The sequence below is a fragment of the Streptomyces sp. W1SF4 genome, assembly GCF_003950035.1.
Lineage (GTDB): Bacteria > Actinomycetota > Actinomycetes > Streptomycetales > Streptomycetaceae > Streptomyces > Streptomyces racemochromogenes.
The window spans coordinates 4,374,150-4,429,819 of the sequence record NZ_CP034350.1; the positions used below are offsets into that span (position 1 = coordinate 4,374,150).

Annotated in this window: 55 protein-coding genes and 4 tRNA genes (2 of these 59 cut by a window edge); 38 read left to right on the plus strand and 21 right to left on the minus strand. The window is 72.4% G+C overall.

Translation table 11 applies throughout. The features are described 5' to 3' along the window. The 3 genes in view from nuoL to nuoN are tightly spaced (at most 23 nt apart) and all read left to right on the plus strand, a layout consistent with a single transcriptional unit that may run on beyond the window. Positions 1–641, plus strand: partial view of an NADH-quinone oxidoreductase subunit L gene (gene nuoL, locus D1J60_RS20470; protein ID WP_125822086.1) — the 3' portion only. 1,300 nt of this gene lie to the left of the window's left edge; 641 of the gene's 1,941 nt are visible here — the last part of the coding sequence; its start codon lies beyond the left edge, outside the window; it ends in the stop codon at positions 639–641. A 1-nt stretch (position 642) separates the two neighbouring features. Then, entirely contained in the window at positions 643–2,229 is a 1,587-nt protein-coding gene (locus D1J60_RS20475; protein WP_125822087.1) for an NADH-quinone oxidoreductase subunit M, read from the plus strand. A 23-nt stretch (positions 2,230–2,252) separates the two neighbouring features. Next, a complete protein-coding gene (nuoN, locus tag D1J60_RS20480) occupies positions 2,253–3,872 on the plus strand; it encodes an NADH-quinone oxidoreductase subunit NuoN (protein ID WP_185899358.1) in 1,620 nt (539 codons plus the stop codon). A gap of 67 nt (positions 3,873–3,939) precedes the next feature. On the opposite strand, the gene D1J60_RS20485 is transcribed toward nuoN, so the two are convergent. The 3 genes from D1J60_RS20485 to fahA form a co-directional block, all read right to left on the minus strand. Then, positions 3,940–4,542, minus strand: coding sequence for a hypothetical protein (locus D1J60_RS20485; protein WP_164720932.1), 603 nt, complete (start codon positions 4,540–4,542; stop codon positions 3,940–3,942). A 114-nt stretch (positions 4,543–4,656) separates the two neighbouring features. Beyond that, positions 4,657–5,253 carry a hypothetical protein gene (locus D1J60_RS20490; RefSeq protein WP_241253339.1) on the minus strand — a complete coding sequence of 199 codons (597 nt, stop codon included), beginning with the start codon at positions 5,251–5,253 and terminating at the stop codon, positions 4,657–4,659. 95 nt (positions 5,254–5,348) lie between these two features. Continuing rightward, entirely contained in the window at positions 5,349–6,572 is a 1,224-nt protein-coding gene (gene fahA / locus D1J60_RS20495) for a fumarylacetoacetase (protein ID WP_125595312.1), read from the minus strand. Between the two features lie 141 nt (positions 6,573–6,713). Here fahA and D1J60_RS20500 point away from each other — a divergent pair, with 141 nt between their 5' ends. After that, positions 6,714–7,523: an HAD family hydrolase gene (locus tag D1J60_RS20500; protein WP_125822088.1), complete on the plus strand. Its 810-nt coding sequence runs from the start codon at positions 6,714–6,716 to the stop codon at positions 7,521–7,523. 5 nt (positions 7,524–7,528) lie between these two features. On the opposite strand, the gene D1J60_RS20505 is transcribed toward D1J60_RS20500, so the two are convergent. Further along, complete coding sequence (locus D1J60_RS20505) at positions 7,529–9,535, minus strand: CocE/NonD family hydrolase (RefSeq protein WP_125822089.1); 2,007 nt, start codon at positions 9,533–9,535, stop codon at positions 7,529–7,531. Between the two features lie 568 nt (positions 9,536–10,103). Here D1J60_RS20505 and D1J60_RS20510 point away from each other — a divergent pair. The 4 genes from D1J60_RS20510 (at position 10,104) to D1J60_RS20525 (ending at position 13,286) form a co-directional block, all read left to right on the plus strand. Then, positions 10,104–11,114, plus strand: a complete 1,011-nt coding sequence (locus D1J60_RS20510; RefSeq protein WP_125595309.1) for a polyprenyl synthetase family protein — start codon at positions 10,104–10,106, stop codon at positions 11,112–11,114. A 225-nt stretch (positions 11,115–11,339) separates the two neighbouring features. Continuing rightward, on the plus strand, positions 11,340–12,554 hold the full coding sequence (locus D1J60_RS20515) for a sigma-E factor regulatory protein RseB domain-containing protein (RefSeq protein WP_125822090.1): 1,215 nt from the start codon (positions 11,340–11,342) through the stop codon (positions 12,552–12,554). A gap of 115 nt (positions 12,555–12,669) precedes the next feature. Beyond that, complete coding sequence (locus tag D1J60_RS20520; RefSeq protein ID WP_241253340.1) at positions 12,670–12,873, plus strand: hypothetical protein; 204 nt, start codon at positions 12,670–12,672, stop codon at positions 12,871–12,873. Next, positions 12,870–13,286, plus strand: coding sequence for a hypothetical protein (locus D1J60_RS20525; RefSeq protein WP_241253341.1), 417 nt, complete (start codon positions 12,870–12,872; stop codon positions 13,284–13,286). The genes D1J60_RS20520 and D1J60_RS20525 overlap by 4 nt, the downstream gene beginning before the upstream one ends. On the opposite strand, the gene D1J60_RS20530 is transcribed toward D1J60_RS20525, so the two are convergent. The 4 genes from D1J60_RS20530 to D1J60_RS20545 all read right to left on the minus strand — a co-directional run bounded on the left by D1J60_RS20530 (position 13,260) and on the right by D1J60_RS20545 (position 17,267). Further along, complete coding sequence (locus D1J60_RS20530; protein ID WP_125822092.1) at positions 13,260–13,658, minus strand: hypothetical protein; 399 nt, start codon at positions 13,656–13,658, stop codon at positions 13,260–13,262. The two genes, D1J60_RS20525 and D1J60_RS20530, sit on opposite strands and share 27 nt — an antisense overlap. Before the next feature lie 72 nt (positions 13,659–13,730). Continuing rightward, positions 13,731–15,047, minus strand: a complete 1,317-nt coding sequence (locus D1J60_RS20535) for a M28 family metallopeptidase (RefSeq protein ID WP_125595305.1) — start codon at positions 15,045–15,047, stop codon at positions 13,731–13,733. Between the two features lie 216 nt (positions 15,048–15,263). After that, complete coding sequence (gene rarD, locus D1J60_RS20540; RefSeq protein WP_125595304.1) at positions 15,264–16,292, minus strand: EamA family transporter RarD; 1,029 nt, start codon at positions 16,290–16,292, stop codon at positions 15,264–15,266. A gap of 120 nt (positions 16,293–16,412) precedes the next feature. Beyond that, on the minus strand, positions 16,413–17,267 hold the full coding sequence (locus tag D1J60_RS20545) for an NAD(P)H-binding protein (RefSeq protein ID WP_125595303.1): 855 nt from the start codon (positions 17,265–17,267) through the stop codon (positions 16,413–16,415). Positions 17,268–17,379: 112 nt separating this feature from the next. On the opposite strand from D1J60_RS20545, the gene D1J60_RS20550 reads away from it, so the two are divergent. After that, positions 17,380–17,742 (plus strand): helix-turn-helix domain-containing protein, encoded by a 363-nt coding sequence (locus tag D1J60_RS20550; protein ID WP_125595302.1) that lies wholly within the window; start codon positions 17,380–17,382, stop codon positions 17,740–17,742. Between the two features lie 35 nt (positions 17,743–17,777). Here D1J60_RS20550 and D1J60_RS20555 read toward each other — a convergent pair whose 3' ends face one another. From D1J60_RS20555 to D1J60_RS20575, 5 genes are all read right to left on the minus strand, one after another. After that, positions 17,778–18,836: a 2-oxoacid:ferredoxin oxidoreductase subunit beta gene (locus D1J60_RS20555; RefSeq protein ID WP_125822093.1), complete on the minus strand. Its 1,059-nt coding sequence runs from the start codon at positions 18,834–18,836 to the stop codon at positions 17,778–17,780. Continuing rightward, positions 18,829–20,775, minus strand: a complete 1,947-nt coding sequence (locus tag D1J60_RS20560; RefSeq protein WP_125822094.1) for a 2-oxoacid:acceptor oxidoreductase subunit alpha — start codon at positions 20,773–20,775, stop codon at positions 18,829–18,831. Before D1J60_RS20560 ends, D1J60_RS20555 begins: the two co-directional genes overlap by 8 nt. Before the next feature lie 214 nt (positions 20,776–20,989). Next, complete coding sequence (locus D1J60_RS20565; protein WP_125595319.1) at positions 20,990–21,649, minus strand: response regulator transcription factor; 660 nt, start codon at positions 21,647–21,649, stop codon at positions 20,990–20,992. A 345-nt stretch (positions 21,650–21,994) separates the two neighbouring features. Continuing rightward, entirely contained in the window at positions 21,995–23,299 is a 1,305-nt protein-coding gene (locus D1J60_RS20570; RefSeq protein ID WP_125822095.1) for a sensor histidine kinase, read from the minus strand. Positions 23,300–23,530: 231 nt separating this feature from the next. Continuing rightward, the gene (locus D1J60_RS20575) at positions 23,531–24,697 is read right to left on the minus strand and encodes a sensor histidine kinase (RefSeq protein WP_125822096.1); all 1,167 of its coding nucleotides are present in this window, start codon (positions 24,695–24,697) and stop codon (positions 23,531–23,533) included. Between the two features lie 156 nt (positions 24,698–24,853). Here D1J60_RS20575 and D1J60_RS20580 point away from each other — a divergent pair, with 156 nt between their 5' ends. From D1J60_RS20580 to D1J60_RS20645, 14 genes are all read left to right on the plus strand, one after another. Beyond that, entirely contained in the window at positions 24,854–25,261 is a 408-nt protein-coding gene (locus D1J60_RS20580; protein ID WP_125605284.1) for an NADH-quinone oxidoreductase subunit A, read from the plus strand. After that, positions 25,252–25,857: an NADH-quinone oxidoreductase subunit B gene (locus D1J60_RS20585; protein WP_125822097.1), complete on the plus strand. Its 606-nt coding sequence runs from the start codon at positions 25,252–25,254 to the stop codon at positions 25,855–25,857. Before D1J60_RS20580 ends, D1J60_RS20585 begins: the two co-directional genes overlap by 10 nt. Then, positions 25,854–27,089, plus strand: coding sequence for an NADH-quinone oxidoreductase subunit C (locus D1J60_RS20590; RefSeq protein ID WP_125822098.1), 1,236 nt, complete (start codon positions 25,854–25,856; stop codon positions 27,087–27,089). Before D1J60_RS20585 ends, D1J60_RS20590 begins: the two co-directional genes overlap by 4 nt. Then, entirely contained in the window at positions 27,086–28,054 is a 969-nt protein-coding gene (locus tag D1J60_RS20595; protein WP_125598587.1) for a complex I subunit 1 family protein, read from the plus strand. The genes D1J60_RS20590 and D1J60_RS20595 overlap by 4 nt, the downstream gene beginning before the upstream one ends. Continuing rightward, the gene (locus D1J60_RS20600) at positions 28,054–28,683 is read left to right on the plus strand and encodes an NADH-quinone oxidoreductase subunit I (protein ID WP_125822099.1); all 630 of its coding nucleotides are present in this window, start codon (positions 28,054–28,056) and stop codon (positions 28,681–28,683) included. Before D1J60_RS20595 ends, D1J60_RS20600 begins: the two co-directional genes overlap by 1 nt. Next, a complete protein-coding gene (locus D1J60_RS20605) occupies positions 28,683–29,318 on the plus strand; it encodes an NADH-quinone oxidoreductase subunit J (protein WP_125822100.1) in 636 nt (211 codons plus the stop codon). The genes D1J60_RS20600 and D1J60_RS20605 overlap by 1 nt, the downstream gene beginning before the upstream one ends. Beyond that, a complete protein-coding gene (gene nuoK / locus D1J60_RS20610) occupies positions 29,318–29,686 on the plus strand; it encodes an NADH-quinone oxidoreductase subunit NuoK (protein ID WP_125598590.1) in 369 nt (122 codons plus the stop codon). Before D1J60_RS20605 ends, nuoK begins: the two co-directional genes overlap by 1 nt. Continuing rightward, positions 29,683–31,686 carry an NADH-quinone oxidoreductase subunit L gene (locus tag D1J60_RS20615; RefSeq protein WP_125822101.1) on the plus strand — a complete coding sequence of 668 codons (2,004 nt, stop codon included), beginning with the start codon at positions 29,683–29,685 and terminating at the stop codon, positions 31,684–31,686. Before nuoK ends, D1J60_RS20615 begins: the two co-directional genes overlap by 4 nt. 38 nt (positions 31,687–31,724) lie before the next feature. Beyond that, a complete protein-coding gene (locus D1J60_RS20620) occupies positions 31,725–33,278 on the plus strand; it encodes an NADH-quinone oxidoreductase subunit M (protein WP_125824121.1) in 1,554 nt (517 codons plus the stop codon). Beyond that, positions 33,275–34,819 (plus strand): NADH-quinone oxidoreductase subunit N, encoded by a 1,545-nt coding sequence (locus tag D1J60_RS20625; protein WP_125822102.1) that lies wholly within the window; start codon positions 33,275–33,277, stop codon positions 34,817–34,819. Before D1J60_RS20620 ends, D1J60_RS20625 begins: the two co-directional genes overlap by 4 nt. A gap of 223 nt (positions 34,820–35,042) precedes the next feature. Then, positions 35,043–35,906 (plus strand): zinc metalloprotease HtpX, encoded by an 864-nt coding sequence (gene htpX / locus D1J60_RS20630; RefSeq protein ID WP_125598598.1) that lies wholly within the window; start codon positions 35,043–35,045, stop codon positions 35,904–35,906. Next, complete coding sequence (locus D1J60_RS20635; RefSeq protein ID WP_125822103.1) at positions 35,903–36,295, plus strand: YccF domain-containing protein; 393 nt, start codon at positions 35,903–35,905, stop codon at positions 36,293–36,295. The genes htpX and D1J60_RS20635 overlap by 4 nt, the downstream gene beginning before the upstream one ends. Continuing rightward, the gene (locus D1J60_RS20640; protein ID WP_125822104.1) at positions 36,292–37,377 is read left to right on the plus strand and encodes a barstar family protein; all 1,086 of its coding nucleotides are present in this window, start codon (positions 36,292–36,294) and stop codon (positions 37,375–37,377) included. Before D1J60_RS20635 ends, D1J60_RS20640 begins: the two co-directional genes overlap by 4 nt. A 50-nt stretch (positions 37,378–37,427) precedes the next feature. Then, on the plus strand, positions 37,428–37,955 hold the full coding sequence (locus D1J60_RS20645; RefSeq protein ID WP_164720933.1) for an SMI1/KNR4 family protein: 528 nt from the start codon (positions 37,428–37,430) through the stop codon (positions 37,953–37,955). Here the strand turns inward: D1J60_RS20645 and D1J60_RS20650 are convergent. The 3 genes from D1J60_RS20650 to D1J60_RS20660 all read right to left on the minus strand — a co-directional run bounded on the left by D1J60_RS20650 (position 37,933) and on the right by D1J60_RS20660 (position 41,449). After that, positions 37,933–39,177 (minus strand): APC family permease, encoded by a 1,245-nt coding sequence (locus D1J60_RS20650; protein WP_125822105.1) that lies wholly within the window; start codon positions 39,175–39,177, stop codon positions 37,933–37,935. The genes D1J60_RS20645 and D1J60_RS20650 overlap by 23 nt on opposite strands. A 100-nt stretch (positions 39,178–39,277) precedes the next feature. Further along, positions 39,278–40,705: a SulP family inorganic anion transporter gene (locus tag D1J60_RS20655; protein WP_125822106.1), complete on the minus strand. Its 1,428-nt coding sequence runs from the start codon at positions 40,703–40,705 to the stop codon at positions 39,278–39,280. 255 nt (positions 40,706–40,960) lie between these two features. After that, positions 40,961–41,449: a YajQ family cyclic di-GMP-binding protein gene (locus tag D1J60_RS20660; RefSeq protein ID WP_007265868.1), complete on the minus strand. Its 489-nt coding sequence runs from the start codon at positions 41,447–41,449 to the stop codon at positions 40,961–40,963. A 204-nt stretch (positions 41,450–41,653) separates the two neighbouring features. Here D1J60_RS20660 and D1J60_RS20665 point away from each other — a divergent pair. Then, positions 41,654–41,735: transfer RNA gene (locus D1J60_RS20665), tRNA-Tyr, on the plus strand. 101 nt (positions 41,736–41,836) lie between these two features. On the opposite strand, the gene D1J60_RS20670 is transcribed toward D1J60_RS20665, so the two are convergent. Beyond that, positions 41,837–42,346, minus strand: coding sequence for a hypothetical protein (locus D1J60_RS20670; RefSeq protein ID WP_125822107.1), 510 nt, complete (start codon positions 42,344–42,346; stop codon positions 41,837–41,839). A gap of 106 nt (positions 42,347–42,452) precedes the next feature. On the opposite strand from D1J60_RS20670, the gene D1J60_RS20675 reads away from it, so the two are divergent. Then, positions 42,453–42,893: a DUF3574 domain-containing protein gene (locus D1J60_RS20675; protein WP_125822108.1), complete on the plus strand. Its 441-nt coding sequence runs from the start codon at positions 42,453–42,455 to the stop codon at positions 42,891–42,893. Positions 42,894–42,948: 55 nt separating this feature from the next. Here D1J60_RS20675 and D1J60_RS20680 read toward each other — a convergent pair whose 3' ends face one another. Continuing rightward, positions 42,949–43,605 carry an SDR family oxidoreductase gene (locus tag D1J60_RS20680; RefSeq protein ID WP_125598618.1) on the minus strand — a complete coding sequence of 219 codons (657 nt, stop codon included), beginning with the start codon at positions 43,603–43,605 and terminating at the stop codon, positions 42,949–42,951. Between the two features lie 54 nt (positions 43,606–43,659). Continuing rightward, complete coding sequence (locus D1J60_RS20685; RefSeq protein WP_206436549.1) at positions 43,660–44,925, minus strand: amidohydrolase family protein; 1,266 nt, start codon at positions 44,923–44,925, stop codon at positions 43,660–43,662. 294 nt (positions 44,926–45,219) lie between these two features. Between D1J60_RS20685 and D1J60_RS20690 the strand changes: the two genes are divergently transcribed. From D1J60_RS20690 to D1J60_RS20735, 10 genes are all read left to right on the plus strand, one after another. Next, positions 45,220–45,292 (plus strand) — tRNA-Thr (locus tag D1J60_RS20690). A gap of 48 nt (positions 45,293–45,340) precedes the next feature. Continuing rightward, positions 45,341–45,413 (plus strand) — tRNA-Met (locus tag D1J60_RS20695). Between the two features lie 86 nt (positions 45,414–45,499). Beyond that, positions 45,500–45,664 (plus strand): 50S ribosomal protein L33, encoded by a 165-nt coding sequence (rpmG, locus tag D1J60_RS20700; protein ID WP_007265873.1) that lies wholly within the window; start codon positions 45,500–45,502, stop codon positions 45,662–45,664. Positions 45,665–45,884: 220 nt separating this feature from the next. Beyond that, the gene (locus tag D1J60_RS20705; protein WP_007265874.1) at positions 45,885–46,337 is read left to right on the plus strand and encodes a MaoC family dehydratase N-terminal domain-containing protein; all 453 of its coding nucleotides are present in this window, start codon (positions 45,885–45,887) and stop codon (positions 46,335–46,337) included. Between the two features lies 1 nt (position 46,338). Continuing rightward, positions 46,339–46,767, plus strand: a complete 429-nt coding sequence (locus D1J60_RS20710; protein WP_125822109.1) for a MaoC family dehydratase — start codon at positions 46,339–46,341, stop codon at positions 46,765–46,767. Between the two features lie 1,496 nt (positions 46,768–48,263). Continuing rightward, a complete protein-coding gene (locus D1J60_RS20715) occupies positions 48,264–48,818 on the plus strand; it encodes a TetR/AcrR family transcriptional regulator (protein ID WP_125597084.1) in 555 nt (184 codons plus the stop codon). An 82-nt stretch (positions 48,819–48,900) separates the two neighbouring features. Next, on the plus strand, positions 48,901–50,373 hold the full coding sequence (locus D1J60_RS20720) for a DHA2 family efflux MFS transporter permease subunit (protein WP_125822110.1): 1,473 nt from the start codon (positions 48,901–48,903) through the stop codon (positions 50,371–50,373). 117 nt (positions 50,374–50,490) lie between these two features. Continuing rightward, complete coding sequence (locus D1J60_RS20725) at positions 50,491–50,889, plus strand: DUF3291 domain-containing protein (RefSeq protein WP_125822111.1); 399 nt, start codon at positions 50,491–50,493, stop codon at positions 50,887–50,889. After that, positions 50,890–51,990: a UDP-N-acetylmuramate dehydrogenase gene (locus tag D1J60_RS20730; RefSeq protein ID WP_277607506.1), complete on the plus strand. Its 1,101-nt coding sequence runs from the start codon at positions 50,890–50,892 to the stop codon at positions 51,988–51,990. 1 nt (position 51,991) lies between these two features. Next, entirely contained in the window at positions 51,992–52,444 is a 453-nt protein-coding gene (locus D1J60_RS20735; protein ID WP_164720934.1) for a hypothetical protein, read from the plus strand. On the opposite strand, the gene D1J60_RS20740 is transcribed toward D1J60_RS20735, so the two are convergent. Then, positions 52,398–53,417: an adenosine deaminase gene (locus D1J60_RS20740; RefSeq protein ID WP_125597072.1), complete on the minus strand. Its 1,020-nt coding sequence runs from the start codon at positions 53,415–53,417 to the stop codon at positions 52,398–52,400. The two genes, D1J60_RS20735 and D1J60_RS20740, sit on opposite strands and share 47 nt — an antisense overlap. Positions 53,418–53,570: 153 nt before the next feature. After that, complete coding sequence (locus tag D1J60_RS20745; protein WP_125822113.1) at positions 53,571–54,797, minus strand: pyridoxal phosphate-dependent aminotransferase; 1,227 nt, start codon at positions 54,795–54,797, stop codon at positions 53,571–53,573. 195 nt (positions 54,798–54,992) lie between these two features. On the opposite strand from D1J60_RS20745, the gene D1J60_RS20750 reads away from it, so the two are divergent. The 3 genes from D1J60_RS20750 to nusG all read left to right on the plus strand — a co-directional run. Beyond that, positions 54,993–55,065, plus strand: a tRNA-Trp gene (locus D1J60_RS20750). Between the two features lie 105 nt (positions 55,066–55,170). Next, positions 55,171–55,452 carry a preprotein translocase subunit SecE gene (secE, locus tag D1J60_RS20755; RefSeq protein WP_042801552.1) on the plus strand — a complete coding sequence of 94 codons (282 nt, stop codon included), beginning with the start codon at positions 55,171–55,173 and terminating at the stop codon, positions 55,450–55,452. An 84-nt stretch (positions 55,453–55,536) separates the two neighbouring features. Beyond that, a protein-coding gene (gene nusG / locus D1J60_RS20760; protein WP_125822114.1) for a transcription termination/antitermination protein NusG crosses the window boundary here: on the plus strand, positions 55,537–55,670 show its 5' end (the start). It continues 784 nt past the right edge of the window; the window shows 134 of its 918 coding nt (coding positions 1–134); the start codon lies at positions 55,537–55,539; its stop codon lies beyond the right edge, outside the window.

The window sequence follows — 55,670 nt, forward strand, 5'->3', positions numbered from 1 at the left end:
GGGTCATGCTCCTCACCTTCTTCGGAGAGAAGCGCTGGCAGCCCGCCCCCGACGCCGACCAGGCGCCGAGCGCCGAACCGGCCGCCGAGCACCAGGCCGGCCGGATGCCGCACCCGCACGAGTCCCCGAAGTCCATGACCATCCCGATGATCGTCCTGGCGTTCGGCTCCGTCTTCGCCGGCGGGTTCTTCGAGATCGGCGAGCGCTTCCTGAACTGGCTGGAGCCCGTCACCGGCTACGAGCACGGCCACTCGCCGGTCAGCGCCATGGCCGTCACCGCCTCCACCATGGTCGTCCTCGTCGTCGGCGTCGCCATCGCCTGGTCGATGTACGGCCGCCGGCCCGTCCCCGTCGTCGCCCCCCGCGGCTCGTTCCTCACCCGCGCGGCCCGCCGGGACCTGTACCAGGACGACTTCAACCACGTGGTCCTCGTCCGCGGCGGCGAGCACCTGACCCGCTCCCTCGTCTACCTCGACCACAGCGTCGTCGACGGAGTGGTCAACGGCACGGCCGCCTCGGTCGGCGGGCTCTCCGGCCGGCTGCGCAGGCTGCAGAACGGCTACGCCCGCAGCTACGCGGTGTCGATGTTCGGGGGCACGGCGATCCTGATCGCCGCGACCCTGCTGATGAGGGCGGTGTGAGATGAGTTTCCCGCTTCTGACGCTGACGGCCGCGGTCCCCGCGGCCGGCGCGATCCTCACGGCGGCCGTCCCGGCCGCCCGCCGGACCGTCGCCAAATGGCTCGCCCTGCTGTTCTCCCTCGCGACGCTGGCCCTGGCCGTCCTGGTCGCGGTCCGCTTCGACCCCGGCGGCGACCGCTACCAGCTCACCGAGTCCCACGCCTGGATCGCCGACTTCGGCGTCCGCTACGAACTGGGCGTCGACGGCATCGGGGTGGCCCTGATCGCCCTCACCGCGCTGCTGATCCCCTTCGTCATCGTCGCCGGCTGGCACGACGCCGACCCGCTGGAGACGAACTCTTCCCGCTGGCGGCCCACCCAGGGCTTCTTCGCCCTGATCCTGCTGGTCGAGGCGATGGTGGTGATCTCCTTCGAGGCCACCGACGTCTTCCTCTTCTACGTCTTCTTCGAAGCCATGCTCATCCCGATGTACTTCCTCATCGGCGGCTTCGGAGACCGCGCCCACGCAGGCACCGACGAGAACGCCACCGCGCAGCGCTCGTACGCGGCGGTCAAGTTCCTCCTCTACAACCTCGTCGGCGGCCTCATCATGCTGGCCGCCGTCATCGGGCTGTACGTCGTCGCCGGGAACTTCTCCCTCCAGGAGATCACCGCGGCCCGCGCCGCGGGCACCCTCGACATGGCGACCAACACCGAGCGGCTGCTCTTCCTCGGCTTCTTCTTCGCCTTCGCCGTGAAGGCCCCGCTCTGGCCGCTGCACACCTGGCTGCCCAACGCGATGGGCGAGTCCACCGCGCCCGTCGCCGTGCTCATCACCGCGATCGTCGACAAGGTCGGCACCTTCGCCATGCTCCGCTTCTGCCTCGGGCTCTTCCCCGAGGCCAGCAAGTGGGCCACCCCGGTCATCCTCGTCCTGGCCCTGATCAGCATCGTCTACGGCGCGCTGCTCGCCGTCGGCCAGCGCGACATCAAGAGGCTGATCGCCTACGCCTCCATCTCGCACTTCGGCTTCATCGTCCTGGGCATCTTCGCGATGACCTCCCAGGGCCAGTCCGGAGCCACCCTCTACATGGTCAACCACGGGATCTCCACGGCGGCGCTGATGCTCGTCGCCGGATTCCTGATCTCCCGGCGCGGCTCCCGGCTCATCGCCGACTACGGCGGCGTGCAGAAGGTGGCCCCGGTCCTCGCCGGCACCTTCCTCATCGGCGGCCTCGCCACCCTGTCCCTGCCCGGCCTCGCCCCCTTCGTCAGCGAGTTCCTCGTCCTCGTCGGCACCTTCGCCCGCTACCCGGTCGTCGGGATCATCGCCACCGTCGGGATCGTCCTCGCCGCGCTGTACACGCTGGTGCTCTACCAGCGCACCATGACCGGCCCCGTGAAGGAGGAGGTCCGCGCCATGCCGGACCTGCGCGCGCGGGAACTGCTGGTGGTCGCCCCGCTGATCGCGCTGCTGATCGGACTGGGCGTCTACCCGAAGGTGCTCACCGACATCGTCAACCCGGCGGTGGAGCACACCATGTCGGACGTGAAGCAGACGGACCCGAAGCCCGAGGTCTCCGTCCAGAACGTGGAGGCGGCCAAGTGATCGCTGCCCAGAGCCTGCTGACCCTGGCGGCCGAAGGACCGGCCGACCGGATCCCGGCCCCGCACATCGAGTACGCACAGCTCGCGCCCACGCTGATCGTGGTGGGCGCGGCCGTCCTCGGAGTCCTCGTCGAGGCCTTCGTCCCCCGCAAGTCCCGCTACGCCGTCCAGGTGTTCCTCGCCGTCGCCGCGCTGGCCGCCGCCTTCGCGGCGGTCGTCGCCCTCGCCGCCGGCGGCTACGCCGGCACCAAGGCGCACGTCGCGGCCATGGGCGCCATCGCCGTCGACGGCCCGGCGCTCTTCCTCCAGGGCACCATCCTGCTGGCCTCCGTCGTGGCGGTGCTCACCTTCGCCGAGCGCCGCCTCGACCCGCAGGCGCACGGCAAGCGGGTGGACTCCTTCGCCGCCCAGGCCGCCTCGGTACCGGGCAGCGACAGCGAGAAGGCCGCCGTCAAGGCCGGCTTCACCACCACCGAGGTGTTCCCGCTGGCCCTGTTCGCGGTCTCCGGCATGCTGATCTTCCCGGCCGCCGACGACCTGCTGACGCTGTTCATCGCGCTGGAGGTCTTCTCCCTCCCGCTGTACCTGCTCTGCGCCCTCGCCCGCCGCCAGCGGCTGATGTCGCAGGAGGCCGCGGTCAAGTACTTCCTGCTCGGCGCCTTCTCCTCGGCCTTCCTCCTCTTCGGCATCGCCCTGCTCTACGGCTACGCGGGCTCGGTCTCCTACGCCGTGATCGCCGACGTCGTCGACGGCACCGTCGCCCGGATCGACCCGGCGCTCGCCGCCACCATGGGCAACGACGCGCTGCTGCTCATCGGCGGCGCGCTGATCCTGATGGGCCTGCTGTTCAAGGTCGGCGCGGTCCCCTTCCACATGTGGACCCCGGACGTCTACCAGGGCGCCCCGACCCCCGTCACCGGCTTCATGGCGGCGGCGACCAAGGTGGCCGCGTTCGGCGCGCTGCTGCGGCTGCTGTACGTGGTGCTGCCCGGCCTGCGGTGGGACTGGCGGCCGGTGATGTGGGGCGTCGCGATCGTCACGATGCTCGCGGGCGCGGTGATCGCGGTGACCCAGACCGACGTGAAGCGGCTGCTCGCGTACTCGTCCATCGCGCACGCCGGGTTCATCCTGGCCGGTGTGATCGCCACCTCGCAGGAGGGCGTGAAGTCCGTCCTCTTCTACCTGGGCGCCTACTCCTTCGTGACGATCGGCGCGTTCGCGGTGGTCACCCTGGTGCGGGACGCGGGCGGCGAGGCGACGCACCTGTCGAAGTGGGCCGGTCTGGGGCGGCGTTCGCCGCTGACCGCGGCCGTCTTCGCGGTGTTCCTGCTGGCCTTCGCGGGCATCCCGCTGACCTCCGGCTTCGCCGGGAAGTTCGCGGTGTTCAAGGCGGCGGCGGAGGGCGGCGCCGGGGCGCTGGTCGTCGTGGGTGTGATCTCGTCGGCGATCGCCGCGTTCTTCTACATCCGGGTCATCGTGCTGATGTTCTTCAGCGAGCCGAAGGCCGACGGCCCGACGGTGGCCGTGCCGTCGCCGCTGACGATGACCACCATCGCGGTGGGCGTGGCCGTCACCCTGGTCCTCGGTCTGGCCCCGCAGTACTTCCTGGACCTGGCGGGACAGGCCAGCACCTTCGTGCGCTGATCCGGTCCCGGCTCCGCGGACGGAAGGGCCCGGCCCCCTCGGGGGGCCGGGCCCTTCGCCGTGCGGGCTAGTGGCCGTGCGTGTGGGCCGGGGTCTTCGTCGGGGGGCACTTCAGCGCGGGGTTCCAGTTGTGGAAGCGGCCCGCCGGGTTGTCGGCGTACCCCCACATGTGGAGGTCGTAGTGCTTGGGCATGCCCGCCCAGTGGCCGGGCATCGGGCCGTCGAACGGCAGCCCGAACATGGTGGGCCGGTCGTCGGTGGTCTTCAGGTCCTGGTCCCGGTCGGCGGACATCCACTCCACCGTCTGGAGCTTGCGCCGGCCCTTGCTGTCCTTGTGGGTGCTGTAGAGGAGCGCGGTGGGTCTGGCGGGGTCGGTCGAACCCCAGTTGGACTCCTTGACGTAGTGGTAGCCCATGGTGCCCACCCCGAACGGGTTGGTCATGCACTCCTGGCCGTGCGGGACGTAGCCGTCCTTGAGGGCCTCCCGCTCGTCCACGTACCGGGCGGTCGCCGCCATCGCCGTGGCCATGTCGCGCATCGCCTTCGCGTTGCGGGGGTCGGGGGCGGGGCCGTCGACCGCCTGCGCCGCCGGGGGCAGGGCGGCCAGGACCAGGGACGCGCCGGCGACGGCACAGGCGAGCAGGGCCTTAGGGCTGCGGTGGACGGACATGGGAGCTCCTGGTGGTTCGGGGCCTGTCCCGGAGGGGCTTTCGTTCGTCCACCTTCGCGGCGGGGCCGCGGGCGTGCACGCGGCGGGATGCCAAACGGGGGGTCAGGAGGGGGGTCAGGAACGGGCGGCGGCCGGGGGAGCGGCGGGTACGGCGGGTGCGGTGGGGCGCGGGCGGGTGGTGCCGGGACGGCAGACGACCTTCGGGTTGAACGGCTCGAACCGCCCGGAAGGGTTCCGCTTCCACAGCCACAGGTGCAGCGAGTAGTGCACCTTCTGGCCCGCGTACCGGGCGGGCAGCGGGCCGCGGAAGGGCTGCCCGAACAGGGAGGGGCGGTCGTCGTCGGTGTCCGTGCGGCCGTCGCGGTCCACGACCATCCATTCGAGGCCGGCCAGCTTCCAGTGCCCCGCGCCGTCGCCCTCGTAGAGCAGGGCCGTGGGCTTCCTGGGGTCGGTGGAGCCGTCGTAGGCGTGGTTGAAGTGCGGGTAGCCGAGGGCACCCCCGCCTTCACCGGGGTTGACCACGCAGTACTGGTCGGGGACGTAGCCGGCGGCGACGCCCAGCCGGTGGTCGCGGTACTTCGCGGTCGCCATGAAGGTCGCCGTGAGCTGCGCGGTGGGCGTGGCCGTCGGGGTGGCGGGGGCCGCGCCGAGCGTGAGGGAGGCGGTGGCCGCGAGGGCCAGGGGTGCGAGCTTTGCGGTACGAGGGGCCATGCGAGCAGGGTCACCTCGGCCCCGGAGCCCCGCCACCCGGGCGGGGCGGGCGGAGTAGGGGGGGCCGGCGCGTCCGCGGCCCCCCTGTCCTGCCGTCAGGCGGCGGTGATGCGACCGGTGACCTCGCCGAGGCCGACGCGGGTGCCGTCGGCGCCGGGCGCCCACGCGGTGAGGGTGACGGTGTCGCCGTCCTCCAGGAACGTGCGCTTGCCGTCGGCGAGCTCGACGGCGTCACGGCCGTTCCAGGTGAGCTCCAGCAGGGAGCCGCGCTCGTCGACCTCCGGGCCGCTGACCGTGCCGGAGCCGAACACGTCACCGGTGCGCAGCGAGGCCCCGTTGACGGTCATGTGGGCCAGCTGCTGGGCGGCGGTCCAGTACATCGAGGCGAACGGCGGCCGGGCCACCTCCTGCCCGTTGATGGACACCGTGATGCGCAGGTCGAAGCCGCCGGGGCGGTCGACCTCGGAGTCGTCCAGGTAGGGCAGCAGCGGGAAGTCCCGGGCGGGCGGGGCGACGCGGGCCGCGTCCAGCGCCTCCAGGGGGGTCACCCAGGCGGAGACGGACGTCGCGAAGGACTTGCCGAGGAAGGGGCCGAGCGGCACGTACTCCCAGGCCTGGATGTCGCGCGCGGACCAGTCGTTGAGCAGGAACAGCCCGAAGACGTGCTCCTCGAAGTCGCCGAGCGCGACCGGGCGGCCCATCTGCGAGGGGGCGCCGACGACGAAGCCGACCTCGGCCTCGATGTCGAGCTTCACGGACGGCCCGAAGACCGGCGCGGGGTCGGTGGGCGCCTTGCGCTGCCCGGAGGGGCGCACTACGTCCGTGCCGGACACCACGATCGTCCCCGACCGGCCGTGGTAACCGATGGGCAGGTGCTTCCAGTTGGGGGTGAGCGCGTCCCCGTCCGGGCGGAAGATCCGTCCGACGTTGGTGGCGTGGTGCTCGCTCGCGTAGAAGTCGACGTAGTCGGCGACCTCGTACGGCAGGTGCAGCGTGACCTCGTCGAGGGGGAGGAGGTGCGGCTCGACCGTCCCGCGGTGACCGGGGTCGGTGACCCAGGCGGTCAGCGCACGGCGCACGTCGCGCCAGGCGGTGCGGCCGGCGGCCAGCAGCGGGTTCAGCGAACCCTGGGCGAGCACCCCGGCGTACGGGGACCCGAGCGCGACGGCCACGGCCCCCGCGTCGAGCACGTACCCGCCGATGCGTACGCCGACCCGGCGGCGCTCCGGCTCCGCCGGCGTGCTGAAGACGCCGTAGGGGAGGTTGTGCGGCCCGAACGGGTCGCCCTCGGGGACATCGAGGGGGCTCTGCTGGGGCATGGGGTGCTGCCTCGCTTTCGAGGGGGTCCGGGGGTGTCCCGGCGGCTGGCTGACACGTTACGTGGCTGGTGGGGTCTGTGGGAGGCCGGATTAGGGCGCTATTCATAGGACTTGTCCAAGGGGGTCCGTATCCTTGGCCGGGTGACTTCCGCCCTCCCCTATGCCTTGATCGCCACCGACCTGGACGGGACTCTGCTGCGCGCCGGTGACACCGTCTCCGACCGCTCGTGCGCGGCGCTCGCGACGGCGCGCGCCGCCGGCGCCCGGCACATCGTCGTCACCGGGCGCCCCGTCCCACAGATCCGGCACGTCCTGGATGACCTTGGTTACTCCGGGCTCGCGGTGTGCGGGCAGGGCGCGCAGGTGTACGACGCGGCGCGCGGGGTCCTGCTGCACTCCGTCGCGATGGACCGGGGGCTGGCCGAGGTGGCGCTCGGGAAGATCGAGGCGGAGATCGGCGAGGTGTACGTGGCCGTCAACCAGGAGGGGCTGGACGCCGAGATGCTGGTGGGCCCCGGCTACCGGATGCCGCACCCGCACCTGCCGATGGTGCGGGTCCGCGGGCGCGGCGAGCTGTGGGCGTCGCCGATCAACAAGGTGCTGCTCCAGCACCCGCGGCTGGACGACGACGAGCTGACGCGGGTGGCGCGGTCGGTGGTCGGCGACCTGGTGAACGTCACCATGGCGGGGGAGCACACGGTGGAACTCCAGCCGCCGGGCGTCGACAAGGCGACGGGGCTCGCGCGGGCGGCGTCGCTCCTGGAGGTCGCGGCGGAGTCGACGATCGCCTTCGGCGACATGCCGAACGACATCCCGATGTTCGTGTGGGCCGCCCACGGGGTGGCCATGGCCAACGCCCACCGCGAACTGGTCGCCGTCGCCGACGAGGTCACCCTCTCGAACGAGGCGGACGGCATCGCGACCGTCCTGGAGCGGCTGTTCCCGGTCTAGGGGCCTCAGCCCGCCGCGCGGGGGAGGCGGCGTTGCCAGGTGCGGTGGAAGAGGACCTCGTCGCCCTCGCGGCAGACGACCTCGTTCACCGTCAGGAAGCCGCCCTCGTCGCAGGAGATCTCCGACCGGGTCTCCACCCGCGCGTCCCAGCCCTCCTCCGGCCGGTGCAGGCGGATCCGCCATTCGGAGCGGGTGCGGGCGGAGAGGGGGTCCGCCTGCTGGATCTCGTAGACCTCCGCCGCGTCCTCCTCGTACTCCAGCCCGTCCGGGTACACCCGCGTCCCCCCGTACCGGGGGTCCACCTCCAGCCGCCACACCCCGCGCGCGACGTCCCGTACGACGAGCCGTTGCGGACGCGGCGCGTCCAGCGTCTCCGGGTGCACCACCCCCAGCGGCTCGGCCTGCTCCGGCGGCTCGAAGGCGATCCCCGCGTCGAGGGGGGAGGCCGAGCCGCGGACGGGGAGTTCCAGGGTGCTGCCCTCGGGGTCCAGGGTCCAGCCGGCCTCCGAGCCGGCCCGGGGCCAGATCCAGGGCCAGTACGCGGAGGACAGCGCGAGCCGGATCCGGTGCCCCGGCGCGAAGGAGTGGCCGATGCCGCCCAGCTCGAAGGTGACGTCCTCGTACGCACCCTTCCGCCACGGCACCGCCCGCTCCCGGCCGTGGCGGGCCGACAGGTTCAGGGCCCCGCGCGTGACCAGGGTCGAGGCCCCGTCCGGGGCGACGTCGCAGAGCCGGGCCACGACCTGCCCGTACGGGACGTCCATCCGCAGCCGCAGGGTGACCGAGGGCCGGCCCAGGATCTCCACGGGCTCGCCGTCGGCCACCGGGAACTCGAAGCAGGCCGACTTCGCGTCCTCCTCCCGCTGGTCCGGGGGCAGGTCGGCGTCGTTGCCGACGGGGAGGAAGCGCCCGGCGTCCAGCCCGGTGTGCTGCGGCGAGGCGACGGTCACGGGCGCGCCCTGGAGCCCGTACGAGACGGGGACGACCGTGGGGGAGGGCCAGGCCTTCTCGCCGGCCCAGCGGCCCGGGAGCTCCTCGTAGGTCGTCGCCGGGCGGTGCGCGCCGCTGATCCACGCGCGCAGCAGGGGCTCGTCCATCACCCCGTTGTCGGCGCCCTTGAGCCAGTGGTCCCACCAGCGCAGGGTCTCCTGCAGGAAGCCGATCGCCGGCCCCGGGGGCAGTCCCCGGTCGGGGTACTGGTGCGACCAGGGGCCGATCAGGCCGCGCACGCGGGACGCGGGCAGGCGGGAGACCAGCCGCAGCACCGTGTCCCGGTAGGGGTCGTGCCAGCCGCCGACGGCGAGGACGGCCGCGCGGATCGCCCCGTAGTCCTCACAGACGCTGCCGTGGCGCCAGTAGGCGTCCCGGGTCTGGTGCGAGAGCCAGGTGTGGACGAGCGGCTCGACGCCCTCCAGCCGGTCCAGCCACATCTGCCGCCAGCCGTCGCCGGCGTAGCGGGGGTCCGGCGGGCGGGAGGCGAAGGCCAGCATGGTGGCGGCCCAGGCGTGCGTGTCGGCGGCCAGGACCGACCCGCCCATGTAGTGGACGTCGTTGTCGTAGCGGTCGTCCGTGGAGCAGACGGTGACGACGGCCTTCAGTGCCCGCGGCGCGAGGGCGGCGATCTGGAGGCTGTTGGAGCCGCCCCAGGAGATCCCGAACATCCCCACCGCGCCGGTGCACCACGGCCGGGCCGCCAGCCACTCCACCACCGCGACGCCGTCGGCGAGTTCCCGCGCGTCGTACTCGTCGCCGGGCCGGCCGCCGCTGCAGCCGTGGCCGCGCACGTCCACGCGCACGGAGGCGTAGCCGTGCCCGGCGTACCAGGGGTGGCGCTGGCGGTCGCGGGGCGCGGTCCCGTCGGTGAGCCGGTACGGGAGGTACTCCAGCAGGGCCGGCACGGGCTCGTCCGTGACCGGGCGCCAGACGCGGGCGTACAGCTCCACGCCGTCGGGCATCGGGATCCGGACGTCCTCGTGGGCGGTGGCGTACGGGAAGTCGGTACGGATGGTCATCGGGTTCCTTCACCGGCCCCTCGGTGGACGGGATGCGTGGTGCGGCGCAGCCAGGGGGACGCGTGGCCGTACGCCCTGACCACCTGGCCCCGGATGCCGTCGGCGAGGGCCGGGGAGAGGAACCACGGGGCCGTCGTCAACCAGCCGATACCCGCCATGAGGGTGGCGAGTGCGGGGGTGATGCCCGCGTCGTGGGCCGGTGCCGGCGCGGATCGGGCCGGGGCCGCCGCGCGGGGCCGTGTCCGCGAGGGAGAGGACGAGGACGGCCCGCGGGCCCAGGCCCCTGGGGTGCTCGGGGCAGGCCTGGTCGTCGGAGGGCGGCGGCTGGTCCGCCACGGGCTCCGCGGGCTCGTCGCTATCGGTGGCAGTTCTGGGCAAAACGGATTCTCCGGTTGTTTCGTCTCTCATCGAACATACCGGTGCAGATCAGACTGCGCGTGTGCGGCAACCGGACAGCCGCTCTCGGTGATCGAAAACAGACCGGATACGCTGGCTTGAGTGATGGCAGCGACACATCGACAATCCAGGTGATCGTCAGCGTGATCGTCAGCAGACAGGAGTACCCCTCGTGACCGTCGTCGGGCCGTTCGGACTGAGCGTGCGGGACCAGGCTCTTGAGACCGATGTCCAGGCCGGACTGGCCGCCGTCGAGGCGGGTCTGCTGGAGGCCACCAAGAGCGAAGTCCCCTTCATCACCGAGGCCGCGCAGCATCTGGTGCGCGCCGGGGGCAAGCGGTTCAGGCCGCTGCTGGTGATGCTGGCCTCCCGCTTCGGTGACCCCTACGCGCCCGGCATCGTGCCGTCCGCGGTGGTCGTGGAGCTCACGCACCTGGCCACGCTCTACCACGACGACGTCATGGACGAGGCGGACGTGCGCCGCGGGGTGGAGAGCGCCAACACCCGCTGGGGCAACTCCGTGGCGGTCCTGACGGGTGACTTCCTGTTCGCCCGTGCGTCGCACATCCTCGCGGACCTCGGGCCGGAGGCCGTGCGCGTCCAGGCCGAGGCCTTCGAGCGGCTCGTGACGGGCCAGATCCTGGAGACGGCCGGTCCGCGCGACGGCCGCGACCCGGTCGCCCACTACCTGGACGTCATCGCCGGCAAGACCGGCTCGCTGATCGCCGTGTCCGGCCGCTTCGGCGCGCTGATGTCCGGCGCCGACGAGTCCGTCGTCGACATCCTGACCCAGTACGGCGAGCGCCTCGGCACCGCCTTCCAGCTCGCCGACGACGTCCTCGACATCGCCTCCGACTCGCACGAGTCGGGCAAGACCCCCGGCACCGACCTGCGCGAGGGCATCCCGACCCTGCCCGTGCTGCGGCTGCGCGAGATGGCCGAGCGGGACCGGCGCCCCGAGGACCTGGAGCTCGTCGCCCTGCTGGACGGGGACCTCACCGACGACGCCCGGCACGCGGAGGTCCTCGCCCGGCTGCGGGTGCACCCCGCGCTGGAGCAGGCCCGCCGCGACACCGTCCAGTACGCGGAGGACGCGCGCGCCACGCTGGCCCCGCTGCCGGAGTGCTTCGCGAAGTCGGCGCTGGAAGAGCTGTGCGACGCGGTGGTCCACCGCGCGGGCTGATCCTTCGCGTACCGCTTGTGGAACGGGCCCCTCCGCCTGCGACCCCTACGGGTCCTGGTGTAGGGGCCCTTCCCGTGTCATCCCACGGTCGTACGCGGAGTTGATTCCGGGGACTGACGTCCCCGACCCCCCGATTTGGTCAGATGGAGTCATCGAACCCCACCGGATCGGGTGAGCGCGGCGCCACGGGGCCGCCGCCGAATACACAGAGGGCAGGGCATTCAGATGGCAGCGAACACGAAGACCTCGCGCAAGGCCGCCCGGTACGCCGTACCGGTAGCCGTGGCGGGTGTCGCGGCGGCAACCGTCGCGATGGTCCCGGCCTTCGCAAACGCCGGGGGCCCGGACCTGCCCAAGGTGACGGCGCAGCAGCTGATCGAGAAGGTCGCGGCCTCCGACGTGCAGCAGCTCTCCGGCACCGCCAAGATCACCACCGACCTCGGCCTGCCGAAGATCGCCTCCGGGCTGCTGGGTGGCGGCGGGGTCGCGGGCGGCTCCGCCAACCCCGAGGACAAGATCGCCCAGCTGGCGAACGGCACGCACACCTTCCGCGTCGCGGCCGACGGCCCCGACCGCCAGAAGCTGACCTTCCTCGACGGCAAGGACGAGTACACCCTCGTCCACAACGGCCAGGACGTCTGGGGCTACGACTCCAAGTCCAACGAGGTCTTCCACGACAAGGACGCCCAGAACGCCGGCCAGGACCACAAGAAGACCGCCGAGCGCCTCCCCGCCTCCCCGCAGGAGCTGGCGCAGGAGGTCCTCAAGTCCGCCGGCCCCACCACCGACATCAGCGTCGGCGACACCGCCCAGGTCGCCGGCCGCGACGCCTACCAGCTGGTCCTCAAGCCCAAGCAGAGCGGCTCCACCGTCGCCTCCGTGCAGATCGCGGTCGACGCGAAGAACGGCGTGCCGCTGCGCATCCAGCTGCTGTCCAGCCAGGGCGGCAAGCCGATCGTCGACGCGGGCTTCACCCAGGTGGACTTCGCCAAGCCGGCCGCCGACGCCTTCACCTTCACCCCGCCGAAGGGCGCCAAGGTCACCGAGGGCACCGAGCACGGCAAGGACGGCAAGGGCGGCAAGGACGGCAAGCCGTTCAAGGCGCTGGAGTCCTTCCCCGGCCTCGGCGACCTGGCCGGCGGCGCGGGCGGCAAGGGCGACGTCAAGGTCCTCGGCGAGGGCTGGTCCGCGGTGGCGCGCATCGACAGCGGCGCCGGCCGGGCCGGCACCTCCCTCAAGGACCTGGAGAACGACAAGAACGCCCCCAAGGAGGCCAAGCAGTTCCTGAACTCCCTCGGCGACAAGGTCACCGGGAAGTTCGGCGAGGGCCGCGTCTTCTCCACCCGCCTGGTCAACGCGCTGATCACGGACGACGGCAAGGTCTACGTCGGCGCGGTCACCAAGGACCAGCTGGTCAAGACGGCCGACTCCGCCAAGTAGCGGCCACGCCGCCACGGCACCACCACGGCGCAAGGGTGGCCCGGGACCTGTGTCCCGGGCCACCCTTGCGCCGTTCCCCTCCTGTGTACAGCGCTCCCGCTGTACGGTGATGGACATGTCGAGACACGTCACCATCCGCCTGGACGAAGAGTTCCATGAACGCCTCAAGGCGCGCGCGGCGGCGCTGGGGACGACGGTCACCGCGCTCATCACCGAGGTCACCGAACGCGAACTCGACGAGGACCGCAAGAGGTTCCTCAGCGGCATAGAGGAGTTCGCCGACCACTGGGGCTACTTCCAGGAGCGGTTCGGCAATTGAAGATCACCATGGAGTGGGCCTGGACCGCGCTGGCCCACCATCTGCCGTCGGACCCCGCCGTGTGGGACCCCTCCGGGGTGGCCGCCGCCGTCGCCCGCCACCAGAACGACCTGGTCATGGTCCCGGAGCAGCCCGCTCCCGACACCGCCTGGCGGGCCGCCGCCTTCCTGCACACGCTCGCCGTCTGCCCCGCGCTGGAATCCCCGATGAACGAGTTCTACGCGGCTGCCGCCACCCGCTCGTACCTGCGGGTGGCCGGCGCGAAGCAGCTGCCCTCGCCCGAGGAGCTCGGCGACCTCGTGGAAGCCGCGAAGCTGGGCCGCGCCGACGTGGCCGCGGTCGCCCAGGAGCTGCGCGCCCGCATCCAGGAGCCCCTGTCCGCCTCGCTACGCCCCGGCGCGGAGGACGCGTAGCACCATCGGGGCCTCGTCGGGGTGCAGCCGCAGCTCGGTGGCACCGTCCCCGGAGCGGAAGGCGACGCTGAGCTCGTCGGCGGAGACGGGCTCCAGGGGCGGGAAGCCGGCCGGCAGGGCCGCCGGAGCGCCCTTGGCGGACCAGCGGACGGGGCCGGCCGCGCCGCCCGGCGGCAGCTCCAGGTGCCCCTCGCGCCACCGGCCGCCGGTGAGCGCGCGGTCCCGCAGGTCGCAGGGGACGCGGACGGCGACGCCCCGGGCGTGGTCCGCGAGACGGCGCCGCCGCCGCCGTCCGCGCACCAGGAGTGCGGGGTTGACGGCGGCGGCGGCCTGCGCGAGCAGGGCGAACAGGGCGGCGATCAGCTCCGGCATGATCCGATCAGATCACGCCGGAGCCCTAGAGGTCTAGACCATCCTGGGTTCAGGCGGACGGCCCGTTCGCGGTCAGAAGGTGATCTTCCAGCTGTTGATGTAGCCCACGTCCTGCGCGGCCACGTCCTTGACCTGGAGCTTCCAGACGCCGTTGGCGACCTCGCTGGAGGCGTTCACCGTGTAGCTGGTGACCAGGTTGTCGGCGGAGTCCGAGCTGGAGTTCTTCAGCCGGTACGCCGTGCCGTCCGGGGCGATCAGGTCGATCACCAGGTCGCCGCGGTAGGTGTGGACGATGTTCACGTCGACCTTGGTGGTGGCCGGCGCGTTGCCCGTGACGCCCGAGACCGTGATCGGCGAGGTCACCGCGGCACCGGGGGAGTCCGGGATGTTCACGTCCGCCGTGTTCTCGAAGGACGGGCCCGGCGGGACCGGGGTGGCCGCCCCGAGGTTCCAGACCGCGTAGGCGATGGCGTCGGCGTTGCGGTCCAGGGCGGTGTCGTTGATGTTCGCCGTGGTGTCGCAGGACGAGTGGTAGCAGCGGTCGAAGGCCTGGCCGGAGGTACCGCCCCACTTCTGGGCCTGGGCCGCCGTCTTGGTGTAGTCGGCGCCGGAGAACAGGCCGCCGACCGGGATCCCGGCGTTCTTGAACGGCGCGTGGTCGGAGCGGCCGTCGCCCTCGGTCTCGATCTCGGTGGGGATGCCGAGGCCCGCGTAGTAGTTCTTGAAGGTCTGCTCGATCGTCGGGTCGTCGTCGTAGACGAAGTAGCCCGGGTTCGGCGAGCCGATCATGTCGAAGTTCAGGTAGCCGGAGATCTTCGCCTTCTCGGCCGCCGGCAGGCTGTTCACGTAGTACTTCGAACCGACCAGACCCAGCTCCTCCGCGCCCCACCAGCCGAAGCGCAGGTGCTTGGTCGGCTGGAGGTTGGCGCGGGACACCGCGAGCGCGGTCTCCAGGACGGCCGCCGAGCCGGAGCCGTTGTCGTTGATGCCCGGGCCCGAGGTCACCGAGTCCAGGTGGGAACCGGACATCAGGACCGAGTTCGGGTCGCCGCCCGGCCAGTCGGCTATCAGGTTGTAGCCGGTCGCGCCGCTGGAGGTGAAGGTCTGCAGGCTGGTGGTGAAGCCCGCCGCGTCCAGCTTGGCCTTCACGTAGTCGATCGATGCCTTGTAGCCGGCCCGGCCGTGGGCGCGGTTGCCGCCGTTGTTGGTGGCGATGGTCTGGAACTGGGCCAGGTGCGCCTTGACGTTGGCCAGCGGGATGTCCGGCGGGGTGGGCGCCGCGGTGACGGCCGTGGGCGCCGCGAGCGCGGCGGGAGAGGTGGCGGCCAGCAGCCCCGCGACCGCGATGGCGGTCGCGGCGGCAAGACGCCGGGAGACGGACAGGCTCATGTGGGGGCTCCGGGATTCCGTGGGGATGATCCGTTGGGGATGAGACGGAACGTGCGGGAATCGTGCAGGTGAGCGTGGTGCGTCAGTGCGAGCCTGATGTTCAGCGAGAGTGTGACTGCCCGTCAAGACCACAATCCGGTCAGGGTCGTTCGGAAAACGGACGATCCCCGGTACGGGTGTTCCGTACCGGGGACCGTGTGGTGTATCGCTGTGCGGTTACGCGGGTTCGCGGCTCGGCGCCGGGTCCGTACCGGCCACGGCCGGAGCCCCCGCGGTGCCGGCACCGGTGCCGGCGTCCGATGCGGAAGCGGACGCGGCCCCGGCCGCCGCCGAGGCGGAGGCCTCGGCGAGCAGGGCCCGCGAGCGCCGCGCGGTCCGCAGCGCGTCCCAGGTGAGCAGCACCAGCGCGGCCCAGACCAGGGAGAAGCCGGCCCACCGCTCCGGCGGCATCGCCTCGTGGAAGTAGACGACCCCGAGCGCGAACTGGAACACCGGCGCCAGGTACTGGAGCAGCCCCAGCGTGGACAGCGGCACCCGGATCGCGGCCGCCCCGAAGCAGACCAGCGGGATCGCGGTCACCAGCCCGGTCGCGGCCAGCAGCGCCGAGTGCCCGAGCCCTTCTGCGGCGAAGGTGGACCGTCCCTGGACCCCCAGCCACACCAGGTAGCCCAGGGCGGGCAGGAACTGCAGGGCCGTCTCGGCGGCCAGCGACTCCAGCCCGCCCATGTCCAGCTTCTTCTTGATCAGCCCGTAGGCGGCGAAGGAGAAGGCCAGCGTGAGCGAGATCCACGGCAGCCGCCCGTAGCCGACGGACAGCACCAGCACGGCGGCGAAGCCGATCCCCACCGCCGCCCACTGGGCCCGGCGCAGCCGCTCGCCCAGCACCAGGACGCCGATGGCGATGGTGACCAGCGGGTTGATGAAGTACCCGAGGCTGGCCTCGACGACCTGGCCGTTGTTGACCGCCCAGATGTACAGGCCCCAGTTCACGCTGATCACGGCCGCCGCCAGGGCCGTCAGCCCGAGCTTGCGCGGCTGCCGGACGATCTCGGCGATCCAGCTCCAGCGGCGCAGCGCGAGGAGCGCGACGCCGACCACGGCCAGCGACCAGACCATGCGGTGGGCGAGGATCTCGATCGCCCCGGAGGGCTTGAGCAGGGGCCAGAAGAGGGGGACGAGCCCCCACATCCCGTACGCGCCGAATCCGTAGAGCAAACCCGTGCGCTGCTCGTTCTCCGCCTTCACGGGCCCTCCAGTGCGACTTCCGGCCAATCTCACAACCTCACGACGGTATCGCCGTGAGGCGCCGATGTCATGCCCGTTCCAGGGAGATACTCATGACATCGCGGGGCCGGAGGACCGGAATCAGGCCAGGGCGGCGGCGATGGCCTGGGCCACCGGCGTCGTCGGGCGCCCGATCAGGCGCGCCAGGTCACCGCTGGTCCCCGCCAGCCGGCCGCGCGAGATCGCCGCGTCCACGTCCACGAGGATCTCCGCGAAGGGCGCGGGCACCCCGGCGCCGGTCAGCACCGTCAGGTGCGCCTCGGGCTCGACGGCGGCGTACGCGACCTCGCGGCCGGACTGCCGCGCCACCTCGTCGGCGTACTCGGCCAGGCTCCAGGCGGTGTCCCCGGACAGCTCGTAGACCTTGCCCAGGTGGCCCTCGCCGGTCAGCACCGCCGCGGCGGCCGCCGCGTAGTCGGCCCGCGCCGCCGAGGCGATCCGGCCCTCGCCCGCGCTGCCGACGACCGCGCCGTGCTCCAGGACGGCGGGCAGGTGGGCGGTGTAGTTCTCGTGGTACCAGCCGTTGCGCAGGAAGGTGTGGGGGAGCCCGGAGTCGAGGATCGCCTGCTCGGTGGCCTTGTGCTCGGCGGCCAGCTCGAAGTCGGCCTCGGGCCCGCCGAGGATGCCGGTGTAGGCCAGCTGGGCGACCCCGGCGGCTGCGGCGGCCTTGACCACGGCGGTGTGCTGCGGGACGCGCCGCCCGACCTCGCTGCCGGAGATCAGCAGGACCCGGTCCCCGGCCCGGAAGGCGCCGGCGAGGGCGGCGGGGTCGTCGTAGTCGGCGATCCGTACGTCGATGCCGCGCGCGGCGAGGTCGGCGGCCTTCTCCGCGCTGCGGACGACCACGGCCAGCTCGGTGGCCGGGACCCGGCGCAGCAGCTCCTCGACGACGAGGCGGCCGAGGGATCCGGTGGCTCCGGTGACGACGATGCTCATGATGCGCTCCTGGTGCGTGGGGTGGGGGATGCCGCGGTCCTTCGCGGGATGACACCAGCGTATGGAGAGCGCTAACTATTCGTAAGTACCCACTTCAAAGTAAGGTACTGGCATGGAAGTAAGCGTCAAAGCCCCCATGTGCCCGTCGCGCGGGATCCTGGAGCACGTCACCAGCCGCTGGGGCGTACTGGTCCTCGCCGCCCTGGTGGAGCGCCCGTACCGGTTCAGCGAGCTGCGCCGCGAGGTCGGCGGGGTCAGCGAGAAGATGCTGGCCCAGACCCTCCGGACGCTGGAGCGCGACGGCTTCCTGCTCCGCCACGCGCACCCGGTGATCCCGCCGCACGTGGACTACTCCCTGACGGAACTGGGCCGCGAGGCCGCCGAGCAGGTGTGGGCCCTGGCCCGCTGGACGGAACGCCGCACCGGCGAGGTGCAGCGGGCCCGCGAGGCGTACGACGGAGCCCGGACCCCGTAGCGGGGTCCGGGCTCGCCCGTACCGGGGCCGGCGCCTCAGCCGATCACGGTCCAGGTGTCGGAGCCGGCCAGCAGGGTCGCCAGGTCGCCCTTGCCGCGCTGGTCGACGGCCGTGTCGAGCTGGTCGGCCATGAGGGTGTCGTAGACGGGCCGGGTCACGCTCCGGAAGACGCCGATGGGCGTCTGGTGGAGGGTGTCGGGGTCGGCGAGGCGGGAGAGCGCGAAGGCGGTCGTGGGGGTGGCCGCGTGGGCGTCGTGGACCAGGATCCGGTTCTCGTTGGCCGCGGTGACCTCGACGACTTCGAGGTCGCCGGTGCGCTCGTCGCGGACGACCGCCTTGCTGCCGTCGGCGCCGAAGCGGATGGGCCGGCCGTGTTCGAGGCGGATGACGGCCTCGCGGGCCTGTTCCTGGTCCTTGAGGGCGTCGAAGGCGCCGTCGTTGAAGATGTTGCAGTTCTGGTAGATCTCGACGAGGGCGGTGCCGGGGTGGTCGGCTGCCTGCCGCAGGACCTCGGTGAGGTGTTTGCGGTCGGAGTCCAGGGTGCGGGCGACGAAGGAGGCCTCGGCTCCCAGGGCGAGGGAGACGGGGTTGAAGGGGGCGTCGAGGGAGCCCATCGGCGTGGACTTGGTGATCTTGCCGAGTTCGGAGGTGGGGGAGTACTGGCCCTTGGTGAGGCCGTAGATCCGGTTGTTGAAAAGCAGGATCTTGAGGTTGACGTTGCGGCGCAGGGCGTGGATGAGGTGGTTGCCGCCGATGGAGAGGGCGTCGCCGTCGCCGGTGACGACCCAGACGGACAGGTCGCGGCGGGAGGTCGCCAGGCCGGTGGCGATGGCGGGGGCGCGGCCGTGGATGGAGTGCATCCCGTAGGTGTTCATGTAGTACGGGAAGCGGGAGGAGCAGCCGATGCCGGAGACGAAGACGATGTTCTCCTTGGCGAGGCCGAGCTCGGGCATGAAGCCCTGGACGGCGGCCAGGACCGCGTAGTCCCCGCAGCCCGGACACCAGCGGACCTCCTGGTCCGACTTGAAGTCCTTCATCGACTGCTTGGCCTCGGCCTTGGGGACCAGGGAGAGCAGGGTGGGCGCCTCAGTCATTGATGGCCTCCTCGAGAACCTTCGCGAGCTGCTCCGCCTTGAAGGGCATTCCGTTGACCTGGTTGTACGACTGGGCGTCGACCAGGTACTTCGCCCGGATCAGGGTGGCCAGCTGCCCGAGGTTCATCTCCGGCACCACCACCTTGTCGTAGCGCTTCAGGACCTCTCCGAGATTCCTCGGGAAGGGGTTGAGGTGGCGCAGGTGGGCCTGCGCGACGGGGGCGCCGGCGGCGCGCAGCCGGCGGACGGCGGCGGTGACGGGGCCGTAGGTGGAGCCCCAGCCCAGGACGAGGGTGCGGGCGCCGTCCGGGTCGTCGACCTCCAGGTCGGGCACCACGATGCCGTCGATCTTCGCCTGGCGGGTGCGGACCATGAAGTCGTGGTTGGCCGGGTCGTAGCTGATGTTGCCCGTGCCGTCCTGCTTCTCGATCCCGCCGATCCGGTGCTCCAGCCCCGGCGTGCCCGGGACCGCCCAGGGGCGGGCCAGCGTCTGCGGGTCCCGCTTGTACGGCCAGAACACCTCGGTGCCGTCCGCGAGGGTGTGGTTGGCCGCCGTCGCGAACCGGACCCTCAGGTCGGGAAGGTCGGCCACGTCCGGGATCCGCCACGGCTCGGAGCCGTTGGCGAGGTAGCCGTCGGAGAGCAGGAAGACCGGCGTCCGGTACGTCAGCGCGATCCGCGCCGCGTCCAGCGCCGCGTCGAAGCAGTCCGCCGGGGTGCGCGGGGCGACGATGGGGACGGGGGCCTCGCCGTTGCGGCCGTACATCGCCTGGAGGAGGTCCGCCTGCTCGGTCTTGGTCGGCAGCCCGGTCGACGGGCCGCCGCGCTGGATGTCCACGACCAGCAGCGGCAGCTCCAGGGAGACGGCGAGCCCGATGGTCTCGGACTTCAGCGCCACGCCGGGCCCGGAGGTCGTCGTCACGCCGAGCGCGCCGCCGAAGGCCGCGCCGAGGGCGGCGCCGATGCCGGCGATCTCGTCCTCGGCCTGGAAGGTCCGTACGCCGAAGTTCTTGTGCCGGCTCAGCTCGTGCAGGATGTCGGAGGCCGGGGTGATCGGGTAGGAGCCGAGGTAGAGCGGCAGATCGGCCTGCCGGGCCGCCGCGATCAGGCCGTAGGAGAGCGCCAGGTTCCCGGAGATGTTGCGGTAGGTGCCGGTCGGGAAGGCCTGGGTGGCCGGGGCGACCTCGTAGGAGACGGCGAAGTCCTCGGTGGTCTCGCCGAAGTTCCACCCGGCGCGGAAGGCGACGATGTTCGCCTCCGCGATGTCGGGCTTCTTCGCGAACTTCTGCCGCAGGAAGTTCTCGGTGCCCTCGGTCGGCCGGTGGTACATCCAGCTCAGCAGCCCCAGCGCGAACATGTTCTTGCTGCGCTCGGCCTCCTTGCGGGAGAGCCCGAAGTCCTTGAGGGCCTCCACCGTCAGGGTGGTCAGCGGTACCGGGTGGATGTTGTACGCGGAGAGGGAGCCGTCCTCCAGCGGGGAGGTCTCGTAGCCGACCTTGGCCATGGGGCGCTTGGTGAACTCGTCGGTGTTGACGATGATCTCCGCGCCGCGCGGCACGTCCGCGATGTTGGCCTTCAGGGCCGCCGGATTCATCGCGACCAGCACGTTCGGCGCGTCGCCCGGGGTGAGGATGTCGTGGTCCGCGAAATGCAGCTGGAACGACGACACACCCGGCAGGGTCCCGGCGGGGGCCCGGATCTCGGCGGGGAAGTTCGGCAGCGTCGAGAGGTCGTTGCCGAAGGACGCCGTCTCCGAGGTGAAACGGTCACCCGTCAGCTGCATACCGTCACCCGAGTCACCCGCGAAGCGGATGATCACCCGGTCGACGCGGCGGATCTCCTTGCCGGCTCCATGGGGCGCAGCCGCGGTGCGCTGCTCCCCGATGGACCCGCCGGCCCCGTCGGCCTGCTCGGCCGGGCTACTGACCTGGCTGGTCACTGAACTGGACCTCCTTCGAGGCGGGGCGCTCGTTCCCAGGACCAACCCTACGTCCGTGAGGTCGTCAGGCCCTGGGGTCGCCCGCATTCTGGACCGCCCCTCAAGGGGCGGTCTGTCCGACAGACGTCGTGCACAACTCGAAATCTTCCAAATCACCCGGCGGTCGCCGTGGCGCACCGGAACGGCGCGCCCTTCCTGACGCATTGTCAGTTAATCAAGACCTCAGATAGGTGAGGACCGCCAGTACACGCCGGTGATCCCCGTCACTCGGGGACAGACCCAGCTTCATGAAGATATTGCTGACGTGCTTCTCGACCGCCCCGTCACTGACCACGAGCTGCTTGGCCACAGCGGAATTCGTGCGTCCTTCAGCCATCAGGCCCAGCACCTCGCGCTCGCGCGGGGTCAGACCGGCGAGGACGTCCTGCTTGCGGCTGCGTCCGAGCAGCTGCGCCACGACCTCGGGGTCCAGCGCCGTCCCACCCCGCGCGACGCGGACGACGGCGTCGAGGAACTCCCGCACTTCGGCTACCCGGTCCTTCAGCAGATAGCCCACCCCGGTGCTGGAACCGGCCAGCAGTTCGGTGGCGTACTGCTCCTCCACGTACTGCGACAGCACCAGCACGCCGATGCCGGGGTAGTCCCGGCGCAGCCGCACGGCGGCCCGTACGCCCTCGTCGGTGTGCGTCGGCGGCATCCGCACGTCGGCCACCACCACGTCGGGCAGCGCACCCTCGGCCGCGAGGTCCGCCACCGTCTTGATCAGGGCTTCCGCGTCCCCGACGCCGGCCACGACGTCATGCCCCCGGTCGGTCAGCAGCCGGGTCAGGCCCTCACGGAGCAGCACTGAATCCTCGGCGATGACGACCCGCACCCTGTCTTCCACGTTCTCGCAGCTCCCGCGTCCACTCGTCGACCCACTTGGCAGAGCCAAGCATCCCAGCCGAACGGGCACCGGGGGGCGGATCCCAGCCAAGGCCGGAAGACATGACCGAATCAAGCCCGGCGGACGCGTATGGGGGACGGGCTGGGGCCCTAAGGGGGTCGGATCCAGCCCATCTCAGCCCCGCCGGCGTTTGAGGCGCGGGGGTCTGGGGGCGAGCCCCCGGAAGCGGGTCCGGGCGGAGCCCGGGGAACGGAGGAAGGGCGGGTAGGGGACCGGCCCCGCGCAGCGGCCCACCCACCCGCACCGGCCCCGCACCCGCCCCACCCCCACGGGCTACCCGCGGGAGCGCCACGGCAGCTCCGCCGTGACCACCGTCCCCTCCCCCTCGGGAGAATCCACCACGAACACCCCGTCCACCGCATCCAGCCGCTCCGCGAGCCCCGCCAGCCCACTCCCGCCGGAGGCATCCGCTCCGCCCCGCCCGTCGTCCGCGACGCGCAGCAGCAGCCGGTTCCCGGACCGCCACACCTCGACGCTCGCGCCCCGCGCCGTCGCCCCGGCGTGCTTGCTGACGTTCTGCAGCAGCTCCGACACGGTGAAGTACGCGATCCCCTCGATCGCCTCGGCCGGCCGCTCCGTCAGATCCACCTCCACCCGCACCGGCACCGCGCACCGCGACGCCACCGACGACAGCGCCGCGTCCAGCCCCCGGTCGGTCAGCACCGCCGGGTGGATCCCGCGCGCGAGGTCCCGCAGCTCCCGGAGGGCGATCTTCACCTCGCCGTGCGCCTCGTCCACCATCCGGGCCGCGGCCTGCGGATCCTCGGCCAGCTTCTCCTTCGCCAGGCCCAGGTCCATGGCCAGCGCCACCAGCCGGGCCTGCGCCCCGTCGTGCAGGTCGCGTTCGATGCGCCGCAGGTCGGCGGCCGCCGTGTCCACGACCGCTCCGCGGTCGGACTCCAGCTCCATGACCCGGTCGTCCAGCCGGGACCGGCCGAGCAGCCCGCTGACCAGCACCCGGTCGGCGGTGGTCAGCGCCCGCAGCACCCACGGGGTGGTCAGCGTCAGGCCCAGCCCGATGACGAACGCGCCGATGATCGTCGCGGGGGAGTCCAGGTAGAAGGCGTAGTCGTCGTTCTGGAGGACCGGCAGGCCCGGCAGGTCGGTGAAGGCCGGGAAGGTCCAGAACCACAGGGGGTACAGCAGCAGGCTCCAGCCGGTGGTCCACAGCACGAGCGCCGTCGAGAAGGCGAACACCGCCCAGGGCAGGTGCACCACGGAGTACAGCACGTGGCGCCAGGCACTGCCGCTCTTGAGCAGCGCCCCGAGCCGGGCCACCGCCCCGCCCTTCGCGGCCCGGACCGGCGCCGGATCGGCGAGCGGCACGCGCAGCATCCCGCGCACCCGGGCCCGCTCCACCCGCCCGAAGCCCCGGCACATGGCCAGCACCCCGGCCAGCACCGGCACCCCGACGAACGTCACGAGCAGCCCGGCGCCGATGGACACCCCGGTGACGGCGAGCGAGAAGTACAGGGTGCTGAGCGGCAGGCCCACCAGCAGGTACGCGAACTCGCGCCAGGTCTGCGCCGCCACCGGAGCCCGCAGCACCGCCCGGCCGATGCCCTTGCCGTTGCCCATGATCCCGCCCGCCCTTCAGCTCATCCCTTGACCCCTCAACCCTGCCGCCGCCCCCTCTGCCCGAACCATGCGGCAGGTCACCGTCTCCGCGGGGGGATAACCCCACCCCTCCAGCCCGCCGGCGTTTGAGGCGCGGGTCCGGGCAGAGCCCGGGGAACGGAGGAAGGGCGGGTAGGGGACCCGGCCCCGCGCAGCGGCCCCGCACCCCCACCCGCCCCGGACCCGGCAGGGCTACCCGCGGGAGCGCCACGGCAGCTCCGCCGTGACCACCGTCCCCTCCCCCTCGGGGGAGTGCACCGCGAACACCCCGTCCACCGCCCGCAGCCGCTCCGCGAGCCCCGCCAGCCCACTCCCCCCGGAGGCCCCCGCTCCGCCCCGCCCGTCGTCCGCGACCCGCAGCAGCAGCCGGTTCCCGGACCGCCACACCTCGACGCTCGCGCCCCGCGCCGTCGCCCCGGCGTGCTTGCTGACGTTCTGCAGCAGCTCCGACACGGTGAAGTACGCGATCCCCTCGATCGCCTCGGCCGGCCGCTCCGCGAGGTCCACGTGCACCTTCACCGGCACCAGGCACCGCGAGGCCACCGACGACAGCGCCGCGTCCAGCCCCCGGTCGGTCAGCACCGCCGGGTGGATGCCCCGCGCGAGGTCCCGCAGCTCCTGGAGCGCCAGCTTCACCTCGCCGTGCGCCTCGTCGACCATCGCCGCCGCGCCCTCCGGGTCCTCCAGCAGCTTCTCCTTCGCCAGACCGAGCCCCATGGCCAGCGCCACCAGCCGGGCCTGCGCCCCGTCGTGCAGGTCGCGTTCGATGCGCCGCAGGTCGGCGGCCGCCGTGTCCACGACGACCCCGCGCCCCGACTCCAGCTCCGCGATGCGCCGCTCCAGCTCGTCGGAGGGCGACAGCAGGCCCCGTACGGCCGCGCGGTCCACGTTGGTCAGGCCGCGCACCACGTACGGCAGTACCGGCCAGAGCACGAACAGGCCGGTCAGCGCGATACTGAAGGTCAGCACTCCCCACGGCAGCCGGACCAGCTCGTACAGCACGGTCCGCCAGCCCACCGGGTCCTTGACCCCGGCCCACAGCCAGGCGAAGAACCCGCCGGCCCGCCCCGGTATCGGCAGCGGGGTCGGCTCGTCCACCCGTACACCGAGCAGGGCCCGCGCCCGGACGCGTTCGAGTTTTCCGAGCTGCCGGGACCCGAGCAGACCGCAGGCGAGCAGCGGCAGTCCGATCGCGGTCACGGACAGACCGCCCGCCGTCGCAACCATGAAAACCGTGTAAACAAATCCGATCAACGCCACCGGCAGGTTGGTCAGCAGGTAGGCGATCTCCTTCCACGTGGCCGCGTCGAAAGCGGGGCGTACGGGAGGGGGAGCGGAAGCTTGATCGTTCGCGGTCATGCGGCTCAGCCTGCCAATTCCGCCCCGCCGACGCCATGGGGCAGCCAGGCGGCAGTGAACGGGGGGTAACCCCACCCCGTGCGGCCCAGGCCCTAGACTCCCTGCCGTACCAGATCAACCTGATCGTCGACAGTGGCCGAGGAGCGAGGAACGGACGTGCCCGACCCAACGGTATCGACAGCAACCGTGATCGCAGCGGACTACTTCCGGAGCTATTCGGTCGTCGGCCTGCTCGCTGTCGTCGGCGTGCTCTTCGTCGCCGTGGCCTTCGGCGCCGGCCGCCTGCTGCGGCCCGTGGTCCCGACCCCCGAGAAGCTCCTGACGTACGAGTGCGGTGTGGACCCGGTGGGCGAGGGCTGGGCGCACACCCAGGTCCGCTACTACGTCTACGCGTTCCTGTACGTCATCTTCGCCGTCGACTCGATCTTCCTCTTCCCGTGGGCGACGGTGTTCGCCGCCGCCGGTTACGGCGCCACGACCCTGGTCGAGATGTTCGTCTTCCTCGGGTTCCTGGCCGTCGGCCTGCTCTACGCGTACAAGAAGGGCGTCCTCGAATGGACGTGACACCGGCCGTCACCCCGGAGCCCCAGCCCCAGCTGCTCCCGGAGCCGAAGAGGCTGGGAGCGCTCTCCCGCCTCGCCCCGGAGCCCATGAAGGTGGTCCTGAACTGGGGCCGCCGCTACAGCCTGTGGGTCTTCAACTTCGGCCTCGCCTGCTGCGCGATCGAGTTCATCGCCGCGTCGATGGCCCGGCACGACTTCATCCGCCTGGGTGTCATCCCGTTCGCGCCGGGCCCGCGCCAGGCCGACCTGATGATCGTCTCGGGCACGGTGACGGACAAGATGGCCCCGGCCGTCAAGCGCCTGTACGAGCAGATGCCCGAGCCGAAGTACGTCATCTCCTTCGGCGCCTGCTCCAACTGCGGCGGCCCGTACTGGGACTCGTACTCCGTCACCAAGGGCGTGGACCAGATCATTCCGGTCGACGTCTACGTGCCGGGCTGCCCGCCCCGCCCAGAGGCCCTCCTCCAGGGCATCCTCAAGCTCCAGGAGAAGATCGCCCGAGAGTCCCTCGCGGACCGCTACGCGGCATCGCCCTCCGTCGCCCAGCTCACCAGCGGCCTCGTCGCGGCGCCGCCCGCCCCGGGGGCCGGCGCGTGAACCTCTACGACTCCCTCCCCGAAGCGGCCGGCACGGTCTTCGGCGCCGAGGCCGTGGCCTCGTCCGCGTACGAGCTCCTCACCGTCGACGTCCCCGTCGGCTCCTGGATCTCCGCGCTGGAGATCGCCCGCGACAAGCTGGGCTGCACCTACTTCGACTGGCTGAGCGCGGTCGACGAGCCCGGTACGGGCTTCCGCGTCTGCGCGCACGTCGTCTCCCTGGAGAACCACCGGGTACGCCGCCTGCTGCTGCGCACGACCGTCCCGCACTCGGCGCCCTCGCTGCCGTCCGCCGTCGCCGTGTACGCGGGCGCGGCCTGGCACGAGCGGGAGACCTTCGAGATGTTCGGGGTCACCTTCACGGACCACCCCAACCTCGTGCACCTGCTCCTCCCCGAGAACTTCGAGGGGCACCCGCTGCGCAAGGACTTCGTCCTGGCGGCGCGCGTCGCCAAGGCGTGGCCCGGCGCCAAGGAGCCGGGCGAGGCCCACGACCCGGACGCGCCCAAGCGCCGCCAGATGCTCCCGCCCGGCGTGCCGGACCCCAACGACTGGGGCCCGCTCAAGGGCCAGCTGCCCCCCGCCCCCGCCCGCCCGGCCCGCACCCCGCGCGCCGCCGGCGCCGGCCCGGCGCGCACCCCGCGCGAGGGCGCCCCGGTGCGCCGCACCCGCTCGGTGACGGAGGGCTCCGCCACCCAGACCACCCCCCCGGCCCCCGAAACCACCCCGGACCCGGCCCGCCCGCCCCGCCGCACCCGCTCGGTAGCGGACGGCTCCGCCAGCCAGACCACCCCGGAGCCCCCGTCCCCCGACGCCCCGCGCCCCGCCCGCCCGGCACCGGACGGCTCCGCGAGCCAGGCCGCCCCGGACGCCCCGCGCCCCGCCCGGCGCACCCGCTCGGCATCGGACGGCTCGGCGAGCCAGGCGGCCCCGGAGCCTCCGGCCCCCGACGCCGTCCAGGCCCCGGACACGGCCCGCCCGCCCCGGCGCAGCCGTTCCGCGGCGGACGGCTCCGCGAGCCAGGCGGCCGCTCCGGCGGAGCCGGGGGGCCCGGGCACCCCGGCCGGCCAGGCACCCGCGCCGGAGCCGGAGGCCCCCAGGCGCCCGGCACCGCGCAGCGCCGACGCGCCCTGGCACAACCCGAAGCCCGCCTTCGAGGAGCCCCCGGCCCCCGAAGCCAAGCCCCAGCCCGACACCGACACCGAAACCGACACCACCGGAGGCGACGCGTGAACGACGTCCTCGACGTCGCCCTGCGACTGATCGTCGTCTTCGCCGTCTTCCTCGTGCTCCCGCTCGTCATCGGGCAGACCGAGCACAAGGTGATGGCACACATGCAGGGCCGCCTCGGCCCCATGTACGCCGGCGGCTTCCACGGCTGGGCCCAGCTCGTCGCCGACGGCGTGAAGTTCGCGCAGAAGGAGGACATCGTCCCGGCCAACGCCGACCGGCGGATCTTCCAGCTCGCCCCCGCCGTCGCGCTGCTGCCGTACCTCCTCGTCCTGATCGCCATCCCCATCGGCCCGGGCGACAGCTGGATCGGCCAGGTCATCGACGCCGGCCTCTTCTACGCGCTTGCCGTCATGGGCGTCGGCGTGCTCGGCAGCCTCATGGGCGGCTGGGCCTCCGCGAACAAGTTCTCCCTGCTCGGCGGCCTGCGCACCGCGGCCCAGCTGCTCGCCTACGAGCTGCCCATGCTGCTCGCCGCCGCCTCCGTCGCCATGGCCGCCGGGACCGTGTCCCTGCCCGGCATCGTCGGCGCCTTCGAGTGGTGGTGGCTGCCCTGGCAGATCATCGGCGCGGTCGTCTTCTTCACCGCCGGCCTCGCCGAACTCCAGCGGCCCCCGTTCGACATGCCCGTCGCCGACTCCGAGATCATCTTCGGCGCGTACACCGAGTACACCGGCCTGCGCTTCGCGCTGTTCCTGCTCGCCGAGTACGCCGGCATCGTCGTCCTGTGCGGCCTCACCACCGTCCTCTTCCTCGGCGGCTGGCACGGCCCCTTCGGCGGTGACGGCCTCGGCTGGTTCTGGACCCTCCTCAAGACCGCCGTCCTCGCGTTCGTCGTCATCTGGCTCCGGGTGAGCTACCCGCGCCTGCGCGAGGACCAGCTCCAGAAGCTCGCCTGGACCGTACTCATCCCGCTCGCGCTCGCCCAGATCGCGCTCACCGGCATCGTGAAGGTGGCGATCCAGTAATGGCCCCGATTCCCGGATCCGGCCTCGCCAAGGGCCTGGCCGTCACCCTGCGCACGATGACCAAGCGCGCGCACACCGCCCAGTACCCCGAGGTGCAGCCCGAGCTCCCGCCCCGCAGCCGCGGCGTCATCGGCCTGTTCGAGGAGAACTGCACGGTCTGCATGCTGTGCGCCCGCGAGTGCCCCGACTGGTGCATCTACATCGACTCCCACAAGGAGACGGTGCCCGCCGCCACCCCCGGCGGCCGCGAGCGCAGCCGCAACGTCCTCGACCGCTTCGCCATCGACTTCTCCCTCTGCATGTACTGCGGCATCTGCATCGAGGTGTGCCCCTTCGACGCCCTCTTCTGGTCGCCGGAGTTCGAGTACGCGGAGACCGACATCCACGAGCTCACCCACGAGCGCGACAAGCTGCGCGAGTGGATGTGGACCGTGCCCGCCCCGCCCGCCCTCGATCCCGGGGCCGAGGAGCCCAAGGAGATCGCGGCCGCCCGCAAGGCGGTGGAGAAGGCCGAAGCCGCCGCCGCCGCCGCCGCGGCGGCGGCCGCGGCCCAGGCCGAAGCGGCCCCGCCCGCCGACGGCACCCCCGCCGACGGAACCCCCGACACCCCGGCGGGAGGCACCGCCTGATGTACCCCGCCCACCTCGCAGCCGCCGCGGCCGCGGGCGTTCCCGCGCCCGGCCCCGGCTTCCTCTCGCCGACCGGCGTCGAGATCGCCTTCCTCCTCGTCGGCCTCGCCACCCTCGGCGCGGCCGTCATCACGGTCACCACCAAGCAGCTCGTGCACGCCGCCCTCTGGCTGGTCGTCGCGCTCGGCGGGATCGCCGTCGAGTACCTGCTGCTGACCGCCGAGTTCATCGCCTGGGTCCAGGTCCTGATCTACCTCGGCTCCGTGGTCGTCCTCCTCCTCTTCGGGCTGATGCTCACCAAGGCGCCCATCGGCCGCTCCCCGGACGCCGACTCCGGCAACCGGCTGGTCGCGCTCGGCGTCGCCGGCGCCGCCGGGGCCGCGCTCGTCTGGGTGGTCGCCGACGCCTTCCGCACGACCTGGATCGACCTCGACGGTCCCGCCCAGGGCTCCACCAAGGTCTCCGGCGAGATCCTCTTCCAGCACTGGGTGCTGCCCTTCGAGGCGCTCTCCGTGCTCCTCCTCGCCGCCCTGATCGGCGCCATGGTGCTCTCCCGCCGCACCACCCCCGCCGAGGACGCCGCCGACGCGGCCGACGCCGCCGCCCGCGCGGGCACCCGGAAGGGGCAGAGCTGATGCACCTCGCCTACCCCGCGGTCCTCGCGGCCCTGCTCTTCGCCACCGGCCTCTACGGCGTGCTCGCCCGCCGCAACGCCATCCTGGTCCTGATGTCCGTCGAGCTGATGCTCAACGCCGTCAACCTCAACCTGGTGGCCTTCGACGTCTGGCTGCGCGACACCCTGCACGCCGGCCAGGCCCTCACCCTCTTCACCATCGCCATCGCCGCCGCCGAGATCGGCATCGGCCTCGCCATCGTGCTGATGGTCTACCGCAACCGCGGCACCTCGGACGTCGACAAGCTGCGCGACACCGCCGAGGGCCACGAGCCCGGCCGGCCCGATGACACCGCCGCCACCACTGCCCGGCCGGAGGTCGCCGCGTGAGCACCACGACCCTCGCGGTCCTCGTCCCCGTCCTCCCCTTCCTCGGCGCCCTCGCCGGCCTGCTCCTCGGCCGCACCGCCCCCGGCTTCGTCAGGCCGCTCGCCGTCCTGCCGACGCTGGCCGCCGCCGTCCTGGCCGTCCTCGTCGCCGTCCGCCAAGGCGGCGGCCCGGCCATCGACACCGCGACCGAGCTGACCCCGACCGGCTCCGTGCCGATCGACCTGTCGCTCCACCTGGACGGCTTCGCCGTACTGGTCGCCGTCCTCGTCGGCGTCGTCGCCACCTGCGTCCAGCTCTACTCGACGGCCTACCTGCGCGAGGACCCGCGCTACCCGTCCTACGCGGCCCTCGTCTCCCTGTTCACCTCCGCCATGCTGCTCGTCGTCTACTCCGGCGACCTGATGGTGCTGCTGGTCGGCTGGGAGATCATGGGCATCTGCTCGTACTTCCTCGTCGGCCACTACTGGGAGACCGAAGCAGCCCGCTCCGCCTCCCTGAAGGCCTTCCTCGTCACCAAGCTCGGCGACGTCCCCTTCCTCATCGGACTGTTCGCGCTCGCCGCCGACGCCGGCTCCTTCCGGATCACCAAGATCCTCGGCACCGTCGCCGCGGGCGGACTCGACCACCCGACGCTCATCGCGCTGCTCCTGCTCGCCGGCGTCGCCGGCAAGTCCGCGCAGTTCCCGCTGCACACCTGGCTGCCCGACGCCATGGCCGGCCCCACCCCGGTCTCCGCGCTCATCCACGCCGCGACGATGGTCGCCGCCGGCGTCTACTTCATCGCCCGCCTGCTGCCGGTCTTCACGGCCTCCCGGGCCGTGCTCGTGGTCATGGCCGTCATGGCCGCCGTCACGATGGTCGGCTCAGGCCTCGCCGCCCTCGCCCAGGACGACATCAAGCGCGTCCTCGCCTACTCCACCATCGGCCAGCTCGGCTACATGATCGGCGCCCTCGCCGTCGGCGACCGCGGCGCCGCCGTCTTCCACCTCCTGTCCCACGGCGCCTTCAAGGCGCTCCTCTTCCTCGGCGCGGGCGTCATCATCCACGCCGCCGGAACGAACTCCCTGGCCGCCATGTCCCGCATGGACGGCCTGGCCAAGCGCATCCCCGACGCCTTCTGGACGATGACGGTCGCGCTGCTCGCGCTCGCCGCCATCCCGCCCTTCGCCGGCTTCTTCTCCAAGGAAGCCGTCCTCGTCGCCGCCGAGCACGCCGCCGGCGGACACTCCGCCCTCGTGCCCGGCGCGGCCGGCTGGATCGTCCTCGCCGCCGGAGTACTGACCGCCCTGCTCACCGCCGCCTACGCCACCCGGCTGTGGCTGATGGCCTTCCGGGGCCGCGGCGGCGCCGCTCCCGACCACGGCAGGGAACCCGTCGCCATGACCGGCGTGCTCTGGCTGCTGGCCGTCCCCTCGACCGCCTTCGGCCTCGCCGCCGGCCCCCTCGCCGAATGGTTCGACGGCGAGGAGCTCACCCCTTCCGTGACCACCTCGGTCCTCGGCACCGGCGCCGCGCTCATCGGCATCGTGCTCACCTACGGCCTCTGGCAGCGGGCCACCGCCCGCGCCGCCGCCGGGATCCCGGGCGCAGCCGCCGTACCCGCGTCCGTCGCCGCCGCCGAATCCGCCGCCGAGACCCCCGAGGTGGCCGAGGTGACCCACGACCACCCCGCCGTCCCGGCCGCCCCCGCGGCCGACCCCGGCCGGGCCCTCCTCGGCCCGCTGCACCGCCACGCCGCCGCCGGCTTCCACCTCGACGCCGTCTACGACCGGCTCTTCGTCCGCCCCACCCGGGCGGCCGCGGGCCTGGTCCGCTTCCTGGACCGCGAGGTCGTCGACACGTACGTCCGCGGCGCGGGCGCCGGCCCCCGGCTGCTCGGCAGCCTCGTACGCCGCGCCCAGACCGGCAACGTACAGAGCTACCTGAGCGCCCTGCTCGCCGGCGCCGTGGTCCTGGCCATCGCCACCGCCGTCCTCGCCAACGTCAACGCCGGATCGTGAGCCGAGAGTCAGCCGTGATCGATATCAGCCCGTCCGTGATGCAGTTCCTTCTGGCGTTCACCGTGGCCGCACCGCTCCTCGGCGCCGTCGCGGCCCTCCTGCCGGCCCCGCCCGGCCTCAAGGGCAGGAGCCCCGAACAGGCCGTGCTCCGCCACGGCGTCACCGTCACCGGAGTCGTCCTCGCCGCGGCCGTCGCCCTCACCCTGGGCTTCGACCACGACGCCCCGTCCCGCTTCCAGGCGACGACGGACATCAGCTGGATCCCGGCGCTGAACATCCGGATCCACCTCGGCATCGACGGCATCTCGCTCCCCCTCCTCCTGATGACCGCGCTGCTGTTCTTCCTCTGCGCGGTGTACAGCTACTTCAAGCTCCCCGAAGGCCCCTCCCCGAAGGCCTTCGTGGCACTGCTGCTCGTCCTCGAGGCCGGCACCCTGGCGACCTTCGCCGTCCTCGACCTGATGCTGTTCTTCCTCGCCTTCGAGACGGTCCTCATCCCGATGTACTTCCTCATCGCCCGCTGGGGCGGTGCTCAGCGGCAGGCCGCCGCCTGGAAGTTCATCCTCTACACCCTCCTCGGCTCCGTGGTCATGCTCCTCGGACTACTGCTGATCGGCCTGAACAGCGGCACTTTCGACATGGTGGCACTCGCCTCTGACAACGGGCGCGGACTGAGCCACACCACCCAGCTCCTGGCCGTCCTCGCCATCGGCATCGGCCTCGCCGTGAAGACCCCGATGTGGCCGCTGCACTCCTGGCTGCCCGACGCCCACACCGCCGCCCCCACCGTGGGCTCCGTGCTCCTCGCCGGCGTCATGCTGAAGATGGGCACCTACGGGTTCGTCCGCATCCTGCTGCCCGTCACCCCCGACGGCATGCACACCCTCGCCCCCTACCTGGGCGCCTTCGCCGCCGTCGGCATCGTCTACGGATCACTCGCCTGCCTCGCGCTGACCCGCAGGAACGGCAAGGGCGACCTCAAGCGCCTCATCGCGTACTCCTCCGTCGGCCACATGGGCTTCGTCCTCCTCGGCATCGCCTCCATGACCCCCACCGGGGTCAACGGCGCGCTCTTCGCCAACATCGCCCACGGCCTCATCACCGGCCTCCTCTTCTTCCTCGTGGGCGCCCTCAAGGACCGCTACGGCAGCAGCGACCTCGACACCCTCGCCGGAGCCACCGGCGGCGCCCTCTACGGCCGCGCCCCCCGCCTCGGCGCCCTCCTGGCCTTCGCCGCCGTCGCCTCCCTCGGCCTGCCCGGCCTCGCCGGCTTCTGGGGCGAGATGCTGGCCCTCTTCGGCGCCTTCGACCCGGCCGAGGGACTCTCCCGTCCCGCCTTCCTCACCTACATGGCCGTCGGCGCGTTCGGCACCCTCCTCACCGCCGCCTACCTGCTGATCGTCGTACGGCGCGTCTGCATGGGCGACCCGAAGGCCGGCCCCGAGATCACCGTCGCCGACGTCCGGCACTACGAGTTCGCCGCCTGGACCCCGCTCGTCGCCCTCACCGTCCTCGCCGGCCTCTGGCCGGCGGTCCTCCTCGGCCTCACCGACCCGGCCGTACAGAAGCTCCTCGCAGGAGGCAACGCATGACGGCCGCCACGGTCCTCGCCGCCGACACCCCCAGCCTCGTCCAGTCCGTCGACTGGCTCGCGATCGCGCCCGTGGTCATCACCGCCGCCGTCGCCGTGCTCGTCCTGGTCGCGGACCTGTTCGTGTCCGAGGCCCGCAAGCCGGTCCTCGGCTGGATCTCCGTGGCCGCCCTGGCCGCCGCGACCGCCTTCCTGCTCCCGCTGCGCGCCGGCGACCGCTCCACCTTCTGCCTCACCGGCGACCCGGCCGCCTGCAGCTACACCGCCGACCACTTCGCGCTCGTCGTGCAGTTCCTGGTGCTGGCCGGAGCCCTGGTCACCGCCCTGCTGTCGGTCACGGCCGTCCGTGACGCGCGCACCCCGGCCGGCGAGTACTGGTTCCTGCTGCTGTCCTCCGCCGCCGGCGCCGCCCTGCTGCCCGCCTCCCGCGACCTCGCCACCCTGATCGTCGCCCTCGAAGTGGCCTCGCTGCCCGCCTTCGCCCTCGTCGGCATGCGCCGCGGCGACCGGCTCTCCTCCGAGGCCGCCCTCAAGTTCTTCCTGTCCTCCGTCACCGCCACCGCCGTCTCCCTGATGGGCGTCAGCTTCGTCTACGCCGCCACCGGCTCCCTGCACCTGTCGCAGGTCGCGGGACGGCTCGAAGGGGTACCCGGGCAGCTCGACACCCTCGCCATGGCGGGTGTCGCGCTCACCCTCGTCGGCTTCGCCTTCAAGACCGCGGCCGTCCCCTTCCACTTCTGGGTCCCCGACACCTACGTCGGCGCCCCCCTGCCCGTCGCCGGCTACCTCTCGGTGATCGGCAAGGCCGTCGGCTTCACCGGCCTCATCCTCGTCACGGTGATCGCCTTCCCCGCGTACTCCGACGTCTGGGGCCCGGCCCTGGCCGTCCTCGCCGCGCTCACCATGACCCTCGGCAACGCCGCCGCCCTGCGCCAGTCCGCCGACCGGGCGCACAGCGCCGTACGCCTCCTCGCCTGGTCCTCCGTCGGCCAGGCCGGCTACCTCCTGATCCCGATCGCCGCGGCCGCGTACACCGACCGCGACCAGATCGGCTCCACCGTCGCCTACGCGCTCATGTACGCGGCCGTGAACCTCGGCGCCTTCGCCGTGGCCGCCCTCGTGGCCCGTACGAAGCCGCAGCACCGGATCAGCGACTACCGCGGCCTGTACGCGCAGCGCCCCGCCGCCGCCCTGGCGATGGCCTTCTTCCTGCTCTGCCTCGCCGGACTGCCGCCGGGCGTCATCGGCCTCTTCGCCAAGGTCGCCGTCTTCCGCTCGGCCGTGGACGCGGGCCTCGGCTGGCTGGCCGTGCTCATGGCCGTCAACGTCGTCGTCGCCCTGTACTACTACCTGCGCTGGACCGCCCTCCTGTTCCGCACCCCGCAGCCGGGGACCGGGGCGGCCGCGGACGCGTCCGCCCCCACCGGGGCGCCCTGGCCCGTCGCGGCCGCCATCGCCCTCACCGCCGTGACCGCCCTCGTCCTCTCGGGCGCCCCGCAGCTCGTCCTGCGCTTCGCCGAGGGCAGCCTCTTCCCCCTGTAGCCCGTCCGGCCGTGCCCCCACGGCAGCTCCCTCCGCGGGACTCACCCGTACGGCGCAACCCCCGCCGCCGCCCCCCGGCCCGTGCCACCGGGGCGGCGGCCGCGCCGTGCCCCGGGAACCAGACGCCGCCACCTCGCGTTGACCAGGAAGGGAGGGTCCACTGGACCGAAGACCCTCAGATCCACGACGGGGCTCCCCTGCCGCACCACTTGGAGGGCGTACCGTGCACCGCCGGCACAACGGGCTGAAGACCGCCGTACTCCTCGGCGGGATGTCCGCACTCATCATCGTCATCGGAAGCTTCTTCGGACGGGGCGGCCTGATAGTCGCCGTCCTCGTCGCCCTGGGGACGAACGCCTACGCGTACTGGAACAGCGACAAGCTGGCTCTACGCGCGATGCGCGCCCGCCCCGTGAGCGAGTTCGAGGCCCCCGAGCTCTACCGCATGGTGCGCGAGCTCTCCACTTCCGCGCGCCAGCCCATGCCCCGGCTCTACATCTCCCCGACCGAGGCGCCCAACGCCTTCGCGACGGGCCGCAACCCGCGCAACGCCGCCGTCTGCTGCACCGAGGGCATCCTGCGCATCCTCGACGAGCGCGAACTGCGCGGGGTCATCGGGCACGAGCTGAGCCACGTCTACAACCGCGACATCCTCATCTCGTCCGTCGCCGGAGCCCTCGCCTCCGTGATCATGTTCCTGGTGAACTTCGCCTGGCTGATCCCCGTGGGCCGCTCCGACGACGACGAGGGACCCGGCATCTTCGGCATGCTGCTGATCATGATCCTCGGCCCGCTGGCCGCGTCCGTGATCCAGCTCGCCATCAGCCGCTCGCGCGAATACGAGGCCGACGCCTCCGGCGCCCAGCTCACCGGAGACCCGCTCGCCCTGGCCGGCGCCCTGCGCAAGCTCGACGCCGGCACCAAGCAGCTCCCGCTGCCCCCCGAGCCCCGCCTGGAGACGGCGAGCCACATGATGATCGCCAACCCCTTCCGGCCCGGCCAGGGGCTCTCCAGGATGTTCTCGACCCACCCGCCGATGGCCGAGCGCATCGCCCGGCTCGAACAGATGGCAGGACACAGCCGGTGAAAACCATCCTCAACATCATTTGGCTCGTGCTCAGCGGGATCTGGCTCTTCCTCGGCTACTGCGTCGCCGGCCTGATCCTCTGCATCACCATCATCGGCATCCCCTTCGGGATAGCCGCCTTCCGCATAGCCGTCTACGCCCTCTGGCCCTTCGGCTACACCACGGTCGAACGCCACGACGCGGGCGCACCGTCCTGCGTCGGCAACGTCCTGTGGCTGCTCCTGTCCGGCTGGTGGCTGGCCCTCGGCCACATCGTCACCGGCCTCGCCCTCTGCGTCACGATCATCGGCATCCCCTTCGGCCTCGCCAACTTCAAGATGGTCCCCCTCTCCCTCCTTCCCCTGGGCCGCGAGATCGTCCCCACGGACGCCCCCTTCGCCTCCCGGTGACGGCCGGCACCCGCTTCGCCCTGTGGGGCGAGGACGACGACCACGAGGACGAACAGCTCTGGGCGCTGTGCGAGGACGCCGAGAACCTCTTCGCCGACCCGCCGGAGCCGGTGCGGCGGCGGTACGAGCTGCGCGGCTTCACCGCGGAGCACGAGATGCCGGCCGCGCTCGGATTCCTCGTGGTGAAACCGCTCCACGAGGACGGCGCACCCACACGTGAGTGGTACCTGGAGCTCGCCCGCGTGCTCACCACCCGCGCCCGCGGCGCATCGCGGCAGGACGTCACCGTCGAGGCCGTCCGCTCCGATCACCAGCCACCCCACCCGGCGGGTTCTGCTGCCGCCGTGGGCTTCAGCCTGTCGGACCATGAGGACCGGCTCCTGGGCCACTTCCAGGAGCTCGCCGAGGCGACGGCCGTTGAAGAGCCTCCACCGCATGTGGTGCGCCTCCTCGGCTGCGAGGTGCGGGGACCGCTGCTGGACGTGCTGGAGGGCCGGCAGGGCCGGCCGCTCCGGTACCGGCACCTGGACGCGCTGGACGCGTCGGGCGGGCTCCTCGCAGGGGCGGGACACCCGCACGTCGTCGACTGGCAGCCCTCGGCACGTGGGCCGGGCCTGTACGACCTGACCGTCCACATGGAGCCGCAGCCGCCCGTCGTCGCCGACATCTGGCCGCTGTGGCGCGAAGGCCGTCCGGCCGTCCCCAACCTGTGGGCGCCCTTCGACGGCACCGGCCGTGAGCTGTGGCTGGACCCGGCCCTGGCGCACATGGAGGGCCCGGACCGGCCCGCCGGAGGCACCTACCGCCTCGACGGGCGGTTCGTCACCGACACGGAGGGCTTCTTCTGCGCCCTCGGCGAGGCGGTCAACGGCCCGGGAGGCTACTTCGGCCGCTGCCTGAACGGCGTCGCGGACGCGCTGTGCGGAGGCTTCGGAGCCAGGCGCCCCTTCACGCTCGTCTGGCACGACCACGAGGTGGCCCGCCGCAGCCTCGGCCTCCAGCCGCTCGTCTGGCACTCGGCCACCTTCCACGACCTCCTCGCCTTCCTGGAAGAAGAGGGCGTCGAGGTCGTCCTCGCCTGAGTTGTCCACAGGCCCGGGCGGCTGTCAGCGGGGTGCGTCACCATGAACACATGAACGAAACCGAGCAGTTGCTGAAGCAAGTCACCGACCGGGTACGGGACTCCGCGCGCGGGCGCGGCAAGCCCCTCCCCGCACCCCTGCGGGACGACGAGACCGAACGGGCCGAACGGGCCCTGGGCTTCGCCCTGCCGCCCCTCCTCGCCGCGCTCTACACGCGCGTCGGCGACGGCGGATTCGGCCCCGAATACGGCCTGCTGCCCCTGCGTCAGGTCATAGCGGAGTACGAGGCCGGCCGCGCGTCCGACTGGGGCTGGCCAGAGGGCGTCCTGCCGATAGCCGACCTGGGCTGCGCCATGTCCGCCTGCGTGGACTGCCGCTCCGAGACCGCCCGGATCCTGCTCTTCGAGCCGAACCCCGGGGATCGCGAACTCGCTTGGTACCACAAGTCCCCGAGCCTGGCCGACTGGCTGCGCGACTGGCTCGACGGAACCGGCTGGTTCCGCGACGAAGAGGAATGGGACGAGGACGAGATGGACCTGTCCCCCTGGGCGGAGTTCAGCTCCCGGTGCGCGGCCTGAGCGCACCCCGCCGCACCGCGTAGACCAGCGCGCCCACCGCCAGCACCCCGGCCCCCGACACCGCCGACGCGAGGGGCAGCGCACACGCCAGCACCACACAGCCGGACAGCCCCACCGCTGCCACGGCCCGGTCCTTGACAGCTGAACCGAGCGTCCACGCGGAAGCGTTCGCGATCGCGTAGTAGACCAGCACTCCGAACGAGGAGAACCCGATCGCGCCCCGCAGATCGGCGGTGGCCGCGAGCACCGCCACGACCGCACCCACCGCGAGCTCCGCGTGGTGCGGCACCTGATGCCGGGGATGTACGGCCGCCAGCGCGCGCGGCAGATGGCCGTCCCGGGCCATCGCCAGGACCGTGCGCGACACCCCGAGCACGAGGGCCAGCAGAGAGCCCAGCGCCGCCAGCGCCGCGCCCGCCCGGACCACGGGGGAAAGTCCGGGCCACCCGGCCGCCCGCACCGCGTCGGCCAGCGGGGCGGCCGACGCCGCCAGCCCGTCGCTGCCGAGCACCGAGAGGGCCGCCACCGTCACGGCGGCGTACACCAGCAGCGCGATCCCCAGCGCGAGCGGCACCGCGCGCGGGATCGTGCGCTCCGGATCACGCACCTCCTCGCCCAGGGTGGTGATCCGGGCGTAGCCCGCGAAGGCGAAGAACAGCAGCCCCGCCCCCTGCAACAGCCCGGCCGCATCCCACTCCCCGCCGGTCAGCGCCCCCGGATCCGCCGCACCGGAGGTCAGGCACGCCACGACGACCCCGGCCAGCACCGCCAGTACCGCCGCCACGATCAGCCGGGCGATCCGGGCCGACTTCTGCACCCCGCCGTAGCCCGCGGCGGTCAGCGCCACCACCGCCGCGACGGCCACCGCGTGCTGCCGCCCCGGCCACACGTACGCCCCGACGGTCAGCGCCATCGCCGCGCAGGAGGCCGTCTTGCCGACCACGAAACCCCAGCCGGCCAGGTACCCCCAGAACGGGCCGAGCCGCTCGCGGCCGTAGACGTAGGTCCCGCCGGAGGCCGGATAGCGGGCGGCCAGCCGGGCCGAGGACCAGGCGTTGCAGTACGCCACCAGGGCCGCCACCGAGAGGGCCGCGAGCAGCCCGCCGCCCGCCGCCCGCGCCGCCGGGGCGAGGGCGGCGAAGATCCCCGCGCCGACCATCGCGCCGAGCCCGACCACGACGGCGTCGGAAACCCCCAGGCTGCGCTTCAGCTCGTTGCTCACGGGCGGAGGCTACCCGGGCCGGACGGCGGCCCGGATGGCGGTCCGGATGGCGGCCGCATGACGGCCCGGGCGGCGGTCCGGATGGCGGTCCGGGGCCGCCCTAGCTGACGCCCTCCCGGCCGGGAAGCGGCATGCGCGCCCGCTCCCACCCCTCCAGGGCGGTCAGGCAGGCGTGGTCCAGGTGCCGCAGCCCGCTCAGGTCCAGCCGCACCGACGGCCCGTGCGGCAGCGCCTCCAACGCGTCCAGCAGCTTCGGCAACCGCAGGAAACTGGCGTTCCCCACGATCCGGACGCACAGCGCGTCGCCCTCCCACGCCTCCTCGATGTGCACGTGCGAGGTCTCCCAGGCCGCCTTGGCCACCGCCAGGCCCAGCCCGATCAGCACCCCCTCGAAGAGGCTGGTGGCCACGATCGAGACGGCCGTCACCAACAGGACCACCGCCTCGCCCCGGTGGCTGCGCCACAGCGTCGCCACCGCCCGGGCCGGCAGCAGCTTCCAGCCCGCGTGCAGCAGCACCCCGGCGAGCGCCGCCAGCGGGACCACCTCCAGCAGCTGCGGAAACGCCACCGCGAACAGCAGCAGCCAGCCGCCGTGCATGATCCGCGCCGCCCGGGTACGGGCCCCGGCCTCCACGTTCGCCGAGCTGCGCACGATCACGGCGGTCATCGGCAGTGCCCCGAGCAGCCCGCACGCGGCGTTCCCGATGCCCTGCGCCACCAGCTCCCGGTCGTAGTCGGTGCGCGGACCGTCGTGCATCCGGTCCACGGCCGCGGCGCTGAAGAGGGTCTCGGCGGAGGCGATCAGCGCGAGCGCGACCACCGTCCCGACCGCTCCGACCGACCCCAGCACCCCGAAGCCCGACCATCCCGGCGGCGCCACCGCGTCCAGCACCCCCGTCACCCGGACCCGCTCGACGGGCAGCCGCAGCACCGCGGCCACGACGGTGGCCGCCGCCACCGCGACCAGCGCGCCCGGCACCAGCCGTGCCCGGGCCGGCACCCGGCGCCAGAGCACCAGGACGGCGATGGTCCCCGCACCCAGCGCCACGGCGGCCCAGTCGGCCCGCGCCCCCAGCTCGTGCACCGTGGCCACCTTGGCCAGGGTCTGGCCGGGAGCCTCCACCCCGCCCACGGCGTAGAGCTGCCCGGCGATCAGCACGAGCCCGATCCCCGCCAGCATCCCGTGCACCACGGCGACCGAGATCGCCCGGAACCACCGCCCCAGCCGCAGCACCCCCATGCCCAGCTGGAGCACCCCGGCGGCCAGCACCAGCACCCCGAGGGCGGCCAGGCCGTAACCCCGCACGGCCTCGTAGACCAGCACGGTCAGCCCGGCCGCGGGACCGCTGACCTGGAGGGCGCTGCCACGGAACCAGCCGGTGACCAGCCCGCCGACCACCCCGGTGACGATCCCCAGCTCGGCCGGTACGCCCGAGGCGACGGCCACCCCGACACAGAGCGGAAGCGCCACCAGCGCGACGACGACGGACGCGCCGAAGTCCGCTCGGAAATTGCCGGCCCCGGGCATGCGGGAACCCCCTCGTCACGCGCTGATGGATGTGTCACCCAGCGTGGTGGGCGCATCGGCCCCCGCCCAGTCACCACCGGGAGGCCGGGCAGGAGCACGCGCCGCTCACGCCCCGCACACACCTTGCGCTCCCCGCCGGGCATCCGTGGCGCGCATGACGAAGGGCACAACGCGGGCGGCCGCCGGTGCTCCGGCGATCCGCCCCCGTTGTGCCCCACGGGTCCCTCAGTGACGCTCGTGCGCCTCAGCGGTGGTTCAGCGGTAGTTCACGAACTGGATCGCGAAGTCCAGTTCCTTGCCCTTGAGGAGGGCCTGGACGGCCTGGAGGTCGTCACGGCTCTTGGAGCTGACGCGCAGCTCCTCGCCCTGGACCTGGGCCTTGACGCCCTTGGGGCCCTCGTCCCGGATGATCTTCGCGACCTTCTTGGCGTTCTCCTGGGAGATGCCCTCCTCGATCGACGCGAAGATCTTGTACTCCTTGCCGGACAGCTGCGGCTCGCCGGCGTCCAGCGCCTTCAGCGAGATCCCGCGCTTGACCAGCTTGGTCTCGAACACGTCGAGGACGGCCTTGACGCGCTCCTCGGAGACCGCCTCCATGAGGATCTTGTCGCCGGACCAGGCGATGGTGGCGCCGGTGCCCTTGAAGTCGTAGCGCTGCGAGAGTTCCTTGGCGGCCTGGTTGAGGGCGTTGTCGACCTCCTGCCGCTCGACCTTCGAGACGATGTCGAAACTGGAGTCGGCCATGTGCTGTGGCTCCTTGAAGTCGGCTGTGATGGGCCCCGGAGGGCCGCGGCCGGACATCCCCGGACCGCTCCGCAAAGCCTAGCCACCACGCCCACGTGGGGCGCTGATCAATCCGGTGGCGAACCACCCCCGAGCATCGGGTATCGTTTACGTCGTTGCCAGGGAGCGACGCCGAAAGGCGGAGGAACCCGGGCGACATCCCATGGCGGTGTGCCCGAGTGGCCAATGGGAGCGGACTGTAAATCCGTCGGCTTAGCCTACCCAGGTTCGAATCCTGGCGCCGCCACGCGAGTGGAACCCCCGTTCATCTGCGGAAACGCAGTGGACGGGGGTTTCTTCGCATACCACGACCCGCACCCCGTACCCGGCCGCGCCGGACCGGGGCGCTCAGGGGCCGGGCGGGGTGACCGTCAGGTGGTAGGTCGTGTCGATCCAGAAGCCGTTCGCCGCCGCCGCCTCCACCTCCAGGACGAACTGGCCCGGCGGGAGGGGTTCGAGGGCGCACCACAACCCCCAGGCCACGTGCGGCAGCCCCCGCAGCGGGAAGGGCTTCGAGGAGAACTCGCGCAACTCCAGCGGAGAGCTGTTCAGGGCCGCCGAGGCCCGGGCCACCTCCAGCCGCCACGGCCGGGTCAGGAACGGCACCGCCGCCCGCTCGGTGTTCAGCACCGGGAAGAACAGCGGCCGCCCCGACGGGATGCTGCACCGGCGCACCACCCGGCCACCGTAGGTCCCCGCCAGGAACCACACGTCCCGGGGCTGACGCCACCCGGCGTACGCGCCCGTCGTGTCCCCCACCGGACTCTCCTCGTCCGGCGCGGACAGGGCCCACCGCCACCACCGCGCCGCGAGCCGGCCGCCCTCCGCCGCGCTGACGCGCCACTCGCCGTCGCCCATGCCGCACCCCGGAACCCCGTACGGCCGCCCCCTGCGGCCGATTTCGGGGTGACCCTATCGGCCCCCCGCCGCGCACCGAAGCGGTCGGCCGGTCGTTTCACGGGGCATGACATGGACTTCGGACAAACGCGGCAAAGCCGGAGGCGGCGTACTCCTCACCCTGCTCGGCGCCGGCATCCCCGCCCTCGTCGGAGCCGCCCTCCACGGCGACACGGGCGAGCCCTACCGGGAGACCCGCCTGTACTTCGCCGCACAGCGCCCCGACGGCCGGGAACCCGTCGCCAAAGGGGAGTTCACCCGGTTCCTCGACCGCGAGGTCACCCCCGCCTTCCCCGAAGGTCTCACCCTGCGCGACGCGTACGGCCAGAGGCTCGGCGACGACGGCGCCGTCGTCCGCGAGCCCGGCTACGAGGTCGTGCTGCTCTACCCCCGTACCGAGGCCGACGAGCGCGGCACCCGCGTCGAACGGATCCGCCGGCAGTACGAGAAGCAGTTCCGCCGGCACGCCGTCCGCCGCGTCGACGGCGAGGTGCAGGCCGGTTTCTGACTGCCGCTCGGCCCGCCGCGTCCCGCGCCCCGCAACCCGCCCGCCGTACCCCGCGTCAGTTGCCCGCCACGTCCTTCACGGCCACCGAGACCGGGGCCGAGCCCGAGACGAGCTCCAGCGTCAGCCCCGCCGTCGCCGGAGTCTCGACCAGCTCCGCCAGCACCGCCGCCACGTCGTCGCGCGGCACGAGCCCCCGGCCCGTGTCCGCCTCCAGCCGCACCAGCCCCGTACCGGGCTCGTCCGTCAGCTGACCCGGCCGCAGCACCGTCCACTCCAGGCCCAGCCGGGTCCGCAGATGGGCGTCCGCGTCCCCCTTCGCCCGCAGGTACACGTCGAAGACCTCCTCGCCCCCGTGCCGCGGGTCGGCACCCCTCGTGGAGACCATCAGGAAGCGGCGCACCCGAGCCCGTTCGGCGGCGTCGGCGAACAGCACCGCCGCGTCCCGGTCCACGGTCTCCTTGCGCGCCGCACCGCTGCCGGGACCGGCACCGGCGGCGAACACCGCCACGTCCGCGCCCTGCAGGATCCCCGCGACGTGCTCGACCGAAGCCGACTCCAGGTCGCACAGCACCGGTTCGGCACCGGCCTCCCGCAGGTCGCCGCCCTGCTCCGGATCACGGATGATGCCCGCGACCTCGTACCCGCGCGCGGCGAGCAGACGCTCCAGCCGCAGCGCGATCCGACCGTGTCCACCCGCGATGACGATGCGCATGCCCCGACCGTACGACGGCCCGGCCGCCCCCGCCCGCGAACGCCCCGCGACGCACTACGGTCCCGGCTCCGTACGGCCCTGCCGAGGCAGGTCCAGGGCCACCGCCACGGCCGAGTCGCAGTACTCCCGCACGGCACTCGTACGGGCTACCACCCGCCCCCGGTGGATCACGATGCGGCTGTACGCCAGCGACAGCACCCCCGCGATCCGGTCGCCGCGCACGGCCAGCAGCTCCGCCGGGAAGCCGGCCTCCACCCGCACCTCCGGCAGCCCCATCGCCTCCCTCGCGGCGGCACTGACCGCCTCGTAGGCCTCGGCCGCGCGCAGGCCGCCCTGCGAGGCCAGCAGGTACGCCGCTTCCAGCGGATCACCCCGGCCCACCGGGTTCCCGGCGTCCCGCAGCGCCCCGCTGCCGGCGGCCACACGGACCCCGGCCGAGCGCAGCAGGCGGACGGGGGCCGTGCGCAGCCCGCGGCGCTCCAGGGCCGCGCAGTCGCCCTGCGGCAGGCAGGTGACGCGTACGCCGGCGGCGGCGAGCCGGTCGGCCGCGCGGGTGGCCGAGTCCAGCGGGAGCCGGGACAGACCGCCGCACGGGCCGACGGTCACCCCGGGCCGCAGCCCCCCGGCCATGGCCGCCAGCCGGGCCAGCCGGCCCGGGTCGTCACCGTCGGTGTGCAGGTCCACCGGGCAGCCGTGCTCCGCGGCCAGCTCCAGGACCGCCTCCAGGAAGCCCGTCGGGTCGGGGTCGAGGTCCGGACAGCCGCCGATCACCGAGGCGCCCATCTTCACGGCGTCGCGCAGCATGGCGAGCCCGTCCGCGCCCGCCACCCCGGTCAGCAGCCGGGGCACCGCCACCGCCGTCAGGTCCGCCAGCCCGCGCAGGGAGCGGCGGGCCTGGAGGACGGCCTCCATGGGCCCCAGCCCGTGCACGTCGCCGATCCGGACGTGGGAGCGCACCGCGGTGGCGCCGTGGCCGAGCTGGAGCAGGGCCGCCTCGGTGGCGCGGCGCTGCACCTCGTCGGGGGCGTACGAGACCGGCCCCTCGCCGTCTGCGGTCAGCGCGGTGTCCCCGTGGGCGTGCGGCTCGGCGGGGGCGGGCAGGAGCAGGTAGCCGCGCAGGTCGACGCGCGACAGGGCGGGGGCGGGCAGGCTGCCCGCGGTGCCCACGGCCTGGATGCGGCCGCCGCTGAGCCGGACGTCGACGGTCCGGCCGTCGGTGAGCCGGGCCCCGGTGAGCAGGAGCCCCGTGGCCTCGGCGGCGGGTCCGCCGACGGGGTTGCGCGGGGACGGGGAGGGCTGCTGCGGCTGGCTGTCGGACATCGCGCTCCTGCGGTGGCTCGGGCGGTTCCTGTGCCGTGGCCGCAGCCGGCGGCCCAAGATCACGCAGCGTGCTCCGAGCCTAGGGCGCGGGGGTCCCGGGTTCGCGGAGGAGCGCAATAGTCGTACCGGTGTGGCCGGGGAGGGCCGGAGTGTGACCCCGGGCACAAACGGGCCGTTTTCCGGGCCCGGGGAGGCCCGGAAGCCCCGTGGAATGGACGGGCGGGCGCTTCGGAGCCCAGGCGCCCCAAAGGATTTGGGCGATCGGCTGGCAACCGTGTAATGTCTTCCTCGCTCGCCCCAATAGCTCAGTCGGTAGAGCGTCTCCATGGTAAGGAGAAGGTCTGCGGTTCGATTCCGCATTGGGGCTCTGGTGAGAGAGGTTCCCCACCCTCGGGTGGGGAACGGATCTCATCAAAGCGGCGTAGCTCAGTCGGTAGAGCAAGCGGCTCATAATCGCTGTGTCACCGGTTCAAGTCCGGTCGCCGCTACACCCAGTAGCCGATTGCGGGGTCGGTCTCCCGATCGGCTACTCTTTTATGCGTTCATCCGTCCCAATCCGTCAAGGAGCACTCACGTGGCTGCCACCGACGTCCGCCCGAAGATCACGCTGGCCTGCGTGGAGTGCAAGGAGCGGAACTACATCACCAAGAAGAACCGGCGTAACAACCCGGACCGCATGGAGATGAAGAAGCACTGCCCGCGCTGCAACTCGCACACCGCGCACCGCGAGACCCGCTAGTCACTGGCGAAGTCTCCAATATAGGCACCGTCATGAGGTCGTCCCCTTCAATGGGGGCGGCCTCGTGTCGTTTCCGCACCAGATCTTGATCAGGTGTGCGGTACGCCACCCCGCGCGCGGCCGGAGAATCGATTCGTGCCGCCTGCGAGCGCGCCCCTTCACCCTGTCCGTGCAACGTGTCCAAGCGTGTCCCTGAAACAGCAACAGGAGGCAGTGAGCCATGGCCCTCGATCAGACCTTCGTGGGGCGGACCTACCCGCCCACCGAGCCGTACGAGGTCGGCCGGGAGAAGATCCGCGAATTCGCGGTCGCGGTGGGTGACGAGAATCCCGTCTACACCGACCCCGAAGCCGCCAAGGCGTTTGGCCACCAGGACGTGATCGCCCCGCCGACCTTCGTGTTCGCCATCACCTTCGCGGCCGCCGGCCAGGTCATCGAGGACCCGCAGCTGGGCCTGGACTACAGCCGCGTCGTGCACGGCGACCAGAAGTTCGCGTACGTCCGCCCCGTGCGGGCGGGTGACCGGCTCACCGTGACCTCCACCATCGAGGCCGTGAAGTCGCTCGCCGGCAACGACATCATCGACATCCGCGGCGAAGTCCACGACGAGTCCGGCGAGCACGTGGTGACGGCGTGGACCAAGCTCGTGTCCCGCGCCCCCGAGGAGGCCTGAGATGACCGCGCAGATCCACTACGCCGACGTCGAGGTCGGCACCGAGCTCCCGGCGGCGTCCTTCCCCGTGACCCGCGCCACGCTCGTCCGCTACGCCGGTGCCTCGGGTGACTTCAACCCGATCCACTGGAACGAGAAGTTCGCCAAGGAGGTCGGACTGCCGGACGTGATCGCCCACGGCATGTTCACCATGGCCGAGGCGATCCGCGTCGTGACCGACTGGGCGGGCGACCCGGGCGCGGTCGTCGAGTACGGCGTCCGCTTCACCAAGCCGGTCGTGGTCCCGAACGACGACCAGGGCGCGCTGATCGAGGTCACCGCGAAGGTCGCCGCCAAGCTGGAGGACAACCGCGTACGGGTCGACCTGACGGCACTCAGCGCCGGCCAGAAGGTCCTGGGCATGTCCCGCGCGGTGGTGCGGCTGGCTTGAGGGGGGCGGGGGTGCCGGGGCGGGGGCAGGGGAGCGGTACCCCCTCGGGCGGTCTCTGAGCGGGTTGGGGGTTTCCCGTCAGTCTCATCGTCCTTCCGGTTCGGGCCGGCCTGTCAAGGGCGCTCCTTCGTCGCGTCACTTCGTGATCGCCTTCGGCGACCCTTGACAGGCCGTCCCGAACCGGAAAGCCGAAAGACTGCCGGGAAACCCCCAAAGAAACGGGACGGATGATCCTTGGGGGAGCGGGTCCCTCAGTGCCGAGGCGAGGGGCCGGGGGCAGGCCCGCTCGACATCCGGGGCCTCAAGAGTCCAGATTCCGGGCCAGGGGCGCGACAGCCCGCACGAGAAGACGACCAGAGCAGCCCAGGGGTCCGACGGGCGCGTCAGATCGCTACGCGCTCCTGCTGGCATGGCGTCCGACGACCGTCCTGGGCTGATACCTGCACCAGAGGACGAACAGGGCGGCCAGGGGAGCGTCCAGGCGCAGCAGATCGCTACGCGCTCCTCCCTGCTTGGCGTCCGGCGCCCGCCTTGGGCTGATACCCGCATACCCGCACAAGAGGACGAGCAGATCGGCCCTGGCAGGGTCATGGGCGCGGCAGATCGCTACGCGCTTCTCTGATCTCGGCGGCCGGCGGCCGGCGGCCGACGGCTGTCGGCTATCGGCTGTCTTGGGCCGGTCATAGGCCATACAGAAGACCTCATCACCCCTTTTGCCCCTTTATGGGGGTCTGTTGTGGGGGGTGGATGGCTCTCTGTCGGAGTCTGCGGGCGAAAGAGACATCCGCAGACTCCGGCAAGCCGCCAGAGGCCCTGGGGGGCGGGAAATTCGCCCCTCGAAGGACTACGTCCGCCCTTTTCTGCCCCATCCCAGCCCCAGACGGCCGCCAGACGCCAAGCCGGGAGGAGCGCGTAGCGATCTCTCGCGCCCGTCGGATCCCTGGGTGGCTCTGTTCGTCCTCGCGTGCGGGTACCAGCCCAAGACGGTCGTCGGACGCTGAGAAATGGGGAGCGCGTAGCGGTCTGACGCGCCTGTCGGCTCCCTGGGCTGCTCTGGTCGTCTTCTCGCGCGGGTAGTCGCGCTCCTGGCCCGGGATCACGGACGTGGGGGGCGGATGTCGGGCGGGCCGGCGCCCGGCCCCTCGCCTGGTCCCTGAGGGACCCGCCCCTCCAAGGATCGTCCGTGCCGTTTCTTTGGGGGTTTCCCGGCAGTCTTTCGGCTTTCCGGGGCGGGTCGGTCGGTCAAGGGTGGCCGAAGGCCATCGCGTAGCGACGCGACGAAGGAGCGCCCTTGACGGGCCGGCCCGAACCGGAAGGACGATGGGACTGACGGGAAGCCCCCAACCAGCTCTGAGACCGCCCCGCCACGACTCCGCCCCCGGCCCCCGGCCCCCGGCCCCCGGCCCCCGGCCCCCGGCCCCCGGCCCCCGCCCCCCCCGGCACCCCGCCGCACCCCCCCCTTGACTTGGTTAGTGATTGAGTACTAACTTACTGCCATGGCAAGGATGAGTGCGGACGAGCGGCGCGAGAGCGTCATTCGCGCGGCGATCGTGGAGTTCGCCTGCGGCGGCTACTACGGGACCTCCACCGAGGCGATCGCCAAGCGGGTCGGGGTTTCGCAGCCGTACCTCTTCCGGCTGTTCCCCAGCAAGCAGGCCATCTTCCTCGCGGCGGCGGCCCGCTGTATGGAGCGGACCCGCGAGGTGTTCGCGCAGGCCGCCGACGGGCTCGGGGGCGAGGACGCCCTCCACGCCATGTCCGCCGCCTACAGCAAGCACATCGCCGACGACCCGCAGGTCGTCCAGATGCAGCTCCAGATGTACGTCACCGTCGCGTCCGCCGAAGCGGCCGGCGACTCGGAGTTCGGCGAGCTGGTGCGTGCCGGCTGGCTGGAACTCTGGGACACCGTCATGGCCCCGCTCGGCGGGGACGCCAACGAGACGACCACCTTCATGGCCTACGGAATGCTCATCAACACCCTCACCGCGATGGGCTTCCCGCCCAGTCATCGCATCTGGGAGGGGTTCCCCTCGGCGAGTCCCGAGTGCTGACCCCCGCCCCTGACGGCTCCGCCGTCTTTTTTTGCCCGCCAAAGTTAGTCAGTAATAACTAACAACCCCCAGGGGGGAACCCGTGAACCAGCCAGCCGAGACGAAGCTCAGCAGGCCCGCGATCTGGGCCCTAGTCCTCACGGGCGCCGCCAGCTTCATGGCCGCCCTCGACAACCTCGTCGTCACCACCGCCCTCCCCGCCATCCGCGCCGACCTCGGCGGCGGGCTGGAGGACCTGGAGTGGACGGTGAACGCCTACACGCTCACCTTCGCCGTCCTGCTGATGTTCGGCTCCGCCCTCGGCGACCGCTTCGGCCGGCGCCGGCTCTTCATCGCCGGGCTCGCCGTCTTCACCGGCGCGTCCGCCGCCGGCGCCATGTCGTCCGGGATCGACCAGCTCATCGCCGCCCGGGCCGTGCAGGGCGTGGGCGCGGCGATCATGATGCCGCTCAGCCTCACCCTGCTCACCGCCGCCGTTCCCGCCGCCCGGCGGGGCGTGGCCCTGGGGATCTACGGAGCCGTGAGCGGACTGGCCGTCGCCACCGGGCCCCTCGTCGGAGGCAGCATCACCGAGCACATCTCCTGGCAGTGGATCTTCTGGCTGAACGTGCCCATCGGCCTCGCCGTGATCCCGCTCTCCCGGCTGCGCCTCGCCGAGTCCACCGCCCCGAACTCCCGCCTCGACCTCCCCGGCACCCTCCTGATCAGCGGCGGCCTCTTCGGCATCGTCTACGGCCTGGTCAACGCCAACATCCACGGTTGGACCAACGCCACCGTCCTGACCTCCCTCATCGCCGGCGGCGTCCTCATCGCGGGCTTCGTGGGCCACGGCTTCCGCAGCGCCAACGCCATGCTGCCCATGCGGCTCTTCCGTGACCGGGGCTTCTTCGGGATCAACATCGCCAGCCTGATGATGTACCTGGGCATGTTCGGCTCGATCTTCCTGCTCAGCCAGTTCCTCCAGGGCGTCGTCGGCTACTCGCCCGCCGAGGCCGGTCTGCGCATGCTCCCCTGGACCGGGATGGCCGTCATCGTCGCCCCGATCGGCGGGGTGCTGTCCGACCGGATCGGCGGCCGCCCCGTCGTCGTCGCCGGTCTGGCGCTCCAGGCCATCGGCCTCGGCTGGTTCGCCATGATCCTGAGCACGGACCTCTCGTACGCCGCCCAGCTTCCGGCGCTCGTCCTGAGCGGGATCGGCATGTCCCTGTTCTTCGCCCCCGCCGGCAACCTGCTGATGTCCACGGTGTCCACCGCCGACCAGGGCAAGGCCTCCGGCGCCAACAACGCCCTGCGCGAGGTCGGCGGCGCCCTCGGCGTCGCGGTCCTGGCCTCCGTCTTCTCCGCCCAGGGCGGCTACGAGACCCCGCAGGCCTTCACCGACGGCACCGTCCCCGCCCTGTGGATCGGCGCGGCCGTCCTGGCCGTGGCCTCCGCCCTCGCCCTGCTGCTCCCGCGCAAGGCCGAGATCGCCGCACCCACGGCGCAGGCCCCGGCGGATGAGGCACCGGCGCAGGCTCCGGCCGCCGCCGCCCCCACGCCGGTCCGCGTCGGCTGATCCAGGAGCGCGCATGCACCACCCGCACACGCCCCACCCGTACGTGCCCCGCCCGCACACGTACTACCCGCAGAGAAGATGAGCCCCCCTGACGCCGCGTGCGAAGGAGACCCCGTCATGCCCGACATCCCCTGGCTCACGCCCACCCAGGCCGCCCCCGGCGCCGAGGTCTACGTCATGGCCTCCCGCTTCGAGACCGCCACGCTCCTCGGCGCCGTCCGGTTCTTCCTCAAGGCGCCCGGCATCATCCGCCAGATCCGCAAGGCCCCCGGCGCCCACGGCGCGGCCCTGCGGGCCCGCGTCCTGGGCCGGACCTTCCTCACCCTCTCCGCCTGGGAGGACCGGGACGCGCTCTACCGCTTCGCCCGCAGCGAGCCGCACCGCTCCAGCTCCCGCGCCGCAAGCGCCCACATGAAGGAATCCGCCTTCACCTTCTGGACCGTCCCGGCCTGCGAACTCCCCCTCACCTGGGACGAGGCCGAGCGCCGGCTGGCGGAGCGGAAGCAGGGCTACTGAGTGCCCCGCCGGGATGCGAGGGGGACGGACCGTACTCTTGTCCACGTGCAGGAACTCCACGACGCCCCCCTCGCCCCGCTGACCACCTTCCGCCTCGGCGGCCCCGCGGCCCGGCTGGTCACCGCGACCACCGACGCCGAAGTGGTCGAAACCGTGCGCGCCGCGGACGAGAGCGGTACCCCGCTCCTGGTCATCGGCGGCGGCAGCAACCTGGTCATCGCGGACCAGGGCTTCGCCGGAACCGCCCTGCGCATCGCCACCACCGGCTTCAGCCTCGACGGCACCACCCTGGAGCTCGCCGCCGGCGAGAACTGGTCCGACGCCGTCGCCCGCACCGTCGAGGCCGGGCTCGCCGGCATCGAGTGCCTCGCCGGGATCCCGGGCTCGGCCGGCGCCACCCCGATCCAGAACGTGGGCGCGTACGGCCAGGAAGTCCGCGACACCATCACCGAGGTCGTCGCCTACGACCGCACCACCGGCGAGACGGTCACCCTGACCGCCGCCGAGTGCGCCTTCCGGTACCGCAACAGCACCTTCAAGGACCAGCCCGACCGCTACGTCGTCCTGCGCGTCCGCTTCGCCCTGGAGGACGCGGGCGGCCTCTCCGCCCCCATCAAGTACCCCGAGACGGCCCGCGCCCTCGGCGTCGAGGCCGGCGACCGCGTCCCGGCCGCCCTCGCCCGCGAGACCGTACTGCGCCTGCGCGCCGGCAAGGGCATGGTCCTGGACCCCGCCGACCACGACACCTGGTCCGCCGGCTCCTTCTTCCACAACCCGATCCTGACCGACGAGGCCTACGCCGCCTTCCTGGTCCGCGTCCAGGACCGCCTCGGCGTCGAGACCGCCCCGCCCGCCTACCCGGCCGGCGAGGGCCGTACGAAGACCAGCGCGGCCTGGCTGATCGACAAGGCCGGCTTCACCAAGGGCTACGGCACCGGCCCCGCCCGCATCTCCACCAAGCACACCCTCGCCCTCACCAACCGGGGCGCGGCCACCACCGAGGACCTGCTGACCCTCGCCCGGGAGGTCGTCGCGGGAGTCCACGCTGCCTTCGGCGTCACCCTCGTCAACGAGCCCGTGACGGTCGGCGTCGACCTCTGACATGCACTGCCCCCTGCACGGGGCCGGTACGGACCCCACACGGCTGGTGGGGCGCGAGATCCGCCGGGTCGTCGCGTCCTGGCACATCTGCGAAGGCGAGCGCTCCGAGGCACCGCTCGACGTCTGGCTGATCGACAGCGTCGGCGAGTGCACGCGCATCACCACCGGGTCCGACCAGTGCCTCATCGTCGAGCGCGCCGAGCCGCACGAGCCGTACGACCTGGGGGAGTGGGGCCGGATCGAGGTCGGCGAGGACCTCGGCGAGCACCCCTTCCTGGACCACCTCGGCCAGACCGTCGAATCGGTCGCCGAGTTCGCGCTGCCCGAGCAGGGGCGCACCCACCTGGAGATCGGCTTCCCCGGCGGTCACCGGGTCCGGGCCGACTGCCACGAGGGCGACCTGCGGCTCACCCGGCCAACCAGTGCTCGATCCCGTCCAGGAGCTTCGCCTTGACCTCATCCGGCGCGGCCGACCCCCGTACCGACTGACGGGCCAGCTCGGCGAGCTCCGCGTCCGTGAAGGCGTGGTGGCGGCGCGCGATCTCGTACTGGGCCGCGAGCCGTGACCCGAAGAGCAGCGGATCGTCCGCGCCCAGCGCCATCGGCACCCCGGCCTCGAAGAGGGTCCGCAGCGGCACGTCCTCGGGCCGCTCGTACACGCCGAGGGCGACGTTGGAGGCCGGGCAGACCTCGCAGGTGATCTGCCGGTCGGCGAGCCGCTTCAGCAGCCGGGGGTCCTCGGCGGCCCGTACGCCGTGCCCGATGCGGGCGGCGTGCAGGTCGTCGAGGCAGTCGCGGACGGAGGAGGGGCCGGTCAGCTCGCCGCCGTGCGGGGCCGCCAGCAGGCCGCCCTCGCGGGCGATGGCGAAGGCGCGGTCGAAGTCGCGTGCCATGCCGCGGCGCTCGTCGTTGGAGAGCCCGAAACCGACGATGCCGCGGTCGGCGTAGCGGACGGCGAGGCGGGCCAGGGTGCGGGCGTCGAGGGGGTGCTTCATACGGTTCGCGGCGATCAGGACCCGCATGCCGAGTCCGGTCTCGCGGGAGGCGCTGTCGACGGCGTCGAGGATGACCTCGACGGCCGGGATCATCCCGCCGAGGAGGGGTGCGTAGGAGGTGGGGTCGACCTGGATCTCCAGCCAGCCGCTGCCGTCCCGGACGTCCTCCTCGGCCGCCTCGCGGACCAGCCGCTGGATGTCCTCGGGCTCGCGCAGGCAGTTGCGGGCGGCGTCGTACAGCCGCTGGAAGCGGAACCAGCCGCGCTCGTCCGTGGCGCGCAGCTTGGGCGGCTCCCCGCCGGTCAGGGCGTCGGGGAGGCGGACGCCGTACTTGTCGGCGAGCTCCAGCAGGGTCGACGGGCGCATCGAGCCCGTGAAGTGCAGGTGGAGGTGGGCCTTCGGCAGAAGCGTGAGATCGCGTACGTGCTCCATCTGGTGATCCTGCCGCATCGGTCACCCGATTGGCAGCGGATTACCTGAACGGGACGTTGCCCGAACGTGAATCCGACGCCGGCGGGGCCGCGAACGCCGGAGCGGCGCCACCCGCCGGGTGACGCCGCTCCGTACGCGGGAACCGCCGCAGGCCTACGCCTTGGCCTCCGCCAGGAGCTTCTGGACGCGGGAGACGCCCTCGACCAGGTCCTCGTCGCCCAGGGCGTAGGACAGGCGCAGGTAGCCCGGGGTGCCGAAGGCCTCGCCCGGGACGACCGCGACCTCGGCCTCGTCCAGGATCAGCGCGGCCAGCTCGACGGAGGTCTGCGGGCGCTTGCCGCGGATCTCCTTGCCGAGCAGCTCCTTGACCGACGGGTACGCGTAGAACGCGCCCTCGGGGGTCGGGCAGAAGACGCCGTCGATCTCGTTGAGCATCCTCACCATGGTCTGGCGGCGGCGGTCGAAGGCCTTGCGCATCTCGGCGACGGCGTCCAGGTTGCCCGAGACGGCGGCCAGCGCGGCGACCTGGGCCACGTTGGAGACGTTGGAGGTGGCGTGCGACTGGAGGTTGGTCGCGGCCTTGATGACGTCCTGCGGGGCGATGACCCAGCCCACGCGCCAGCCCGTCATGGCGTACGTCTTGGCGACGCCGTTGACGATGATGCACTTGTCGCGCAGGGCCGGGACCAGGACGGGCAGCGAGGTGAACTTCGCGTCGCCGTAGACGAGGTGCTCGTAGATCTCGTCCGTCAGGACCCACAGGCCGTGCTCGGCGGCCCACTCGCCGATCGCCTTCGCGTCGTCCTCGCTGTAGACCGCGCCGGTCGGGTTGGAGGGGGAGACGAACAGGACGACCTTGGTGCGCTCGGTGCGCGCGGCCTCCAGCTGCTCGACGGAGACGCGGTAGCCGGTGGTCTCGTCGGCGACGACCTCGACCGGGACGCCGCCGGCGAGGCGGATCGACTCCGGGTAGGTGGTCCAGTAGGGGGCGGGGACGATGACCTCGTCGCCCGGGTCGAGGATCGCGGCGAAGGCCTCGTAGATGGCCTGCTTGCCGCCGTTGGTCACCAGGACCTGGGAGGCGTCGATCTCGTAGCCGGAGTCGCGCAGCGTCTTGGCGGCGATGGCCTTCTTCAGCTCGGGCAGGCCGCCGGCGGGCGTGTAGCGGTGGAACCTGGGGTCGCGGCAGGCCTCGACCGCCGCCTCGACGATGTAGTCCGGCGTTGGGAAGTCGGGCTCGCCCGCGCCGAAGCCGATCACCGGGCGCCCGGCGGCCTTGAGGGCCTTGGCCTTGGCGTCGACGGCGAGGGTGGCGGACTCGGAGATGGCGCCGATGCGGGCAGACACCCGGCGCTCGGAGGAAGGCGTTGCAGAGGTCATGGGGCCAATCGTCCCAGACGGCCGAGAAGCCCCGCACAACGTTTCAGTTACCGGACGGAGCAGATCCGGATGTCTTCTGTTCGACGTCAGGGCCCGGACCACGTACACTCACCTGTCGTTGGTCCTCAACAGCCGCCCCAGAGCGTGAGCACTCCGTGCACCCGCTCGGATGCGGTAGGTTGGGGAACGCAACAAAGGGTCGTAGCTCAATTGGTAGAGCACTGGTCTCCAAAACCAGCGGTTGGGGGTTCGAGTCCCTCCGGCCCTGCTTCACACTCCTTCTCGGACGTGTGCGCAGGTACGTACTTCGATGCAACGCCGTGCGGCGCAACCGGGCGCGGCTACGGCCACGACCCGGATTCAGGTGAGAGACGTGACGGACGCCCTGGGCTCCATCGACATGCCTGACGCCGACAGCGACACTCGCGAGAAGAAGGCCCGCAAGGGCGGCAAGCGCGGAAAGAAGGGCCCCCTGGGCCGGCTCGCGCTGTTCTACCGCCAGATCGTCGCGGAGCTCCGCAAGGTCGTATGGCCCACCCGTAACCAGCTCTCGACGTACACCACCGTGGTGATTGTCTTCGTCGTCATCATGATCGGTCTGGTGACCGTGATTGACTATGGGTTCCAGGAAGCCATCAAGTTCGTCTTCGGCTGATCCCCGCGGAGGGCGGCGCCTTGATGGGTGCCGCCTTTTTTCGCATGTTCCACCACCTTTTGTATCCAGGAAGAAGCAGCCACCGTGTCTGACCCGAACCTGAACGCGAGCCACGACTCCGTCGAGTCCGTCGAGGACCAGCTCGACATCGTCGAGGCTGCAGACGCCGTGGACCCCGACGAGGTCGAGCTCGCCGACGCCGAGGCCGGCATCGCCGC

Bases quoted from the DNA above. Each gene is read 5' to 3' on its own strand.
- D1J60_RS20475 (WP_125822087.1), top strand. From the start codon at position 643: ATGAGTTTCCCGCTTCTGACGCTGACGGCCGCGGTCCCCGCGGCCGGC.
- D1J60_RS20485 (WP_164720932.1), bottom strand. From the start codon at position 4,542: ATGTCCGTCCACCGCAGCCCTAAGGCCCTGCTCGCCTGTGCCGTCGCC.
- D1J60_RS20490 (WP_241253339.1), bottom strand. From the start codon at position 5,253: ATGGCCCCTCGTACCGCAAAGCTCGCACCCCTGGCCCTCGCGGCCACC.
- fahA (WP_125595312.1), bottom strand. From the start codon at position 6,572: ATGCCCCAGCAGAGCCCCCTCGATGTCCCCGAGGGCGACCCGTTCGGG.
- D1J60_RS20505 (WP_125822089.1), bottom strand. From the start codon at position 9,535: ATGACCATCCGTACCGACTTCCCGTACGCCACCGCCCACGAGGACGTC.
- D1J60_RS20515 (WP_125822090.1), top strand. From the start codon at position 11,340: ATGGCAGCGAACACGAAGACCTCGCGCAAGGCCGCCCGGTACGCCGTA.
- D1J60_RS20520 (WP_241253340.1), top strand. From the start codon at position 12,670: ATGTCGAGACACGTCACCATCCGCCTGGACGAAGAGTTCCATGAACGC.
- D1J60_RS20530 (WP_125822092.1), bottom strand. From the start codon at position 13,658: ATGCCGGAGCTGATCGCCGCCCTGTTCGCCCTGCTCGCGCAGGCCGCC.
- D1J60_RS20535 (WP_125595305.1), bottom strand. From the start codon at position 15,047: ATGAGCCTGTCCGTCTCCCGGCGTCTTGCCGCCGCGACCGCCATCGCG.
- D1J60_RS20545 (WP_125595303.1), bottom strand. From the start codon at position 17,267: ATGAGCATCGTCGTCACCGGAGCCACCGGATCCCTCGGCCGCCTCGTC.
- D1J60_RS20550 (WP_125595302.1), top strand. From the start codon at position 17,380: ATGGAAGTAAGCGTCAAAGCCCCCATGTGCCCGTCGCGCGGGATCCTG.
- D1J60_RS20555 (WP_125822093.1), bottom strand. From the start codon at position 18,836: ATGACTGAGGCGCCCACCCTGCTCTCCCTGGTCCCCAAGGCCGAGGCC.
- D1J60_RS20570 (WP_125822095.1), bottom strand. From the start codon at position 23,299: ATGGGCAACGGCAAGGGCATCGGCCGGGCGGTGCTGCGGGCTCCGGTG.
- D1J60_RS20575 (WP_125822096.1), bottom strand. From the start codon at position 24,697: ATGACCGCGAACGATCAAGCTTCCGCTCCCCCTCCCGTACGCCCCGCT.
- D1J60_RS20585 (WP_125822097.1), top strand. From the start codon at position 25,252: ATGGACGTGACACCGGCCGTCACCCCGGAGCCCCAGCCCCAGCTGCTC.
- D1J60_RS20600 (WP_125822099.1), top strand. From the start codon at position 28,054: ATGGCCCCGATTCCCGGATCCGGCCTCGCCAAGGGCCTGGCCGTCACC.
- D1J60_RS20605 (WP_125822100.1), top strand. From the start codon at position 28,683: ATGTACCCCGCCCACCTCGCAGCCGCCGCGGCCGCGGGCGTTCCCGCG.
- nuoK (WP_125598590.1), top strand. From the start codon at position 29,318: ATGCACCTCGCCTACCCCGCGGTCCTCGCGGCCCTGCTCTTCGCCACC.
- D1J60_RS20620 (WP_125824121.1), top strand. From the start codon at position 31,725: ATGCAGTTCCTTCTGGCGTTCACCGTGGCCGCACCGCTCCTCGGCGCC.
- D1J60_RS20625 (WP_125822102.1), top strand. From the start codon at position 33,275: ATGACGGCCGCCACGGTCCTCGCCGCCGACACCCCCAGCCTCGTCCAG.
- D1J60_RS20645 (WP_164720933.1), top strand. From the start codon at position 37,428: ATGAACGAAACCGAGCAGTTGCTGAAGCAAGTCACCGACCGGGTACGG.
- D1J60_RS20655 (WP_125822106.1), bottom strand. From the start codon at position 40,705: ATGCCCGGGGCCGGCAATTTCCGAGCGGACTTCGGCGCGTCCGTCGTC.
- D1J60_RS20660 (WP_007265868.1), bottom strand. From the start codon at position 41,449: ATGGCCGACTCCAGTTTCGACATCGTCTCGAAGGTCGAGCGGCAGGAG.
- D1J60_RS20670 (WP_125822107.1), bottom strand. From the start codon at position 42,346: ATGGGCGACGGCGAGTGGCGCGTCAGCGCGGCGGAGGGCGGCCGGCTC.
- D1J60_RS20675 (WP_125822108.1), top strand. From the start codon at position 42,453: ATGACATGGACTTCGGACAAACGCGGCAAAGCCGGAGGCGGCGTACTC.
- D1J60_RS20680 (WP_125598618.1), bottom strand. From the start codon at position 43,605: ATGCGCATCGTCATCGCGGGTGGACACGGTCGGATCGCGCTGCGGCTG.
- D1J60_RS20685 (WP_206436549.1), bottom strand. From the start codon at position 44,925: ATGTCCGACAGCCAGCCGCAGCAGCCCTCCCCGTCCCCGCGCAACCCC.
- D1J60_RS20705 (WP_007265874.1), top strand. From the start codon at position 45,885: ATGGCCCTCGATCAGACCTTCGTGGGGCGGACCTACCCGCCCACCGAG.
- D1J60_RS20710 (WP_125822109.1), top strand. From the start codon at position 46,339: ATGACCGCGCAGATCCACTACGCCGACGTCGAGGTCGGCACCGAGCTC.
- D1J60_RS20715 (WP_125597084.1), top strand. From the start codon at position 48,264: ATGGCAAGGATGAGTGCGGACGAGCGGCGCGAGAGCGTCATTCGCGCG.
- D1J60_RS20725 (WP_125822111.1), top strand. From the start codon at position 50,491: ATGCCCGACATCCCCTGGCTCACGCCCACCCAGGCCGCCCCCGGCGCC.
- D1J60_RS20735 (WP_164720934.1), top strand. From the start codon at position 51,992: ATGCACTGCCCCCTGCACGGGGCCGGTACGGACCCCACACGGCTGGTG.
- D1J60_RS20740 (WP_125597072.1), bottom strand. From the start codon at position 53,417: ATGGAGCACGTACGCGATCTCACGCTTCTGCCGAAGGCCCACCTCCAC.
- D1J60_RS20745 (WP_125822113.1), bottom strand. From the start codon at position 54,797: ATGACCTCTGCAACGCCTTCCTCCGAGCGCCGGGTGTCTGCCCGCATC.